54 protein-coding genes, 10 tRNA genes and 1 pseudogene (1 of these 65 running past the window's edge) are annotated in these 57,671 nt (G+C 38.6%); 38 read left to right on the top strand and 27 right to left on the bottom strand.

Translation table 11 applies throughout. The annotated features are described in order from the left end of the window. On the top strand, positions 1–287 hold the 3' end of the coding sequence (gene tilS, locus C6H22_RS00600) for a tRNA lysidine(34) synthetase TilS (RefSeq protein WP_104693413.1). Its footprint begins 739 nt before the window's first position; only the last 287 of its 1,026 coding nucleotides appear in the window; its start codon lies beyond the left edge, outside the window; its stop codon occupies positions 285–287. Positions 288–543: 256 nt separating this feature from the next. Here the strand turns inward: tilS and tsf are convergent, their stop codons facing one another. After that, positions 544–1,608 (bottom strand): translation elongation factor Ts, encoded by a 1,065-nt coding sequence (tsf, locus tag C6H22_RS00595; RefSeq protein ID WP_104693412.1) that lies wholly within the window; start codon positions 1,606–1,608, stop codon positions 544–546. Between the two features lie 2 nt (positions 1,609–1,610). Next, complete coding sequence (gene rpsB, locus C6H22_RS00590; protein WP_104693411.1) at positions 1,611–2,378, bottom strand: 30S ribosomal protein S2; 768 nt, start codon at positions 2,376–2,378, stop codon at positions 1,611–1,613. Positions 2,379–2,647: 269 nt separating this feature from the next. Here rpsB and purE point away from each other — a divergent pair, with 269 nt between their 5' ends. The 4 genes from purE to glyQ are packed head-to-tail and all read left to right on the top strand — an operon-like array spanning position 2,648 to position 5,467. After that, positions 2,648–3,145: a 5-(carboxyamino)imidazole ribonucleotide mutase gene (gene purE, locus C6H22_RS00585; protein ID WP_104693410.1), complete on the top strand. Its 498-nt coding sequence runs from the start codon at positions 2,648–2,650 to the stop codon at positions 3,143–3,145. Then, positions 3,145–3,681: a DUF3972 domain-containing protein gene (locus tag C6H22_RS00580; protein ID WP_104693409.1), complete on the top strand. Its 537-nt coding sequence runs from the start codon at positions 3,145–3,147 to the stop codon at positions 3,679–3,681. Before purE ends, C6H22_RS00580 begins: the two co-directional genes overlap by 1 nt. A gap of 3 nt (positions 3,682–3,684) precedes the next feature. After that, on the top strand, positions 3,685–4,590 hold the full coding sequence (locus tag C6H22_RS00575) for a damage-control phosphatase ARMT1 family protein (RefSeq protein ID WP_104693408.1): 906 nt from the start codon (positions 3,685–3,687) through the stop codon (positions 4,588–4,590). Next, the gene (glyQ, locus tag C6H22_RS00570; protein ID WP_104693407.1) at positions 4,583–5,467 is read left to right on the top strand and encodes a glycine--tRNA ligase subunit alpha; all 885 of its coding nucleotides are present in this window, start codon (positions 4,583–4,585) and stop codon (positions 5,465–5,467) included. The genes C6H22_RS00575 and glyQ overlap by 8 nt, the downstream gene beginning before the upstream one ends. A gap of 15 nt (positions 5,468–5,482) precedes the next feature. Here glyQ and C6H22_RS00565 read toward each other — a convergent pair whose 3' ends face one another. The 4 genes from C6H22_RS00565 to C6H22_RS08805 all read right to left on the bottom strand — a co-directional run bounded on the left by C6H22_RS00565 (position 5,483) and on the right by C6H22_RS08805 (position 8,341). Then, positions 5,483–6,220, bottom strand: coding sequence for an FkbM family methyltransferase (locus C6H22_RS00565; protein WP_104693406.1), 738 nt, complete (start codon positions 6,218–6,220; stop codon positions 5,483–5,485). 247 nt (positions 6,221–6,467) lie between these two features. Beyond that, complete coding sequence (locus tag C6H22_RS08585) at positions 6,468–6,611, bottom strand: hypothetical protein (RefSeq protein WP_158654575.1); 144 nt, start codon at positions 6,609–6,611, stop codon at positions 6,468–6,470. Between the two features lie 42 nt (positions 6,612–6,653). Then, a complete protein-coding gene (locus C6H22_RS00560) occupies positions 6,654–7,229 on the bottom strand; it encodes a flavin reductase family protein (protein WP_104693405.1) in 576 nt (191 codons plus the stop codon). A gap of 5 nt (positions 7,230–7,234) precedes the next feature. Beyond that, positions 7,235–8,341 (bottom strand): glycosyltransferase family 9 protein, encoded by a 1,107-nt coding sequence (locus tag C6H22_RS08805; protein WP_233706968.1) that lies wholly within the window; start codon positions 8,339–8,341, stop codon positions 7,235–7,237. Between the two features lie 137 nt (positions 8,342–8,478). On the opposite strand from C6H22_RS08805, the gene tkt reads away from it, so the two are divergent. Together tkt and C6H22_RS00545 are read left to right on the top strand one after the other, a co-directional pair. Next, positions 8,479–10,428 carry a transketolase gene (tkt, locus tag C6H22_RS00550; RefSeq protein ID WP_104693404.1) on the top strand — a complete coding sequence of 650 codons (1,950 nt, stop codon included), beginning with the start codon at positions 8,479–8,481 and terminating at the stop codon, positions 10,426–10,428. Then, a complete protein-coding gene (locus tag C6H22_RS00545; RefSeq protein ID WP_104693403.1) occupies positions 10,419–12,761 on the top strand; it encodes a PD-(D/E)XK nuclease family protein in 2,343 nt (780 codons plus the stop codon). The genes tkt and C6H22_RS00545 overlap by 10 nt, the downstream gene beginning before the upstream one ends. A 2-nt stretch (positions 12,762–12,763) precedes the next feature. Here the strand turns inward: C6H22_RS00545 and C6H22_RS00540 are convergent, their stop codons facing one another. From C6H22_RS00540 to nrfH, 5 genes are all read right to left on the bottom strand, one after another. Further along, positions 12,764–13,702, bottom strand: coding sequence for a lysozyme inhibitor LprI family protein (locus C6H22_RS00540; protein WP_104693402.1), 939 nt, complete (start codon positions 13,700–13,702; stop codon positions 12,764–12,766). Between the two features lie 2 nt (positions 13,703–13,704). Then, positions 13,705–14,856, bottom strand: a complete 1,152-nt coding sequence (gene pseC / locus C6H22_RS00535) for a UDP-4-amino-4,6-dideoxy-N-acetyl-beta-L-altrosamine transaminase (protein ID WP_104693401.1) — start codon at positions 14,854–14,856, stop codon at positions 13,705–13,707. Next, on the bottom strand, positions 14,856–15,539 hold the full coding sequence (locus C6H22_RS00530) for a hypothetical protein (RefSeq protein WP_104693400.1): 684 nt from the start codon (positions 15,537–15,539) through the stop codon (positions 14,856–14,858). Before C6H22_RS00530 ends, pseC begins: the two co-directional genes overlap by 1 nt. Positions 15,540–15,680: 141 nt before the next feature. Further along, positions 15,681–17,540 carry an ammonia-forming cytochrome c nitrite reductase subunit c552 gene (locus tag C6H22_RS00525; protein ID WP_104693399.1) on the bottom strand — a complete coding sequence of 620 codons (1,860 nt, stop codon included), beginning with the start codon at positions 17,538–17,540 and terminating at the stop codon, positions 15,681–15,683. Between the two features lie 19 nt (positions 17,541–17,559). After that, complete coding sequence (nrfH, locus tag C6H22_RS00520; protein WP_233706970.1) at positions 17,560–18,039, bottom strand: cytochrome c nitrite reductase small subunit; 480 nt, start codon at positions 18,037–18,039, stop codon at positions 17,560–17,562. Between the two features lie 169 nt (positions 18,040–18,208). On the opposite strand from nrfH, the gene C6H22_RS00515 reads away from it, so the two are divergent. Beyond that, the gene (locus C6H22_RS00515) at positions 18,209–19,015 is read left to right on the top strand and encodes a polyphenol oxidase family protein (RefSeq protein WP_104693397.1); all 807 of its coding nucleotides are present in this window, start codon (positions 18,209–18,211) and stop codon (positions 19,013–19,015) included. A gap of 20 nt (positions 19,016–19,035) precedes the next feature. On the opposite strand, the gene C6H22_RS00510 is transcribed toward C6H22_RS00515, so the two are convergent. The 4 genes from C6H22_RS00510 to C6H22_RS00495 form a co-directional block, all read right to left on the bottom strand. Next, a complete protein-coding gene (locus C6H22_RS00510) occupies positions 19,036–19,722 on the bottom strand; it encodes an outer membrane beta-barrel protein (protein ID WP_104693396.1) in 687 nt (228 codons plus the stop codon). 149 nt (positions 19,723–19,871) lie between these two features. Beyond that, positions 19,872–20,909: an undecaprenyldiphospho-muramoylpentapeptide beta-N-acetylglucosaminyltransferase gene (murG, locus tag C6H22_RS00505; RefSeq protein ID WP_104693395.1), complete on the bottom strand. Its 1,038-nt coding sequence runs from the start codon at positions 20,907–20,909 to the stop codon at positions 19,872–19,874. 2 nt (positions 20,910–20,911) lie between these two features. Then, on the bottom strand, positions 20,912–21,565 hold the full coding sequence (locus tag C6H22_RS00500) for a rhodanese-like domain-containing protein (protein WP_104693394.1): 654 nt from the start codon (positions 21,563–21,565) through the stop codon (positions 20,912–20,914). A 1-nt stretch (position 21,566) separates the two neighbouring features. Next, entirely contained in the window at positions 21,567–24,221 is a 2,655-nt protein-coding gene (locus tag C6H22_RS00495; RefSeq protein WP_104693393.1) for a valine--tRNA ligase, read from the bottom strand. Positions 24,222–24,367: 146 nt separating this feature from the next. Here C6H22_RS00495 and C6H22_RS00490 point away from each other — a divergent pair, with 146 nt between their 5' ends. From C6H22_RS00490 to C6H22_RS00470, 5 genes are all read left to right on the top strand, one after another. Further along, positions 24,368–26,395 (top strand): ATP-dependent helicase, encoded by a 2,028-nt coding sequence (locus C6H22_RS00490; protein WP_104693392.1) that lies wholly within the window; start codon positions 24,368–24,370, stop codon positions 26,393–26,395. A gap of 98 nt (positions 26,396–26,493) precedes the next feature. Next, positions 26,494–26,569, top strand: a tRNA-Lys gene (locus tag C6H22_RS00485). Positions 26,570–26,598: 29 nt separating this feature from the next. After that, positions 26,599–26,673, top strand: a tRNA-Glu gene (locus C6H22_RS00480). A 14-nt stretch (positions 26,674–26,687) separates the two neighbouring features. Continuing rightward, positions 26,688–26,763 (top strand) — tRNA-Val (locus C6H22_RS00475). A gap of 17 nt (positions 26,764–26,780) precedes the next feature. Continuing rightward, positions 26,781–26,857, top strand: a tRNA-Asp gene (locus C6H22_RS00470). A gap of 22 nt (positions 26,858–26,879) precedes the next feature. Here C6H22_RS00470 and C6H22_RS00465 read toward each other — a convergent pair. Together C6H22_RS00465 and C6H22_RS00460 are read right to left on the bottom strand one after the other, a co-directional pair. Beyond that, positions 26,880–27,791, bottom strand: a complete 912-nt coding sequence (locus tag C6H22_RS00465; RefSeq protein ID WP_104693391.1) for an AEC family transporter — start codon at positions 27,789–27,791, stop codon at positions 26,880–26,882. Between the two features lie 33 nt (positions 27,792–27,824). Then, complete coding sequence (locus C6H22_RS00460; RefSeq protein WP_104693390.1) at positions 27,825–28,331, bottom strand: peptidylprolyl isomerase; 507 nt, start codon at positions 28,329–28,331, stop codon at positions 27,825–27,827. A 104-nt stretch (positions 28,332–28,435) separates the two neighbouring features. On the opposite strand from C6H22_RS00460, the gene C6H22_RS00455 reads away from it, so the two are divergent. Together C6H22_RS00455 and C6H22_RS00450 are read left to right on the top strand one after the other, a co-directional pair. Next, positions 28,436–29,404 (top strand): hypothetical protein, encoded by a 969-nt coding sequence (locus C6H22_RS00455; RefSeq protein ID WP_104693389.1) that lies wholly within the window; start codon positions 28,436–28,438, stop codon positions 29,402–29,404. 84 nt (positions 29,405–29,488) lie between these two features. Beyond that, positions 29,489–29,563: transfer RNA gene (locus C6H22_RS00450), tRNA-Asn, on the top strand. 62 nt (positions 29,564–29,625) lie between these two features. Here C6H22_RS00450 and C6H22_RS00445 read toward each other — a convergent pair. From C6H22_RS00445 to C6H22_RS00430, 4 genes are read right to left on the bottom strand one after another with little or no spacing between them, the layout of a single operon-like run. Continuing rightward, complete coding sequence (locus C6H22_RS00445; protein ID WP_104693388.1) at positions 29,626–31,836, bottom strand: endonuclease MutS2; 2,211 nt, start codon at positions 31,834–31,836, stop codon at positions 29,626–29,628. Between the two features lie 4 nt (positions 31,837–31,840). Next, the gene (locus tag C6H22_RS00440; protein WP_104693387.1) at positions 31,841–32,197 is read right to left on the bottom strand and encodes a hypothetical protein; all 357 of its coding nucleotides are present in this window, start codon (positions 32,195–32,197) and stop codon (positions 31,841–31,843) included. Between the two features lie 27 nt (positions 32,198–32,224). Continuing rightward, positions 32,225–33,544, bottom strand: coding sequence for a UDP-N-acetylmuramate--L-alanine ligase (gene murC, locus C6H22_RS00435; RefSeq protein ID WP_233706967.1), 1,320 nt, complete (start codon positions 33,542–33,544; stop codon positions 32,225–32,227). A gap of 7 nt (positions 33,545–33,551) precedes the next feature. Further along, positions 33,552–34,706, bottom strand: coding sequence for a succinyldiaminopimelate transaminase (locus C6H22_RS00430; RefSeq protein ID WP_104693386.1), 1,155 nt, complete (start codon positions 34,704–34,706; stop codon positions 33,552–33,554). Positions 34,707–34,863: 157 nt separating this feature from the next. Here C6H22_RS00430 and C6H22_RS00425 point away from each other — a divergent pair. The 7 genes from C6H22_RS00425 to C6H22_RS00380 all read left to right on the top strand — a co-directional run bounded on the left by C6H22_RS00425 (position 34,864) and on the right by C6H22_RS00380 (position 37,828). Next, positions 34,864–34,938 (top strand) — tRNA-Gly (locus C6H22_RS00425). A 62-nt stretch (positions 34,939–35,000) separates the two neighbouring features. After that, positions 35,001–35,088 (top strand) — tRNA-Leu (locus C6H22_RS00420). Positions 35,089–35,107: 19 nt separating this feature from the next. Further along, positions 35,108–35,182: transfer RNA gene (locus tag C6H22_RS00415), tRNA-Cys, on the top strand. Between the two features lie 34 nt (positions 35,183–35,216). Next, positions 35,217–35,304 (top strand) — tRNA-Ser (locus tag C6H22_RS00410). 1,054 nt (positions 35,305–36,358) lie between these two features. Continuing rightward, positions 36,359–36,817 (top strand): TonB-system energizer ExbB, encoded by a 459-nt coding sequence (gene exbB, locus C6H22_RS00390; RefSeq protein ID WP_104693382.1) that lies wholly within the window; start codon positions 36,359–36,361, stop codon positions 36,815–36,817. Continuing rightward, positions 36,814–37,197: a TonB system transport protein ExbD gene (exbD, locus tag C6H22_RS00385; RefSeq protein WP_104693381.1), complete on the top strand. Its 384-nt coding sequence runs from the start codon at positions 36,814–36,816 to the stop codon at positions 37,195–37,197. The genes exbB and exbD overlap by 4 nt, the downstream gene beginning before the upstream one ends. Next, complete coding sequence (locus tag C6H22_RS00380) at positions 37,160–37,828, top strand: TonB family protein (protein WP_104693380.1); 669 nt, start codon at positions 37,160–37,162, stop codon at positions 37,826–37,828. Before exbD ends, C6H22_RS00380 begins: the two co-directional genes overlap by 38 nt. Before the next feature lie 122 nt (positions 37,829–37,950). On the opposite strand, the gene C6H22_RS00375 is transcribed toward C6H22_RS00380, so the two are convergent. Beyond that, complete coding sequence (locus C6H22_RS00375; protein ID WP_104693379.1) at positions 37,951–40,032, bottom strand: RNA degradosome polyphosphate kinase; 2,082 nt, start codon at positions 40,030–40,032, stop codon at positions 37,951–37,953. Positions 40,033–40,203: 171 nt separating this feature from the next. On the opposite strand from C6H22_RS00375, the gene C6H22_RS00370 reads away from it, so the two are divergent. Continuing rightward, a complete protein-coding gene (locus tag C6H22_RS00370) occupies positions 40,204–40,713 on the top strand; it encodes a hypothetical protein (RefSeq protein WP_104693378.1) in 510 nt (169 codons plus the stop codon). 42 nt (positions 40,714–40,755) lie between these two features. Next, the gene (locus C6H22_RS00365) at positions 40,756–42,606 is read left to right on the top strand and encodes a menaquinone biosynthesis decarboxylase (RefSeq protein WP_104693427.1); all 1,851 of its coding nucleotides are present in this window, start codon (positions 40,756–40,758) and stop codon (positions 42,604–42,606) included. Here C6H22_RS00365 and C6H22_RS00360 read toward each other — a convergent pair. Beyond that, positions 42,603–44,030: a response regulator gene (locus tag C6H22_RS00360; protein ID WP_104693377.1), complete on the bottom strand. Its 1,428-nt coding sequence runs from the start codon at positions 44,028–44,030 to the stop codon at positions 42,603–42,605. The genes C6H22_RS00365 and C6H22_RS00360 overlap by 4 nt on opposite strands. A gap of 4 nt (positions 44,031–44,034) precedes the next feature. Next, positions 44,035–44,640 (bottom strand): UPF0323 family lipoprotein, encoded by a 606-nt coding sequence (locus C6H22_RS00355; RefSeq protein ID WP_199769777.1) that lies wholly within the window; start codon positions 44,638–44,640, stop codon positions 44,035–44,037. Between the two features lie 168 nt (positions 44,641–44,808). On the opposite strand from C6H22_RS00355, the gene C6H22_RS00350 reads away from it, so the two are divergent. The 13 genes and pseudogenes from C6H22_RS00350 to C6H22_RS00290 form a co-directional block, all read left to right on the top strand. Continuing rightward, positions 44,809–45,681, top strand: coding sequence for a DnaJ C-terminal domain-containing protein (locus tag C6H22_RS00350; RefSeq protein WP_104693375.1), 873 nt, complete (start codon positions 44,809–44,811; stop codon positions 45,679–45,681). A 9-nt stretch (positions 45,682–45,690) separates the two neighbouring features. Next, positions 45,691–46,044 (top strand): heat shock protein transcriptional repressor HspR, encoded by a 354-nt coding sequence (locus C6H22_RS00345; protein WP_104693374.1) that lies wholly within the window; start codon positions 45,691–45,693, stop codon positions 46,042–46,044. 5 nt (positions 46,045–46,049) lie between these two features. Beyond that, positions 46,050–47,255: a replication-associated recombination protein A gene (locus C6H22_RS00340; protein WP_104693373.1), complete on the top strand. Its 1,206-nt coding sequence runs from the start codon at positions 46,050–46,052 to the stop codon at positions 47,253–47,255. Continuing rightward, entirely contained in the window at positions 47,252–48,175 is a 924-nt protein-coding gene (locus C6H22_RS00335) for a hypothetical protein (RefSeq protein ID WP_104693372.1), read from the top strand. The genes C6H22_RS00340 and C6H22_RS00335 overlap by 4 nt, the downstream gene beginning before the upstream one ends. A 57-nt stretch (positions 48,176–48,232) precedes the next feature. Further along, on the top strand, positions 48,233–49,225 hold the full coding sequence (gene lpxD / locus C6H22_RS00330; protein WP_104693371.1) for a UDP-3-O-(3-hydroxymyristoyl)glucosamine N-acyltransferase: 993 nt from the start codon (positions 48,233–48,235) through the stop codon (positions 49,223–49,225). Between the two features lie 40 nt (positions 49,226–49,265). Further along, entirely contained in the window at positions 49,266–50,201 is a 936-nt protein-coding gene (locus C6H22_RS00325; RefSeq protein ID WP_104693370.1) for a hypothetical protein, read from the top strand. A 56-nt stretch (positions 50,202–50,257) separates the two neighbouring features. Further along, positions 50,258–50,662, top strand: coding sequence for a diacylglycerol kinase (locus C6H22_RS00320; protein ID WP_233706969.1), 405 nt, complete (start codon positions 50,258–50,260; stop codon positions 50,660–50,662). 62 nt (positions 50,663–50,724) lie between these two features. Beyond that, positions 50,725–51,267, top strand: a complete 543-nt coding sequence (locus tag C6H22_RS00315; RefSeq protein WP_104693369.1) for a YceI family protein — start codon at positions 50,725–50,727, stop codon at positions 51,265–51,267. Between the two features lie 283 nt (positions 51,268–51,550). Beyond that, a complete protein-coding gene (gene pta, locus C6H22_RS00310) occupies positions 51,551–52,543 on the top strand; it encodes a phosphate acetyltransferase (protein WP_104693368.1) in 993 nt (330 codons plus the stop codon). A 32-nt stretch (positions 52,544–52,575) separates the two neighbouring features. Continuing rightward, positions 52,576–53,772: an acetate kinase gene (locus tag C6H22_RS00305; RefSeq protein WP_104693367.1), complete on the top strand. Its 1,197-nt coding sequence runs from the start codon at positions 52,576–52,578 to the stop codon at positions 53,770–53,772. Between the two features lie 9 nt (positions 53,773–53,781). Beyond that, on the top strand, positions 53,782–54,381 hold the full coding sequence (locus tag C6H22_RS00300) for an isochorismatase family protein (protein ID WP_104693366.1): 600 nt from the start codon (positions 53,782–53,784) through the stop codon (positions 54,379–54,381). A 124-nt stretch (positions 54,382–54,505) separates the two neighbouring features. Next, complete coding sequence (locus tag C6H22_RS00295; RefSeq protein WP_104693365.1) at positions 54,506–54,985, top strand: ankyrin repeat domain-containing protein; 480 nt, start codon at positions 54,506–54,508, stop codon at positions 54,983–54,985. A gap of 38 nt (positions 54,986–55,023) precedes the next feature. Then, a pseudogene (locus C6H22_RS00290) lies at positions 55,024–55,119 on the top strand (catalase); the annotation flags it as partial. 164 nt (positions 55,120–55,283) lie between these two features. On the opposite strand, the gene C6H22_RS00285 reads toward C6H22_RS00290, so the two are convergent. The 3 genes from C6H22_RS00285 to C6H22_RS08580 form a co-directional block, all read right to left on the bottom strand. After that, complete coding sequence (locus C6H22_RS00285; protein WP_104693364.1) at positions 55,284–56,081, bottom strand: UDP-N-acetylmuramate dehydrogenase; 798 nt, start codon at positions 56,079–56,081, stop codon at positions 55,284–55,286. Continuing rightward, positions 56,081–56,347, bottom strand: a complete 267-nt coding sequence (gene fliQ / locus C6H22_RS00280; RefSeq protein WP_104693363.1) for a flagellar biosynthesis protein FliQ — start codon at positions 56,345–56,347, stop codon at positions 56,081–56,083. The genes C6H22_RS00285 and fliQ overlap by 1 nt, the downstream gene beginning before the upstream one ends. Before the next feature lie 36 nt (positions 56,348–56,383). After that, a tRNA-Sec gene (locus tag C6H22_RS08580) sits at positions 56,384–56,480 on the bottom strand. 99 nt (positions 56,481–56,579) lie between these two features. On the opposite strand from C6H22_RS08580, the gene luxS reads away from it, so the two are divergent. Further along, positions 56,580–57,068 (top strand): S-ribosylhomocysteine lyase, encoded by a 489-nt coding sequence (luxS, locus tag C6H22_RS00275; RefSeq protein ID WP_104693362.1) that lies wholly within the window; start codon positions 56,580–56,582, stop codon positions 57,066–57,068. The last annotated feature ends 603 nt before the right edge of the window (positions 57,069–57,671 follow it).

Genomic DNA, 57,671 nt, shown 5'->3' with positions numbered 1-57,671 from the left:
TGGCACTCAAAAAACTTGGATATGTGATGAGTGCTAAGCAAAGGCAAGAGATTATCAAATCTCATTTTTCGTGTCATATTACACAAAATTATGTGATAGATAGCAATATGGATTTTGTATTTATCGCTAAAAGAGACTCGGTGGCAACTATACCTAAGCGCTATAAAGAGCAATATCGTCTTGCAAGAATCCCCGCTAGAATCCGCCCAATGCTTTTTCAAAATGGCATTATAGATTCGCAATTACATGTTTTTGTGCAGAATCTAGACATTTTTAAGGACAAGTAGCAACTTTTCAAAGGTTTGTGGTATTTATATCGCAGTATTGATATTGGGGCTTTAGAGTATATGCTGTAGAATTTTATGGTAAAAATTTTGCCATATTTTTATTTGTGTGTTAAAACAAATTGGATTATTTTTCCTTTTAATCTAATTAGTGGGCTTTTTAAACTAAAATTTACAGATAAATGCAATATGAGAGAGAATTACTAGTTTTGTGGGGAATAATATTAGTATTTTTGGGGTTACCTAACCCCAAAATGTATTACTGCATTTGTGCCGCAACTTCAGCAGCAAAATCTTCTACTTTTTTCTCGATACCTTCACCTAGCTCAAAGCGCACATATTTGATAATCTCTAGCTCATCACCAAGTTCTTTGGATTTTGTTTCAAGGACTTGCGCAATAGTTTTTTTATCATCCATAACAAAAAACTGCCCCAAAAGCGTAAGGCGTTGATCAATGAGTGTATTATCAGCGATAAACCGCTCTATTTGTCCTGGAATGATCTTATCCCAAATTTGCTCTGGCTTACCTTGTGCTTTGAGATCATCTCGAAGTTTTTGCTTGGTAGATTCTAGCACTTCTGGTGTAAGTTCGCTACGACTTACATATTCTGGAATCTTATGCAATGGCTTACCAAGTCGCTTAAGCTCTTCATTTTCTTTTGTAAGTTCTGCGATAAGTGCTATCTTTTCTTTTTGGATAAATTCAGAATCTAATTCATGATAGCTCAAAACTTGTGGTTTCATCGCTGCTGCATGCATACAAAAATTTCGTGCAAGCTCTGCAGCTGGTGTTTTTGAATTTGCATTATTATATTTTATCGCGATAAGCACACCCACACGACCATTAGAGTGCACATACCCATTCACAACGGCATTACCTTCGACTTTGATACCCTCAAGGCGTCGTATTACAATGTTTTCACCGATTTTTGCGATATTTTGTTGGAGATATTCCTCGAATTTTGTGCCTTCTATTTGAATGCTATTTAGTGTGCTAACATCGCTAATATTGTGTTCAAAGACAAGTTCGGAACTCTTTGCTACAAGATTTTTAAAGTTATCATTTTTTGCCACAAAGTCTGTTTCAGAGTTAATTTCTAGTATTGAAGCCTTAGAAAAATCATCCGCTACTTCTACGCTAACAACTCCTTCACTCGCCACCCTATCAGCTTTTTTTGCTGCCTTGCTTAAACCTTTTTCTCGGAGATATTCTATTGCTTTTTGGATATCGCCACCTACCTCGACTAACGCCTTTTTGCAGTCCATCATTCCTGCATCAGTCATTTCGCGGAGTTGCTTTACTAATTGTGCTGAAATCTCCATGGTTATTCTCCTTGCTCTTGTTTAAGTTCTTCAAGCACTTCTTGTTTTTCTTCCTCTGTAGCTGGAATTGGCACTTCTTGTTGGCTATCTTTATTCTCATTGTGTCCTTCCAAAATCGCTTCAGTTACTTCCTTGCAAAAGAGCTGGATTGAGCGAATCGCATCATCATTACCAGGGATTGGATAATCTACATTATCAGGATCGCAATTTGTATCAAGCGGTGCTATTACAGGGATTCCAAGTCGGCGTGCCTCTGCAACAGCAATTTTTTCTTTCACGACATCAATAACAAAAATCATATCTGGAGCTTTTTTCATATGGCGCACACCACCAAGATATTTGGTAAGCTTGTCCTTTTTGCGTTGGAGCATAAGTTTTTCTTTTTTTGTTAAAAGATCAATTTGTCCGCTTTCTTCCATTTGCTCGATAACCTCAAGTTTGCGCACAGATTTTTTTATGGTGCTAAAGTTTGTTAGCATACCACCTAGCCAACGATAATTTACATACGGGACATTAATGCTTTGAGCATATTGCTCGATCGTTTGACTTGCTTGTTTTTTTGTCCCTACAAACATAATCGTTTTGCCTTCAGCGGATGCATCTTTGATGATGTTGTATGTGTATTTAAAATAACGCAAGGTTTTTTGTAAGTCAATAATGTGAATATTTTTGCGCACACCAAAAATAAATCGCTTCATTTTTGGATTCCAACGTCTTGTCTGGTGTCCAAAATGCACACCGCATTCGAGTAAATCTTTCATTGTTACCATGGTTTTTAGTTCTCCTTAATTGTGTAATGTGGTTTTGCCTCCATACCCATTAGCGAATATATTTCGCAACCTTACAAAGGATTGGTATGTGTGGATTGTTTTTGTGAAAAAAACGGCGAGATTGTAGCGTATCTTTCTTGAGCTATGCCTTAAGCTTGAGGGAAGATAGATTTAAGGAATAATAATTGTTTGGCTATGGTGGCTTTACTTAAAGTTTTTTATGTTAGACTTGTGTATTTTTAGATTCTTGAGAGTCAAGGGGTTAGATAATGGATTTTATTAGCATTATTATGGGAAGTAAGAGTGATTTTAGTGTGATGAGTGAATGTGCTGAGGTATTAAAAAAGTTTGATGTGCCATATGAAATGATTGTTTCTTCTGCACACCGATCTCCTGATCGCACAAAAGAATACATCAAAGATGCACAAAATCGTGGTGTACAAGTATTTATCGCTGCTGCAGGTATGGCAGCACATCTCGCGGGTGCGGTAGCAGCACAGACTTGTAAACCTGTTATTGGTGTGCCACTTGCTGGTGGCGCACTCGATGGTTTAGATTCTTTGTTGTCCACGGTGCAAATGCCTAGCTCAATGCCTGTGGCGACGGTTACTATCGGTAAAGCTGGTGCTATCAATGCCGCATATCTTGCGCTACAGATTCTAAGCCTAAAAAATGAAGAGCTAGCAGGAAAGCTCGTGCAAGATAGAATGATGAAAGCTAAAAAAGTAGAATTAGATTCTTCAGAGATAGAAGTAAGGATTGATTAATGCAAGACACACCCACACAAAAAGATTCACAGACTTTGCCTGTAGCTTCGAATGCTTCTGTGACTTGGATAAGTGTAGATGAGTTTATCAAGCTTTCTGGCTTAGAGGAGGCTCGTGTTTTAGAACTCATAGAATCTGGAGCAATTGTGAGTAAAAAAGAGGGTGAGAATGTCATGATTGATGCAAGTAGTGGCACTTCTGCGCTTATCAAGCGTGTAGAAAATAATCTTGTCAATGCTGATATGCATGGCAAAGAATTAAGCCCTGTTTTTGTGGAGAAAACGATTGCTACGATTTTGAGTTTGCATGATAAAGTGATTGCTAGTAAAGATGAGACTATCAGCGCATTTAAGAATGAAAATGCGTTTTTGAAAGACGCGCTTGTTTCGATGCAAGAAGTGTATGATGATGATAAAAAAACAATGGAAGTGTTACGTTCAGAGCTTCAAAGTGCGCGTGAAGAAGTGGAATTTATGAAGCGCAAATATCGCTTGATGTGGGGTAAGGTCTCAAATATGGCAGAGGGTAGCAAATAATTTATGAATCTCACCCATACTTGCCTTGAGTGCCTTTATAAACAGATTCACAATTTTTTGTACACTTCAGTAGATTCACACACATTACAAATACACACACGCGATGAGATTCTTAGTCAAACCAAACACCTCTTACATTCCCTAGAGCAATCTTTACATAGCACTACATTTACGCCACCAAAGGCTGCCATAGCGATTTATAAAAATCTCTCTAAAGCACTCCAAAACCAAGATCCCTATAAGCACATCAAGCAACAAAGTATAGAATCTGCTGCTACAATCCTTGCTGCTTTAAAGGATCATAAAGCCTATACAGAGACTTTGAGTGATTGTATCAAGGTTGCGGTTTTGGGAAATGTGATTGATTATGGATCGCAAAGTTCTTTTAGTTTTGAATCTAGCTTTGACTTTGGGAGTTTGGAGTTTGCGCGTTTTGATATAGAGGCATTTGAAATGCGTTTAGACAATGCTAAGAATTTGTTGTATATAGCTGATAATGCAGGGGAAAATCTCTTTGATATTGTGTTACTCCAATTTCTTAAAAAGCATTATCCCAATCTACATATTACATATCTTGTGCGTGGTGCACCTATTATCAATGATGTGACTTTAGCGGATTTGGCACATCCATTGTGCACAGAGATATACAATTTGTGCGATGTCAAAAATTCTTATATGAAAAGCCCTGGATTTATCTATGATGATGCACCAAAGGAGATCAAAGATAGTTTTGATAGTGCAGATATTATCGTGGCAAAGGGCATGGGGAATTATGAGTGTTTAGAATCTATACATCAAGAGAATCTGTTTTTGTTATTCAAGGTCAAATGTAGCGTGGTGGCAACGCATAGTGGCTTTGAACTTGGAAAAATGGTATTTTTACACAACAAAGGAGAAGTATATGCGTAGTTTTTCAGATATTTTACTTGCACTGCAAGAGTTTTGGAAAAAGCAGGGTTGTCTTATCGTGCAACCTTATGATATTCCTGCAGGAGCTGGGACATTTCATCCTTTTACACTTTTGCGAAGTTTGGATTCTAAGCCTTGGAGTGTAGCCTATGTTGCGCCTTCTAGGCGTCCTACAGATGGTCGATATGGGGAAAATCCAAACCGCTTGGGGAGTTATTATCAGTTTCAAGTGCTTATCAAGCCAAACCCAAGTAATATCCAAGAATTATATTTGCAAAGCTTAGAGGCTTTGGGGTTGGATTTGCAAAAGCATGATGTGCGTTTTGTGGAGGATAATTGGGAATCCCCAACACTTGGCGCTTGGGGGCTTGGATGGGAAGTATGGCTTGATGGTATGGAGGTTACGCAATTTACCTATTTTCAGCAAGTAGGGGGGTTGCCTTGCGAGCCTGTAGCAGTGGAGATTACCTATGGTGTGGAGCGGTTGGCGATGTATATCCAAGGCGTGGAAAATGTGTTTGATATTTTGTGGGGTGTGGATTTACAAGGACAAAATGTCTATTATCGTAATGTGCACAAAGAGGGTGAATATGAGTTTAGCAAGTATCATTTTGAAGTGGCTGATGTTACGAAACTTTTTAGTTTTTTTGAACAAGTTAAAGAGGAAGCAACACATTGTTTAGAGGCACAACTCCCACTCCCAGCCTATGATTATACAATGCTTGCAAGTCATTTTTTTAATATTCTTGATGCGCGCAAGGCGATTTCTGTAGCGCAACGACAAAATTATATTTTACAGATTCGCGATCTTGCTAAAGGCTGTGCAGTGTTGTATAAAGAGCAAGAATGCATGCGAGATGAACGCATACAAAGCTAAAGTCATAAAGTGATATTATTCTATGACTTCACAAAAGAGCGCACATTCACTCGCCACATTGTGGTCTACATCTTTTATAATTTTAAAACTATATCCTAAATTCCAAGATTCTATTATAGGTTTAATCTCAAAAAAATCGCTTGCTTGGTGATAAATACTAATAAGCATTGCAGGTTTTTGCTTCATAATTGTTTGTTTTGCACCTTTTAGGAATTCTTGTTCAAAGCCTTCAATATCGACTTTGATAAACCCAACTTCTAGATTATGCTCATGCACAAAAGAATCGAGTGTGATGACTTCTACATTTTGCGAAGCGGTGTTGTTATTAAATATAATACTAGAGCATTCTCCATCGATGCTAATTTGTGCTTGTGAAAGCTCTGATCCTAGGGCTTTTTTGACTGGGATAATACGCGTTGCATTATTGAGTTTAATAGTTTGGAGCAAAAACTCATAATTTTCATTTGTTGGTTCAAAAGCATAAATATTTTTATCTGTATATTTTTGAAAGACCAAGGCACTATCACCTACCATCGATCCGGCATCTATAATATTTCTATGTTTGATTTTAAGAAGTGTTTTAGATTCAAATTTTCTTAAGCTAAATTCATGCCAAAAGACACTAATTCCAAAGTAGTCTGTTGGGAGAAAATAATTTTTATATGCATAGAGTGTAGGAGAGAGTTGGTGGATATTTGGGTAAAACTCCATTCTAATACAATTCAGTTCTTGATATTCTGCTTCGGTGAGCATATCCCAAGTTTTTTTGTGGAATATATGTGCTGTACGTAAGCGAGAGATGATCGTTGTGAGTGTCTCGATACTTTTCTCATCTAAGCCTTTACTGAGGTTGAGGATCTTTGTATTAATATCTTCATCGGTGGCTATATCTTTTGCAAGTTGTGCTTGTATACCACTATATCCAATATTTATGGTAGTATAGGAAGTATCTTTAAGGTTTTGAATTGTTTTGTATATGGTTCGGCCAAAAATCTGATATTTAACAAAAACTTCTACTATGCCCCCCCCCCTTGTAGCCTATAATAATCTTTTCTCGAGCTAGGATGGAGCATTCAAAAATATCAAGAGAGATTTTATACCACTGTTCCCTATGCAAAGAACCACTTCGTGAGATTGATAACATGTAAATTCTCCTTTAAGTTTAAGAAATTAGTTGCATTATATCTTATAAATCCTTTAAAATCTTAAAATCATTTCCGGTGCGTGCGAGTGTTTCAAATACCAAACGCAAATCTTGCGTAGATTCACTAATGCACCTTTCATCTACAAAGCATTGCTTGAGTTCAAGCAAAAGCGTATCTGTTGTGCTTTGAAAATCCCATATATCATAAAAATCACATAAAAACGCACATTGGGTATTGCTAGGCACTGGTGGATAGTTGCTATGGATACTTTTGAGACTTATACCAAGCTCACTTGCCTCGCTTATGCCTCGCATAAATTCTTTGGAGCATTGTTGTAAATGCAAGTAATCTTGTGGGTTTGGGATTGTGATGGTTACGCGTTTGTGAGTTTTGGCATTATAGAGTGTGTCTTTTATTGTATCATCGCTCTTTTTCATCACACACACGCTTAGGATCGTGGGTTCTAAACTCACAGGCGCAAAAAAACTAAAAGGTGCGAGATTGATACTGCCATTATCATTTATCGTGCTAATCCACGCAATAGGACGCGGTATAAGGCATTGACTTAAGATTTTGAAATTTTGGAGCGGTGTGTTGGGTGAGAAGTCAAAAATCATGGGATCTATTCCTTAGGGAGTTGTAGCATTGTGAGTGCGATTGCAAAAACTTCATCTGGCGTAATGGATTTCATACAGAGGTGATGTTTGAGTGGGCAAGTACGTTTTTTACACGGTGCACATTCTAAATGCTTGCTAAGGATAGTGATAGTATCAGCTGTGAGTGTTGTGTATGTAGTGATGTCTTTTGGTGTTGGGTATGGTGTAGAATCTAGTGCGTGTGGTATCATCGCTTGTGAGGGCAAGAAAAATTCTTGTGCTATTGGTAGATTCCATGGACAAGTATCCGCGGTATCCGTAGATCCAAAAATAGCTATCGTGGGAGTTTGAAGGGCAGCAGCGATATGCATAGGACCACTATCATTAGTAATAAAGAGATCGAGTGCTTTAATGCTATCAATAAGCTCTATTAAGGTCGTTTTGTTGCTAAGATCATGAATGTGTGTGTCATCTTGTATGGTGAGATTTTGTGTATCACCAAAGATATAGACTTCCCACCCTCTTGTAGCAAAACGCGTAATAATATCGATAAAATACTCTTTTTCCCAGCATTTTGCCCAACCAAAAGCCGCACCAGGATTAATACCGATACGTTTTTTGCCATCACAAATAATCTTGCTTTCTTTGCCACATACAAGGTGTAATGGCGTATATGCCTCAAAGATTGCACGATCTACAAAATCTCTTATTAGATATTGGTATTTTTGCACTTGATGTAGAGGTTTTAGCGTTGGGGCTTTGAGGGCGTGTGTGAGAAGAAAGGATCGTAGATTTTTGGCATACCCCACACGCACTTTAGCTTTGCAAAGATACAAGAGTAGCGCGCCAAAAAATCCATTACTAAAACAAAAGCTTAGATCAATAGATCCAATTTCTGTGCGTATTGTTTTGGCTAAACTATAAAGACTTAGGATTCTATTTTTTGCTTTTTTGCTTTCATCAAGATAGATGGCTTTGACGCATGGATCGCGTCTAAATATTTCACACACATAGCTTCCTACAAGCACAAATTGCGCATGTGGGTACATATGCTTTAATTTTTGAAACGCACTTGTGCACATCACGCTATCGCCTAGCCAATTTGGCAATCGCAAAAGGATTGTTTGTATCATGTTTGTCGCTTATATTGTTGTTTTAGGTTTTTGGCATTATAGCAAACTCTGTTAAGGTTTGTAAAAACTCTCTTTTGTTAAAATCTGCCTCTTTAAATCTAAGTCTCTACGATATTTTTCATACACAAAGGATTTTTATGGCACTCACTCCTTTAAGTCTTGCAGATGAGGATAAGTTACAGCTTGCAAAAATGGCAAATACGTTGCGGTTTTTGTGTGCGGATATGGTGCAAAAGGCAAATAGTGGCCACCCCGGTGCGCCTATGGGATTGGCAGATATTGCGACAATACTAAGTTTATATCTCAAACTTGATCCCGCCAACCCTTCGTGGCTTAACCGCGATAGGGTGATTTTTAGTGGAGGACATGCGAGTGCTCTCGTGTATAGTTTGTTGCATGTATGGGGATTTGAAATTAGCAAAGAAGATTTAATGCAGTTTCGTCAGCTAGATTCAAAAACACCTGGGCATCCAGAATACAGGCACACACCCGGTGTAGAGATTACTACTGGTCCGCTAGGACAAGGCATTGCTAATGCAGTGGGTATGGCATTTGCCTCCAAATATGCACAAAATCTTTTAGGCAAAAAACTTATTTCTCATAATGTCTTTTGTTTTTGTGGTGATGGGGATTTGCAGGAAGGTATAAGCTATGAGGCTTGCTCACTTGCAGGATTGCATAATTTAGAAAATCTTGTTGTGATTTATGATAGCAATGGCATAAGCATTGAAGGTGCAGTACAAAAAGCATTTAATGAAGATATCAAAAGGCGTTTTATCGCGCAGGGTTGGGAAGTTTTGGAGTGTGATGGACATAATTTTAGCTCTATTAATACAGCACTTGTTGGAGCTATCAATGCCAAAAAACCAAGCATTATTATCGCAACGACTACCATAGGCAAAGGTGCGCTTAGCCTTGAAGGAAACCATAAAACACACGGCACACCTTTAGGTGGAGATATAATTGCACAAGCAAAAAGCACGTTAGGGTTTGAATCTAGTGCCGAATTTATTATCCCCGATGATGTAGCATTGCGATTTTTAAATGTCAAGGAAGTTGGTGCACTCGCGCATTATGAATGGCAAAAGCTTCTTACACCAGACACACAAGCGCTTCTAGATTCTATGTTGGATACAAGTAGTATTACATATCCTACATACCAAAAAGGACAATCTATTGCTACACGCGTAAGTAATGGCGAGATTTTAAATGCTATTGCTACAAGTTTTAAGGGCTTTTTGGGTGGTAGTGCGGATCTAGCACCAAGCAATAACACAGAGCTTAAGGGTGAGCAGGATTTTCCAAATGGGCGTAATATACATTTTGGTATCCGAGAACACGCTATGGGTGCGATTTGTAATGGTATTGCCAATTATGGTTTGTTTTTGCCTTTTTGTGCGACTTTTTTTGTATTTAGTGATTATCTCACGCCTAGCATACGCGTTGCGAGTTTGATGAAAACGCGTGTTATGTATGTTTTTACGCATGATAGCATAGGCGTTGGCGAAGATGGTGCGACACATCAACCTATCGAGCACCTTTCCCATTTTCGCGCTATGCCAAATCTTTTGGTATTCCGCCCATGTGATGCAAACGAAAACATAGCGTGTTGGCAAGTAGCGCTAAAACATCATACACCAAGTGCCTTTGTGCTTAGTCGTCAGAATCTTGAAGTTGTGTGTGAGAGCCCAAATACAGAGGCGGTGGCAAAGGGTGGTTATATTTTGCAAGAAAGCACACTAGATTCACACAATCCTAAGCTTACGCTTCTTGCAAGTGGTAGTGAGGTAAAACTTGCGCTAGATTCACAACAGACTTTAGAGCGACAAGGCATTGCTACACGCGTAGTAAGTGTGCCTTGTTTTGAGCTTCTTTTGGCACAAGATAAGGCATATAAGCAAAAACTTTTTGGTGCAAGTAAGGTTATGGCAATTGAGGCGGCAAGAGGGCTAGAGTGGTATGTGTTTGCCGATGATGTAGTAGGTATGGAGAGCTTTGGTGCTAGTGGCAAGGGCGAGGCATTATTTGTGCGTTTTGGTTTTAGCGTGGATAATGTAGTGCAAAGGGCTAAGGCTTTATGTCTTTAGAGGTATTACAATCTCAAGAACTTCTTGTTTTTTCCTCAAGACGCGCACTTACTCAATATCATAGTGCCAAAGAGGGGATTTGTGCGCCAAGCATATTATTGGGAGAGTTTTTCTCCAAAGCTATCATATATCCAAACAAAAGCATTGTGCCTAAGCATTTGCGTAAGTTTATCGTAAGCCGTGTGTTAAGAGAATATGACAAACAACACCACATTCTTTTGCACAATGGCTTTGTTTTTGAGCAAAGTTTTATAGCATATTTGCAATCTAGTGAGTTTTTTTTACGCTTTTTTGATGAATTATTTGTGCATAAGATCGCTATTAGCGAGATTCCATTACTTGATACTTATGGCGAATATGAGGATCATTTGAGAATCTTGCAAGAAGTGTATGAGCGATATTGTGCATTTTTGGAGCAACGAGGGTGGGTGTATAAAAGTTGGGATTTTACACTTGCGCATTTATGGCTACAAGATTTTTCGCGCATTACCATTATGCTTTGTGGTGTGTTAAGCCCATTTGAATTAGCAATTTTGCGTGAAATTTCTCGTGTGTGTTTGGTGCATATACGTTTTGATGTGCGGGAAAAGACGCAAGGATTTTGGGATATTTTTGATTCGCCTTTGGATTTGGATTGTGGTTTTTGGTATGTATTGTCCTATCCTAGTGGCGAAGTAGTGGCAAAGGCACCTTTAGATTCAGCACATACTTTGCGCGCATATTCATTTCTCTCACGTATAGAGCAAGTGGGTGCGATTCGCCAACAAATTAGTGAGTGGTTGGCGCGTGGTATAGAGCCAGAAGAGATGTCTATTGTCCTACCACAGGAGGATTTTACGCAGTATTTGCAAGTGCTTGATACAGAGAGAAATTGTAATTATGCTATGGGTAAGCCATTGCAACACACCGCATTATATGCGACTTTATCCCAAGCCTTACAGGAGAGTACACAAAGTTTATCTGTATGTGTAGCACAAAGTTTTGCTACTCTTAATGCGCAAGATACAATTCATTATGCACCTATAAAACAAAAACTTGATGAGATTGTGCATGAATATGAAACAATGCACACATTTTTTGATGATGTGGATTTTGGTGAAATAGCACAAAGTTTTTTGCATGAGATTAAAGGGCTTAGCATCGATGATGTGTATGGTGGTAGAATCCGCGTTATAGGTGCACTTGAAAGTCGGGGTGTTATGCTTCCTTATGTTATTTTGGTTGATTGTAATGATGGGGTGATCCCACATTTTAGAGATAATGATTTATTTTTAAATACTGCTTTGCGCCTAAAACTTGGTATTCCCACTACATATGACAAAGAAAAGCTTCAGGTGCTGTATTATAAAAATCTTTTATTAGGGGCAAAGGAGGCGGTGGCACTTTGTGTGCAAGATGACAAAAATGCCCCTGCACATTTGCTTGAAGAGCTTGGGTGTGTAGTGCATGAAAGTGAGCAAAGTATTTTTCAACACACGCTAGTGCAATCACCAGCTTATAAGACAGAGCATTATGTTGGACGCTTACGCAAAGTATTTTCGCCAACAAGTTTCACTACATTTGTACGTTGTAAATTGCAGTATTGTTTTAGGTATATTTTAGATGTCAGAGAGCAGAGTATAGACACGAGCAATGTGGCTTGTGTGGGGATTCTTGTGCATAGTGCCTTACAAAAGGCATATGAGCCATATATTCATAAGGTGGTGAATCTAGCGGATATAGACTTGGTGCAAAAAGCTTGTGAGCAGTATGTGCGCACACAAAAATTTGAACAAGCCCTAGATCGTGCAAATGTAGAGATTTTGTTGCTTGATTTGGCGCGATTTTTTGAGTTTGAGCGTGAATATATCAAACAATATGGGACATTTGAGATTTTGGGATTAGAAGAGGAGCTAGAGGACTTTGTGCTTGAGGGTTATCGCTTTTGTGGTGCTAGAGTGGATAGAATCCAGCGCCAAAACAATGGCGAAGTGCTTGTGATTGATTATAAATACACAAATAACATTAGTGATATTACTAAAGAGGATTTTGCTCTTGAGTTTTATGCAAATGCATTAAGTGTTAAATATGGAGATATCAAAGCTATGTATTATGACCTAAAAAATGCAAAAAGCATATCATCACCAAGCAAAAAAGAGGAGCTTATCACAATCTTGCATACGATAGATACACATTTTTGTGCACATGAAGTGAGTAGCGATGAGGTGCTTATACAAAGCACTAAGTATACTTTAGATTCTTTGCATTATACGCAAGGGTATGGGGTGTTTAGTCCTGCAGATACTTCTAAGCCCTGTTTATATTGTGCATATAAAACTATTTGTGATAGATAGTGTTATTCTCGTATGCCCAAAAATCCTGTCATTACATCTTGTAGGCATTTGGTATCATTTTGGCATCCTTGGCGTTTGGTGATATATTCTTGCACCAGATCTTTGGCAGATTCTAAAAGTATGAGAAGCTCCCTATCAGCCTTGGCAAGATCTGTATTTTGGCAAATAGCAATTTCATCTTGGGTTTGGGCTTTGGCGCATTCAAAGCTAGGTTGGATGTTGTAATACACATCAGTAAGAATACCTTGCGTGTAGAGCGATTCACACGCACTTTTGTTTTGGAAAGGATAAATTCTTAGGCTAAATTCATCACGCTTTTCTATCATAATCCCACATTCAGGATCTGTATCTAATTGCGTGATATATGCTTGCGTGCTATTAAGGGGCTTTAGGATAAATGTTGCACTTGCGGTATTTCGTCTTCCATCTTTGTGAATCGTATGACTAAAGATCACATGATATCCTTGTGTGCTAATCGTGTAGGATTCTCCTTGGAATGTAGAGGTGTGCTGCATTTGTGAATTAGATTCTGCTAGATTGTTGGCGTGTGGGTTTAGGGATTGTTTTATGTAGCTAAAAGTGGTGATATCCTCCCAAGATGAGCTAAATTTTTGCCCATTGACATAGGCGCAAGAAGTAGGTTGAAATTGTGTAAAGATTGGTTCTTGATTTGGGGCATATATAGCAAAAACTGCCTTTTTTGGCGAGAGGACATAGGATTTATTATCATACACAAAGGTAAAAAAATCCTCATTACTCTGTATTTGGGCATTGCTTTCATCAAGTTTTAGGATTGTAGAATCTTGCTTGTTGGTGATTTGCAATGTAGGGCTTTGGCATGTATCTTCACAGACAAATTTTATATATGATGTTTGGTTTTCAAAGCACTCCACACCAAAGACAATAGCAAAAGCCCATATATATACCCAAAAATAGCGCATGTTTAATGTCCTTTCTTTATAGTATCTAATACTTCAAGGATAATGCCCGCAACTTGCTTGGCATCATCTAGATTCATACTTTGCGCACAAGGGATTGAAAGCTCGGCATTATAGAATCTCTGCGCATTTTGGAGATGTATTTTTCCAAATTTTTGCCTATAGAGGCTAAAGCTATATATCGGAATATAATGCACTTGCACACCAATACCGCGCTTATGAAGATCTGCAAAAATGCGTTTCTTACAATCCCAAAATTGCTCGTCTAAAAAGATCGGATAGAGATGATAGGTATGTATATCTGTAGATTGGGACAAGAGAGTAAAAAAGGGGTTATTATGAAAATATTGCTGATAGAATTGTGCAATTTGTTTGCGTTTAGCGATAAAAGATTGTAGTTTTGGGAGTTGGGATAATCCCAAAGCCGCACTTAATTCGTGCATTCTAAAGTTAAAGCCACATTCTAGGCAATCATATTCCCACGCATCGCCTTTGAGGATTCCATGGCTTACAAGGTGTTGGGCATGTGCAAAAAGCACTTCATTATTGGTAACTAATGCGCCACCTTCGGCAGTTGTGATAGGCTTTATCGCATGAAAACTAAAGATTGTCATATCTGCTTGTGACCCAACTTTGCTTCCTTGGAAACTTGCACCAAAGGCGTGTGAGCTATCCGAAACCCAAAATAGTTCAAATTCTTGTGCAAGCTGGCGCATATGTGTGCAGTTTATACTTTGCCCACCATAATCCATGCTAACCAAAAGTTTGATGTGTTGTTTGTGAGGATGCGTTGTGAGAATCTCACGCACGCTTTTGGGATCGAGGTGTCCGCTTGGTGTGATGTCAGCAAAAATCGGCGTAATGTCATTTGCCAACATCATATTTGTCGTGGCTACAAAGCTAATTGGCGTGGTGATTGCAAAGATTGGCGTATGTGGGAATTTGGCATGTAAGACAGATTTTATTGCATGATAGGCTACATAAAGTGCCGAAGTAGCAGAATTACACACGATAGCGTATGCGGTATTACAATATTTTGCTATAGCAGATTCAAATTCTTTGGCGCGCCATCCTTGGGTAAGGTTTTTGTCATCAAGCGCGCAAAAGACGGCTTTTTTGTCATCTTCTTGAATGGATTGTGTGCTATAAGGATACATTAGGCTAACAATTTTTGGACACGATCAGAATCTAGCTTATTTGTATCGTGTGAGCTTTTAAGGAAGTTACCTAGCCCTTTGAAAAATGATGCAATTTTGCCAGGCTGCTTTTCTTGTATAATCGGAGAATCTAGCACATTGTCTTTATGTTTTTTGCTTGCTTGTTTTTGGATTTTTTGTGCATTTTCTTGGGCATCTTCAGAGAGAGAGACTATCGCATCTTTTATATCTTTTTTTAAGTCTTTTATGTCTTGAATAAGTGCGTCCAAATCGCGTTTATTTTCGTTGATGAGTGAAGTATCAAGTTTGATTTTTGGAAGCACTACCTCGCCCTTAGAATCTTTAAATGCTACACCAAAAACCTTTTCACCTCCAAAAGTTGTCTCCTTCATAACTTTTTTGACTTCTTCTTGTAGTTCTTTGGCTTTTTGTTCTCGTTGTGTTTCATCCTCGATTTTTTGGATGGCTTGGAGTTTTGGTTCGATAGAATGTAACACAGACTGCAAGGTTTGCAGTTTGCCGATGTTTGTATTTGAATCCTTGATAGCATTAGTGTTAATCGCTTGTGTTTTTGGGAGTGAATCTGTGCTTTGCTTGGCTAGAGTGGTTTTTGGTTCTTTGGTTTGTGTTTTTTGTGTAGGTTGGGTAAAAGTGCCATTGCTTTTTGTGTTATCTATTTTCATCTTACCACCCCTTAAATTTTTCTATCATCTAAGCAAATCCCGAGCCACTATGCCCCAAACTTGACAATGCATTGTGCAGTAGTCGGGATAAATGGTAATCTTATGCTTGAAGAAACCTCAAGAGGAGTCTTGAGGTTTTTGTTATTGCTTATAGCTTGTGATACCTGCAGAGTGTGAATCTAAAACCTTGTAGTTATAAGGTTTCGTGTTTTTGTCAAGCTCAAGCAATTCTTTTGGAGGCTCTCCATTGACATTGTGGTGTTCATAGTAGCGATCCCCAGCTTTATGTCCTGCCATATCGACTTTATATGTGATCTCTCCGGGGTTAAGTTTTTGAATCTCTTCAAATCCTACATTAGAAATACTAAAGCCTTTGATGCCATTGGCTGCAGCTATCTCTACGAGTTTAGCTTGTCCCATTCTTGCCATTTCTACAGCTTGGAGGAGCATTCTACTTGCTTCGCGTGGATTGTGGAAACCTGTAGAGTTTTCTGCACCGACAAAATCACCCCTCATTTGTCCTCTTCGGTGTAGTTCGAGAGGTTCTGCAAGTGCTTTTGAAATTTTGGCTTCATCAGGCTTACCAGCAGTTTGGTATGTAGGGAGTTTGCCTAATTCATCGCGCAACTTTTTAATATCTTGGATAAGGCTAACTGTTGCGTATTCTGCACTTCTTAGATCATAAGCGACAGACTTTTGAATGTCAGCAATTTGCGCTTTAAGCACATCTTCACTTTGAGAGTGGCAAGTTTTGCACGATGCGTTTATGTCATTAAGTGGTGAAGTTATGTTGTGTTGTGTAACTTTTCTACCACCCGCACCTTTTGTATAAGGCATATGACAATCCGCACAGCTTACACCATTAGCCGCATGCACACCACCGCTAAAGAGTTCAGATTCTGGGTGTTGGATCTTGATCATTGGTGCTTTTGTGAGTTTATGTTCCCAATCAGAGACAAAAATATTTGCATCTCTTGCTTTGTCATAATGCTCATCAAGCATTTCGATTCTAAATGGCTCACCTTTTTTCCATGCACTCCAAGGGAATACAAGCTCAATACCATCGACTTCTATTTCCGTAGGGCTATTGCCATCACGCCATATATCATATTCATCATATGTTTTTTGTGTGCCATCCCACCATTTTTGACTTGGATCTTGTGCGATACTTTCGCCTGTAACCTTAACTTTGGATCCTGTCGGTTTAAAGTAGTATTCCACATGGCATTGGGTGCATACAAGTGTTCGCATTTCTTTTCTATCTGCCTTTACACCTTGGATGGGATCTTTTTGGTAACCTCTAAAATTTACGAGTGCATTGATAAGTGCTTGACGCGTGATTCTAAGTTCCATAGTTTCTGGGTTGTGGCAGTCTGCACAGGTTACACCCATTCTTGTTCCACCATGTGGTCCTCTGTGTGCTTCAGAATCTGGCGCTTCACCATTGATTGTAGGGACATCTTTTATCATAGTCCAATATTTCGTAGAGTTAAATCGCACCCAATCGCCCTTAGCAGAGTTTTTGAGAAGCCAAGGCGACCACCCACTATGGCAATTCATACAAGCCGCAGGTTGTCCTCCAAATTTTGCAAAACCATGAGCATTGAGAAAATCTTTGTTATTTCTTGCAGTATCCATTTGATCGACTTGAATCCAAAAATGCCCTCGCTCTTCATTGGCATCTAGGCTAAATGGATAACCCGCCCAAAGAATTGTGAGTTGTGGATATCGGATAAGTTTTGAATACGCGAGATTCCCACCAAAATCTGTGTATTTTGGAGTCTCCGTTTCGACTTTGAGATACATATCTCTATATTCTGGAAAGTTTTTGCCCCATTCATCAAATGTAGGATTGTTATCAGTGAGTTCTACAGCCCCCAAAGACTTAGTGCTTGTTACAGCACTTTTGGAACTAATATCACTATTGAGCCACCAAATACCAGCAATGATAATGACTGCCAAGATAATAAGAATTGGCATCATACTACTTTTTTTTCGCATATCTTCCTCCTTCAATATATTAAAATCCGCGTCGATGTCCGACATTTTCGTGACACGATACGCATTGCAAAGCCTGTGTATTATTACCCGCGTGTGTAGTCGGATTGATCGCATTTCCTGCATAATCGCTATGACAATTAATGCAATTTTGTTGCACAATCTTTTTACTTTTTTCATTTGCGCTTAGATTCACAGGGAGATCATCAAGCTCAAATGTGAATGCGTAACCATGTCCTAAACCACTTTGTGCCTTTGCGATCCATTTAGAGACAAAACCATGAGGTAAATGACAATCACTACATGTAGCGTTTTGTTTGCCATTAATTTTGAGAGAATGTGGATCGGACATATAGTTTGCATACACATCATTCATCACATGGCAGTTGTTACAAGCCTCTGGATTGTTGCTAAGATAGGAAAATCCTTTGGCGTTGTAAAATGTATAGCCACCACTCACGATGATAACAACAACCAAAAAAACGAGAATCTTTGCCGACAAAGACCAAGATTGACTTTTGCGTGACCCCAAGAACTCCTCCTTAACATTTTTATACATTATCTATTTTTAGTATAGACGATCATTATTCTAATATAAATTTTCTTAAATTTTTTTGATTTACTTTTTGTTAATATTTCTATCAAGATTTTTGATTTTCAAAGGAATTGCTATGTTTGCTTATACGAACTTTATCCCAAATGCTTCAAAAAATGGCGGTGTGCTTTTTGCACTAAGCAATCGTTATGGTGGATATAGCAAACCGCCATATGAAAGCCTAAATCTCGCATTTCACACAGGCGATGAATCTGTAGTGGTGGAGCGTAATATCACACATATGTTAGAGCATTTTAAAAAGTTAGATTCTAGACTAGATTCACAATCTATACAAACTCTCACATATATGACACAAATTCACGCCCTGCATTGTGCTTTGGATACAGATTGTGCGCAAGAGTGTGAGGCTATGGGCATTAAGCTTAGGAATGTGGGTGAGGCTGATGCGCTACTTTTGACACGCCTATATGCACCTGCGATGGTGCTTGTTGCGGATTGTAATCCGATTTTACTATTTGATCGTATGCACAATATCGCCACGCTTATTCACGCTGGGCGAGCAGGTGTGTTTGGGCGGATTTGCTCAAAAACTTTAACGTATATGAGTGATCATTATGACACGAGGGCAAGTGATGTGTTTGCATTTGTGGGGGCAGGGATACGCAAATGTTGTTATGAAATACAAGAAGATGTATGCAAAGAGCTAGTGCGTGTGTGCAGTGAGCCTATGCGTTATATACAAATGCGAGAGAATCGGTATTTTCTTGATTTGGCGTTGATGTTGGCAGATGAATTACAGAATCTAGGGATTGTCAATGCTAGATTTTTGCCACAATGTAGCAGTTGCCAAAGTGAGTTTTTTTCGTATCGGCGTGATGGTGTGAGTGGGCGATTTGCCCTCATCGCTATGCTTGTGGGCTAGCGATGAAGTATTTGGTAGCACTAGAAATTGTAAGTATAGCGCACACCGGTGTTGTAGATTTGTGTTGTGCTCATATCAGTTTTTACAGCAACACCATTCATTTCTGCTGTAGCACTCGCACCAATCACACCAAAGCGTGTAAAGAACTCTATGCCGTGTTTTTTGCCAAATAGTGTTCTAAGACCGAGATTTATCCCCATATCAAAGCCTGAGATGTTAGAGAGATTGCTGTTTGCGGTGGTGGCTTTTACGATACCGCCAGAATGGATACCTACACCAAGAGAGAGACCAGCAAACCATCCAGCAGAGACTTGCTCACTATTATAAAATGTATTGAGGAAATCCACATTAGCATTAATAAACATCGAGTTGAATTGGTTGCCATTTGGTGTTTGACCACTTGATCCATTTGTACCATTTCCAGTAGAGGCATCTTGCAAATAGCTCGTGCCATTATTGAGTGCTACATACGCTCTCAAGCCTACATTTTCTGTGAAAAACCACTTATAACCACCCATAAGACCATATCTAAGGCTACCAAGAGCATAGGTTGTTCGTGTGCCACCATTCATAGACGATTCGCTTGTCATTTTAGAGAGGTTGGCAAGTCCGAGATCCACACCTATAAATGCACCACTTTCTTCTGCAACTACAGCGCTTGTGCTAAATGCTAGAGCTAATGCTCCACTTACGATAAGCTTTTTCATGCAAACTCCTTTAGGGTTTTGTTGTTGGTATCGTTTGTCTAGTTTTTGGAGAAACTAGAGCAAAACGTATCCATTTTATCTCTAAATTCTTATGCAATCCTTAATTTTATGGGCTTAGTGTATATTTTGTTGGTTGTGTGAAAAAAATACTAAAGCAATGCAAGGATTTGTGTGATGATAGTGTGCGCACCATTTGGTGAGATTTTGTCTTGCAAGGCTTGTGAAACTTGCGCAATGCGTGGGGTGAGTGAGTCCAAAAATGCTAGGATTTGTTGTGGGTGAAGAGTGGATTCTCTACATACTTGTGCGAGGTTGGCAGTGGCAAACTCTAATGCGTTGTGGTATTGGTGATCTTTGGCTGCAAATGGATAGGGGATAAAAAAGCAAGGCAAACCATTAGCACAACTCTCCCAAACGCTTCCAGCTCCAGCACGGCTGATACACACATCACTTTTTTTTATGAAGTCAATGAGCTTAGGACTAAAGGCAAAAAGCTCAATATCTTGTAAGAGATCTTTTTGTGCGTAGGCTTGGCTTATGCGATTTTTGTCTCTCTCACCACATTGATGAATGATGCGATATCCGCGCGCTAAAAGTGTAGGTGCGAGATCTAGTGCGATGTTATTTATTGCCTTTGCACCTTGTGAGCCACCTAAAAAAAGTATGGTTTTTATTTCTGTGCGTGTGCGTGCGTGGGTAAAAAATTCTTGACGCACAGGATAATCACAGCGATAAAAACGCTTATGTGCAAGTGCAAAAGAGCCAAAAATTTGAGTAGCAAATGGGCTTAAGAGTTTGTTTAGTAAACCACTTATGGCATTTTGTTCGTGGATAAAGAGCTTAAGCTTACTTCCCAAGGTCGCTAATGAAGCCCCTGCTGCACTAAAACCTCCTACGCTGATGACTGCTTTTGTGTTATGGCGTGCAAAAAGTTTTTTGCATGTTTTGGTTGCATTATAGATTTTGTGTAGGGCGGCGAGTTTAGCTAAGCCTTTTTTATTGACTACGCCTGTGCTATCCAAAAAATACACCGCCTCAAAAAGATCACTTTGTGCAAACCACATCTTGTCTTGTCCTGCGTGTGATCCTATGTAGATACAAGGGATTTGCCTTTTTTGGAGTTCTTGGGCAAGGGCTTTGGCTATGGCGAGATGACCACCTGTGCCACCACCTGTAAGGGCAAACATCGTTACTCACAACAATGTGGTTTTTGGGTGCTTATAGGGTTGCCTAAGGCTTTCCATGCGCCAAAACCACCCACGAGGCGATAGAGGTTGGTGTAACCAAAATTCTGTGCCCATAATATGGCAGTATGCGCGCTTCCTACGGGCGCAAAAATATCATCACCTTCATCATAAAAGAGGATTTTAGCATTTTTATCTGCTCCCAAAAATGCTAAAAATTCTTGTTGTGAGCGGTCGAGGCTATCTTGATTCCATTCTTCTTGTGTGCCTTTGCCTATTTCCTTGAGGCTTGGGCTTTTAGCAAAGGCAAAGTGTTTAGCACCGGGGATTAACCCTAGATTGTAGATTCCGCGTGGTAGCGTGGCTATGATGACAAAAGAATCAAGATCTTGTGCTAGTGTGTGTGAATCTATGAGCTGATAGCCTGTGGCATTGGCACGCTGGATAAGTGCGCGTGCGTCTTCTTGTGCGCTAGATTGCGTGTGCAGATTTGAGGTATTTTTGAGCTCTAAGTAGGTTTGTGTAAGGGTAATGTAGATATTTGGGGTGGCAAGATGTGGTTTTTTGAGCCAAAAGATTATGATGAGCGCTACACAAAATGCAATAAGAAATATGAATGTAAAGAGTTGTAGTCTTTTTTTTGCTTTGCGTGTTGACATATTATTTCCTTTGGAGTGTGTGGAGTTCGTTTTGGACTTTTTGGAGTTTGTCTTTGGCGTTTTGTAGGGTGGCGCGGTTTTGTTCTAGCACTTGTTGTGGTGCGTTTTTGACAAAGTTTGGATTTTCTAGCATAGTGTTAAGCTTTGTAATTTCTTTTTGGAGCTTTGTTTCTTGGGATTGTAAGCGTGTGATGATAGCGCTAATATCAATCCCACGTAGTGCGATGAAAGTTTGTGCTACTTCTCCGACATCGCTTATACATTCGATTGGATTAGTAGCGTGAGAATCTAGGATAGCAAGATTCTCAACTTTGGCAAGTTTATTGACAAAAAGCATCAGCAGTGCTACATCTATAGAGACATTTATGCGCACAAAGGCTTGTTGTATTTGGGCGTTGCCTAATTCTAGGGTTGCTTTGATACGGCGCAAGGAAGTGATACAATCTTTAATCAATGTGAATTCTTGCTCTATGCAATCATCTTGTGTCGTGTTTGTAGGGAATGTAGCTATCATAATTGATTGGCTTGTCTCTAAACTTGTGCCACTAAGTGCATGCCACAAATATTCGGTGATAAATGGCATAAATGGATGCAAGAGTTTTAAGCCCTCTTTGAAAACTACGCCTAATTCAAAAATAGCTTCTTTTTGGGCTTTGGCAAGTTCGATACCCCAATCACAAAATTCATTCCACAAAAAGTGGTGTAGTATGCTTGTGGCATCATTAAAGCGATAGTTATCGAGTGCGTAGCGGAGTTGTTTGGTCGCAAAGGCTAAGCGTGAGTTCATATAACGCCCAAGCGGTGTAGAGAATGTAAGATTCTCATCTGTGAAATAAGGATTTTGTGGGCGAAGTTGTGTGGCATACATAAGGAGGAATTGCGCAGCATTATAGATTTTGTTGGCGAAGTTTTTACTAAGTTCAAGTTGGGTGTGTGAGAGTTTAATATCTCTACCTTGCGCACATAAACTAGCGAGTGTAAAGCGCACAGAATCTGCACCATATGTGGCGATAATCTCAAGAGGATCGATGACATTGCCTTTTGATTTACTCATTTTTTCGCCATTTTCATCACGCACAAGAGCGTGTAGATATATGTCTTTAAAAGGTAGCTTACCCAACAAAGATTCTCCTGCTAGGAGCATACGCGCCACCCAAAAAAACAAAATATCAAAGCCTGTAATAAGCAAGGAATTAGGATAAAATCTCTGTAAATCCTCATCGTGATAGAGCGTGTGTGTCATATCGCTTTGTTGGCGTGTGGTGTTTGTATTGCCCCAACCAAGTGTGCTAAATGCCCACAATGCAGAGCTAAACCAAGTATCAAGCACATCATTATCTTGTGTGGTAATAGTGGCGTGGCATTTAGGGCAAGTAGGGTTATCAGTCTCACTAGCCACTTTTTCACCACACGAGCAATACCACACAGGGATTCTGTGTCCCCACCAAAGTTGCCGACTAATACACCATGGGCGTAAATCACGCATCCACGCATTGTAGTTATTAAGCCATTGTGCGGGGAAAAATTTCGCTTCACCATTATTGATGCGTCCTATAGCTTTTGTAGCAACTTCTTTTTTGACAAACCATTGCTTAGAGATATAGGGTTCTATGACATTACCGCAACGATAGCATACTCCTACCTGATTTTGATAGGGTTCTATGGCGTGGATAAAGCCCTCACTTTGTAGTTTTGCAACGATTTTTTCTCGTGCTTGAAGGCGTTCTAGCCCTGCAAACTCTCCGGCTAGATCATTAAGAATTCCTTGTTCGTCAAAGATAACAAGTGAGGGAAGATTGTGTCGTTTGCCTACTTCATAGTCATTCATATCGTGTGCAGGTGTTACTTTAACGCATCCTGTTCCAAAACTCATATCTACATGTGAATCTGCAATGATAGGAATCTCGCGATTAAGTAAGGGAAGTATGATGCTTTTACCCACAAGGTGCTTATAGCGTTCATCATCTGGGTTTATCATTACCGCAGTATCGCCAAAAAATGTTTCTGGGCGTGTGGTGGCAACGATAAGGGATTGTGTAGAATCTTTAATCGGATATTTGATATGGTATAAAAAGCCATCATTTTGTTTGTATTCTACTTCTATATCGCTTAGTGCGCCATCGTGTGTGCACCAATTAATCATATAAGAATCTTGAATGATAAGCCCTTGTTCATACCATTGCACAAACGCTTTTTTGACAGCATTTTTTAAGCCATCATCCATTGTGAAACGCAGCCTACTCCATGCTGGAGAGATACCAAGTTTTCGCATTTGGTTTAGAATCTTGCCACCAGATTCTTCTTTCCATTGCCATACTTTATCGACAAACGCTTCACGACCGATACTTTCTTTGTTGATACCTTGGGCTAGAAGTTGTTTTTCAACAATGTTTTGTGTCGCAATCCCTGCATGATCCATACCTGGTTGATATAATGTCGCATAGCCGTCCATACGCTTATAGCGCGTAATAATATCTTGGAGGCTAAATGTGAGTGCGTGTCCGATGTGTAGCACACCTGTAACATTTGGTGGGGGCATCATAATACAAAAGTTTTTTTGTTTGCTTCTATCGACTTCAAAATATCCGCGTTCTTGGCATATTTCATAAATCTTAGATTCTATGGCTTGTGGATCGTAAGCTTTTTTTTCTTGCATAAGAGCACCCTTATTTCTTTGGTTGTATAATTTTGAGGAATTATAACAAACTTCTAAGGAGATTGTATGGCTTATGAGAGCAAATCATTGGGTAACATCAATAGCGTTAGCAAGAAACGCCTACAATCTCTTGACAAATAAACTTTATGCCTCTCTCTCGCCTCAATCAAGAACAATATCTTGCCGCAACTGCTAAGCGAGGCTATAATCTTATCATTGCTTCGGCTGGGACAGGCAAAACCTCTACGATTGTAGGGCGTATTGCATTCTTACTCCAAAATGGTGTGCATCCTAAGGAGATTTTACTCTTAACCTTTACAAACAAGGCGAGTCAAGAAATGATTGAGCGTGTGGGGAGATTTTTTGGTTCTAAAGTCGCTGGTGAGATAGAATCTGGCACATTCCACGCCGTGGCATATCGATATCTCAAAGAACATTTGCATATTGCACTTAAACAACCAAAAGAGCTAAAGCTTCTATTAAAAAGCCTTTTTGAAAAACGTGTGTTTAGCGATCGTAGCTCGGCATCGGTTTATACTTCACAATATCTCTATGATAGCTATTCACTATATCTTAATAGCGGATCGCCATTGCGCTTTGGTGAGTGGATATGCCAAAAAATTCCTGCACAAGCACCATATGTCAAGATTTATGAAGATGTATTGGCGGAGTTTGATGAGCTGAAGCGATACCACAATTATGCGGATTATAATGATTTGTTATTGCTTTTTAGAGATGAGATTACGCACAATGTATTGGAGTTTGCAGAAGTGTTATGTGATGAATATCAAGACACAAATCCCTTACAAGATTCTATATTGCAGGCTTTAAATCCAAAAAGTCTTTTTTGTGTGGGGGATTATGATCAAAGCATTTATGCTTTTAATGGAGCGGATATTGGGATTATAGGAAATTTTACGACCAAGTATCCAAATGCGCAGGTCTTTACTTTGAGCAAAAATTATCGTTCTTCAGAAAAAATTTTGTCTCTAGCTGATAGGCTTATTAAGCATAATCCTAGAATCTATCCTAAAAGTTTGGAGGTTATCAAGGATGGTGCTTTTGCATCGCCAAAACTTTTGGGTTTTGAAGAGTTGTTTGCGCAATATCAAGGGATTGCCAAGCATATAGCGTTAAGTAACTATAAGCATGAAGATGTTGCTATTATTTTTCGCAATAATGCAAGTGCCGATGGTTTGGAGGCTTGTTTGCGTGAGCTTGGAATCTCGTGCAAACGTAAGGGTAGCGCAAGCTTTTTTGATAGCAAGGAGGTTTCTGTCGTGCTTGATATTTGTGCGATAGCGACATATCCGCGTGATATGATGGCATATATTCATATTTTGGGCTACGGCAAAGGCATAGGCAATGCAATGGCAAGGGATATTTATGAATCTCTTTTGCGACTTGGTAATGGCGTAGCGCTTAGAGGGCTTTTTAGTCCGGATCTTTTGGTGCGTCCTTATGAACAGAGAGCAAAAAATACAGAACTTGGACTTTTTGATGATTTTTTTGCACTACAAGCACAAAATCGTTTTGATGAGCACATTTCTAAGCAATTTGCTTCACACCCTATTTTGGAACACCCAAAACTTACCCTCAAAGGTGCGCAGTTTTTGGATACATTTTTTGCCATGCTTGGTGAGATACAAGATATTACAAACCCAAAGGATTGTATTGCACGCATTGCACATAGTCAGTTTTTTAAAGATATCGTGTATCATCTCGCGCAAACTCGCGCTAAAAATAAAGATGGAAGCATAGATGCAGAGCGTTTGCAAAAGGCATTAGATAATATTGAGCGTAAAGTTTCTTTGTTGCGTGATTTGGCATGTAATTATAAAGAAATGGGAAAATTTCTTAATGCTATGGTGCTTGGCTCAAGCGAGGCAAATGAGGGTAGTGGCGTGAATCTCCTTAGTGTGCATGCGAGCAAGGGTTTAGAGTTTAGAGATGTATATATTGTAGATTTGATGGATGGGCGATTTCCAAATGTGAAATTGATGAATAAAGGTGGGAGTTTGGAAGAGGAACGGCGACTTTTGTATGTAGCAATTACACGCGCCAAGGAAAACCTTGTGCTTTCTTACGCCAAAAGAGATGCGCTTAAGGGCATTGATTATGAACCATCAAGATTTTTGTATGAGGCTAAACTTTTGAAAAAAAATACACCATAAATCTATGAAGTTACCAAAGTCTCTCTTGACAAACGCTAGTAAAATGACTATAATTTCGCTTTTTTGTAACAAAAGGTGTAGGGCTAAAATAGCTTGATGACCCGTTAGCTCAGCTGGTAGAGCAATTCCCTTTTAAGGAATGGGCCGTTGGTTCGAATCCAACACGGGTCACCACTTCAATGATTTTCTTTGTGAATAAAAGTGGCCCCTTCATCTAACGGTTAGGATACCACCCTTTCACGGTGGCTACAGGGGTTCGAATCCCCTAGGGGTCACCACTTTTATTTCCTTTGGTCGCTTAGCTCAGTTGGTAGAGCGCCACCCTTACAAGGTGGATGTCATAAGTTCGAGTCTTATAGCGACCACCATCTTATTCTGATAAGGTGGAGCGGTAGTTCAGTTGGTTAGAATACCTGCCTGTCACGCAGGGGGTCGCGGGTTCGAGCCCCGTCCGTTCCGCCATTGCGTAATTTCGATCTTCTTTTTAGTATAACATCCAAACCCAAAATGGTATTGATACTGCACTAAAAAGCAATCCAAAGGCAATCGCACTCACCGCAAGATTAGAGTCTAGCTTTGCTTTCATGACCATAGCTCCAGCAAGAGTCATAGTTGGCATAGCAGTTTCAAAGATAGCAATTAATATAGATGGCGATGAAGATATGTGGAGGATATGGGTTATACCTATAAAAATAAGCGGCGCTAAAAGCATTTTGCCTATTATGACAAGCGCTACACTTTTGTAGGAATTTTTAATCGCACTAAAGCCCAGAGAAAGCCCAATGGCAAAGAGTGCTACAGGCGTCGCTGAATACCCAAAAAGCGTAATAGGACTAAAGATAAAAGATGGTAACTTGATAAGGCTACATACTAGTCCTAAGATAAGCGCAATAAATGGCGGAAACATCACAATAGCTTTGATATTTTGGATTAAACTTGGTTTATTGGGGTATGCAAGATTAATAACAAATGAACCAAAAAGCAAAATTGGTAGCATGGTAGCTAGAGCATCATAACAAATCACTTCACCTATATACTGCGGATCTGGATAGAGCGCAGAAATGATAGGTATCCCTACAAAAAGTGTGTTACCAAAGCATGTAAGTAGCGCCATACTCACTAAGGTATTTTTTGAGAATCTAAACATTTTGCCAAGGACTATGATGATACAAGTTGTTAGGATATTAGAGCAGAGTCCTATGGCGATCACTCCTAGCAGTTCTGTATCAAATTTGAGTTTGTAAGTATTTTCAAAAATAAGACAGGGGAGAGCAAAGAGCAGGGCAAAATCAAGAAACATCTTGGATTGTTTTTGTTTGAGGACACCTAATCTTTTGGCGACATAACCACCAAAAAGTAGCACAAAAATTGTGAATAATGGCTCAAAGACAAACATTCCTTTCTCCTCGCTTCGTGTCCAAAGCGTGTGTTAGTTTTCTTGAGGTTCTTGCTCAAAAATTTCAATAGATTCTATAATATCACCTTGTTTGAGTGAATCTAAAACCTTGAGGCTTTCGCGTTTGTTAGGTTGTATGCGTCCAAAAACGGTGTGTTCACCATCAAGATGAGGTTGCTCCAAGAAACAAATAAAAAACTGGCTACCACCAGTATCACGCCCCGCGTGTGCCATAGAAAGCGAGCCTTTTTTGTGTAGGTTTGGATTATCTTTTAATTCACAACGGATTCTATATCCTGGACCTCCTGTGCCATTGCCTATAGGACAACCACCTTGTGCAACAAATCCGGGTATTACGCGGTGAAAAGTGAGGGTATTATAAAAACCATCTTTTGCAAGAGTAGCAAAGTTAGTTACTGTTTGGGGTGCGTCATCGGGAAATAATTTAATAAGCATAGAGCCCTTATTTGTTTTAATAAGTGCATAGTTAAGCTTTTGCAATTCCTGTGGATTGATGTCAAAAACCTTTAATTCTTCCATGGAAAACTCCTTAATCGTGAGGTAAAAATACGGCATATTTTACCGATATAGCAACATACTTTCGCTTAAAAAAGGACAAAAAATTGCAAAGGATTGCAAGGGTTATGAGCATTGTCTGTATGTGTGTATTGCTGCATGCAGATGTGTATGATGAAGATATGCTTATACAAGAGGGTGTTATGGATTCATCTGGTATTCATAAATCTTCGCCTTTGCGTGGGTTAGATTCTAGATTGGGTGAGGGGCTAGATTACGCATCTTTATCAAAAGAAAATCTTGATAATATTTCTAATCAAAATACAGCCCTTATGCTTTCTCCTACACTTTTACCTCAGCAATACATTCTCCCAGAACCTTTACCAGATTGGATTTATGCCACAGCGATTATAGAGGTGCATTTTAATGATGGATCTATGCGTCGAGGTTTTGCAAATATGCTTAAAAATGGTTTGTATATTACTTCAAGTGAGGTTGTGTATAGTGATTCACTCATACCGCGTCGCGTGTATGTAAAAATGCAAGATTCTAGTGCGCCTGAAATTATTTGTGTTGCAAAATTGCATCTTATGGTTGTGGATACTCAAAGTGGCTTAGCACTTTTGGAAAATATCGCAAGCACAGATGATTATTGCAATGTTGTGCAAAAGAGTTACTACCATGACAGAATCCAAAAGCGTGTTACAATAGATGTCTTTAACAAAACATCAAGTATAAATCCTAATCAAAATGTATTATTCCCTTATGTGGATAAATATTATTCTTTTGTGCCAAAAACAATGCAAGTTGGTGAAGTAGAGACATATTATGATCAGGCGTCTGCTACATATGTCAAATATGGCTATCAGCTAAAACGCGATTGGTATCCTAATTTTGCCTATGGTAAGGGGATTTTTGATACAAAAGGGAATTTCTTGGGGCTTATCAGTCTTACATATCATAGTTATTTGCCTGTGCTTGTCAAAAAAGAAGTAGTGCAAGATTTTTTGTGTTCGCTTGATGAAAAAAAGGTGCTTGAAGATGGAGATATTGCAAAAAGTTGCGCGGCATTACATAAAAGACAAAGATTTTTTTAAAAAACTATGGTATTTTGCAATTTCTATAGGGATTGGTGCTTGACTTTTTGGGAAAACTTCTTTATAATTACGCTTTTTTGAAATTCCGGATTAGCTCAGCGGTAGAGTAGGCGGCTGTTAACCGCTTGGTCGCAGGTTCGAATCCTGCATCCGGAGCCATCTTCTTTCTAAGACTTCAGATATACTTTTTCAATCACGACTTGTGAATATTAGGTTTTATTTTAGAGTTTGATAATTTTTGCACCAAAACCACCGAGATTTAGTGGTGCATCACCAAAGGATTGGATTTTTGGGTGAGATTTTAGAAATTCTGCCACGGCTGCACTTAGTTTGCCTGTGCCAATTCCGTGATACACAAGCACTTCATCAAATCCTGCTATGAGGGCATTTGAGAGAAAATTATCAAGTGTTTCTATAGCCTCTTGCACACGCATTCCATGGAGATCAAGACTCACATTTGCGGGTTTTGTGGGCGTGGGTAATGTTTTGGAATGTGTTATTTGGGGTTTTTGTGTGGGCTTTAGTTGGTGGAGTGGAAGTTTGAGGCGCACACCATTTTCAAGCTCAAGACTACACATTTTTCCCGTAATCTCGATAATCACCCCGCGATTTTGTCCGTATTTGGCATAATCACCTTTTTTGAGGTTTGTTTCTTTGGGTTTTTTTGGAGTGTAGTGGTGTGTATATGTTTGCAAGATCGCATTTGCTGTATTGATACCACGATGAATAGTTTTGTTGTCGTTTTCTTTCATGTGTTTTTTAAGCTCATTAAGAGCATTGCGATAAGTGCGTTCTAGCTCGGTTTTTATGTGTGTGTATTCGCGTTCATAATTTGTAATAGTCTCATTCAGGGCTTGTGCTTTGCGCTCATATATTTGTTCTTTTTGTTCTAAGAGACACATTTTTTGTTTGAGTTCTCGCTCAAGCGTGCTAGAGCGTTCAATAAGTTCGTTCAAATATTTTTTGTCCTCGCCATAGACTTCTTGTGCGCGATTGATTAAGGTTGCTGGAATCCCATAGTTTTTGGCAGTTTCAAATGCATAGCTTTTGCCAATGCTACCTTGCAAAAATTCATAAAGTGGGCGTGATTTTGTTTCATCATACAAGGCTGCAATTAATGCGACATCCTCCCTATTTGCCATCAACGCCGCGAGGCTCTTATGGTGTGTAGTAAGAATAATCTTGCATTGTTTGTGGCTTAGGTGTTCTAAAAGGACTTTGTATAGGCTTGCTGCCTCTTGAGAATCTGTGCCTAGTTCAATTTCATCGATACCTAGCAAAAAATTATCCTCATCTAAAATTTGTGCAAACTCCATCATACGCCCTGCAAATGTTGAAATATCATTTTTGCTATTTTGTGGATCTGAAACAATGGCAAAGATATGTTTAAAAAGTGGGATTTTAGAATGCGTGGCATTGATTTTTAGTGGCAAGAGATATTTGCTTAGCAAACTTGCACACAAAATAGATTTTAATAAAATTGTCTTACCTCCGGCATTGACACCAGTAACAAGGATGATTTTTTTATGAATCTCGATATTTAGAGGCTTTGGATTTTTAAGGATTGGGTGACAAAAATCTTTTAGGACAATATCTTCTTTGCTAGATTCATATACAAATTCCAAATTATATGCCTTGGCAAAACTATGACGCGCATAGATATGATCAAACTTATCAAATTCTTTATTTAAAAATCGCAAAAACATAAGTTGCTTTTGCAAACTCGCACTTAAGTCTTTGCAAAGCTCATATAGGAGGGATTGGAGCGTGTCATTGAGGCTACTTTGCTTTGTTTTTAGTTCGGCGATACTTTGTGGTAGGACATAAAAAAAGCCATTGGCACTACGCGCGATAATGATACCTTTGAGTGCATTATTAAACCCGGCTTTTAGCAGTAGACATTCTGTCTGATTAATGTAGTGAATCTGCTGATCTACAAGATATGTTTTTATGCTTACAAGTAGGGCATTAAAGGCTTGTGTGATATGCTGTTGTGTGCGGGCGATAGCGTCTTTTATGCCATCAATATCTGGATAAATCCCACGCTTTAATTCACCATCATCTTCAAAGATCTCACAAAGTTGTGTAATATGTGGTGGGGTTTGGATTGAATCTAGCCAAGTGCAAAGATGTGGTGTATCTTCTTTTATGAGGCGTTTTAGGTAGGCAAAATATCGCACAAGTTTTACAAATTCAAAAATATCCTCAAAACTTAAGACACCAAATTTTTGGAGATGAATAAGAGCATTTTGTAAGTCTTTTAGCTTTGGGAGTGGGCTTATGTGTGTAGATTCTAATTCTTGTAAAAAATGGGCAAAGACTCGTCTATCGCCACTAAATGCAAAGTCTTTAGGGCGTGCCAAAAAACTCTCAAAAGTATGAATAAAATCCTCTAAATCAAGGGCATTGATAAGTTTAGAGAGTGCACGCATTGTGTTATTTACTGCAAGATTCTAAGAGGATTTTTATGCCCTTGTGTGGGGAGTTTTCCTTGCCTTGAATAGATTTGATACCGCTTGTGATTTCAAAATCTTGCTTTTGGACTACAAGAGTATCATCATTCATTTTGCACCGCAACGATTCTCCACGATTAAAGGCATTTTGAAGTTCATAGAGGTTTTGTGCATCTTGGTCTTGTAAATATGTGTAAATACCGCCTAACCCCACGATAATAACAAGACTTATGGTAATGCCAATGCGCTTTTTTGTGTCAATTTCTTGTGAATCTTTGATGATCATCATGATGAGGGCGATAAGCAGTGTAACAAAAATAACAAATAAGATATAAGCCATAAAAATCCTTTTTAGGTGTTGTGTGTATTATTTTTCACCGCGTAGCTGATAGGTGATATCCCCAGCCCCTAATCCTATAATAAGTGCATTTTGGAGATCACGCAATTTGTATGTATCATTATACAATGCGATGCCTTGATTTTCTTTTTTGATATGTGTGGCAAAGGTAGGTTTATAATGTGTAAATTCATTAGGCAAGTCGATAGCTATTTCTTTTTCACCAGCGCACCACACAGGCAAAATTACTAATTCATCACAAAGTTTAAAGCATGTTTTAAAACTTTGGAGATTCTCTACAAGGCGCGAGTATTTGTGTGGCTGCCAAATGGCAATAACGCGATGTAAGCCACTAAGGTTGGCATAAATTTGAGCACTTTTTAGTGTGGCTAGTATCTCTGTAGGGTGATGCGCGTAATCATCAATGATAGTTGTTGCGCCTTTTTGAAGTATATCAAAACGCTTTTTTATACCTTTGAAATTACGGAGATTTGTGGCGATTTGTGCTATATCTTTGCCTTCATCAAGTGCGCATAAAATCGCCAAAGAGGCATTAAGTGCGATATGCTCACCAAAACCATAGACTTGAAAGGTCCCTACATTTTTGAGTGTGAATCTCGTGTATGGTTCGCTATTATCAATCATATATGTGATATCACAAATATCGTGTTTGGGATTTAGCTTTGTGGCTTGGAGATTGACATTTTGGAGGTAGGTATCTTGGATATTGATAACGCGTTTTTTGGCAAGTTGCAAAAACGCATCGTATGCGCTATAAAATTCCTCTAAGTTGTGATTGTATGTTTCCATATGTTCAGGTTCGGCGTTTGGCACGATTGCATAATATGGGTTGGAATTTAAAAAGCTCTTATCAGATTCATCAGCTTCAAAGATAAGATTCTCACTCGCACATGCACGCACATTAGAGCCAAATTCTTTAGAATCTGCGCCAATTATTGCGCCATATTCTGGAAATATACTACTAAGCATCGCACTTGTCGTGCTTTTACCATGTGCTCCACAGATACTAAATACTCTTTTGTCTTTGAGGATAAATTCTAGAGCTTGTGATCGCGAAAGGACAGGGATTTTTTTTTCAAGAGCACTTAAAACTTCGACATTATCAGGTTTGATGATAGCAGAGTGTATCACGAGATCTTGATCGGTAATAGAATCTGCGTTGTGTGGGATTGTGATAGACACTCCTTGGGCTTTTAGTTCTTTTATGGCGTTGCTTTGTGCAATGTCAGATCCACTAATTTGTGCGCCTTGAGCCATAAGATAACGAGCTAGTCCAGAGATTCCAATCCCACCAATACCAATAAAATGTATTTTCATTGCTTTTTGCATTGTTATCCTATTTGTGTATTTTGTGAAAATTTTGAAGAGATGTGCGTATGCGTCTTAGTGCGTCTGTGATAGTGGGTGTATCATACACAAGAGCAAGGCGCACATAACCTTTACCAACACCATTGCGTCCCAAAAAGCTACCAGGGAGCACGCTAATGCCTTCAGTGGCATAGATATATTTGCAAAATTCCTCATCATCGCCAACATTAAGCCATACATAAAATGTGTATGGGCTAATATGAATATCAGGGAATATTTTTTGGGCTACGCGGAGATTCTCTGCATAGATTGCGCGACTTTGTTCTGGTGAGTGAAAGTCCTCCCACGCATATGTAGCGGCTTTTTGGAGTGGTAGCGGGATAGCACATCCAATGTATGTGCGATATAAACCATAGGCTTTTAAAATATCGCTATCTCCGGCAATAAATCCACTTCTAAGTCCTGGAGCACTAGAGCGCTTGGATATAGAATTAAGTGCTAAAATATTTTTAAAATTCGTATTGCCTGCTTTAAGACTTGCTTCTAGGATACTTGTTGGTTTTGTATCGACATAAAGTTCGCTATAACACTCATCGCTTAAAATCACAAAGTCGTATTCAAGTGCTTTTTGCACCCATTCTATAAGTTCATCAAGCTCTAGGACGCTACCAGTTGGATTGTTGGGAGAGTTAAGAATCACAATTTGAGGCTTGTTTGGATTTGCTAAAAGAGATTGCAAAGAGGGCTTAAAGGTATTTTGTGGTGTGAGATCCATAAGGATTGTTTGAGCCCTGCACGCAATTGCCGCACCTTCATAGATTTGATAAAATGGATTAGGGTAGGCTATAATAGGGTTTTGTGTGTCAAAGAGATAAAATTGGGGAAAATTAAAAAGCACTTCACGTGTCCCAAATGTAGGGATAATTTGCTGTGGATTCAGTTCTATGCCATAGCGATGAGCAATAAAGGCAAGTTGTGCATTGATGAGGTACTCTTCACCACTTGATCTTGGATATTTATTGAGTAATGGGGTATTTTCTTTGAGACTAAGTTGAATATTTTGTGGTGTTTGGAATTGTGGTTCGCCTATGGTAAGCGTAATAGGTGGTATCTGTGGTGGCGTTATATCGTTAAGGAGGGCACGGAGCTTTTCAAATGGATAGCTTTGGAATTGAGTTAGCACACAAGATCCTTATATAAGAGATGTCGTAAAATCGGTTATTTTGTCTAAATACAAAGCACTTAAAGCTGTTATTGTAGTGAAAAAAACTTATATTTTAATTATTTGTAGAATTTAGCTTGATTTTTTAGAAAAACACTGCTAAAATTCCAATTTTTGTGCGGGAATAGCTCAGTGGTAGAGCACAACCTTGCCAAGGTTGGGGTCGCGGGTTCGATCCCCGTTTCCCGCTCCATATCGTTTATGTTTCATCAGTTTTTATAATTTAGTGTTTTTGTTTTGGAACTTTTGGGTTACGCCCGGGTGGTGAAATTGGTAGACACAAGGGACTTAAAATCCCTCGGACATTGCGTCTGTACCGGTTCAAGTCCGGTCTCGGGCACCACCTTTTAGATTCTATATGTGGCGACATAGCCAAGTGGTAAGGCATGGGCCTGCAAAGCCTTGATTCCCCAGTTCGAATCTGGGTGTCGCCTCCAAATTAGCCTACTGCATATTCATATAATAAAAATTCGGGAGATGGCTGAGTGGTTGAAAGCGGCGGTCTTGAAAACCGTTGAGGGTCACACCTCCGGGGGTTCGAATCCCTCTCTCCCGGCCAGAGTTTCCTGTTTTTTACAATCGATTCAAGGGACCACAATGAATCTCTTCTTTTATATCATCGTGCTAATCTATAGTGTTAAAACGCATTTATAAAAACAATAATCACACACAATGTAAACTCCATAGCGGATTGCTATTTTAGATCCAAGATTTGCTCCAATAAATTGTCCTAAAGCCATGAGAAGTCCAATACCCCAAAGCGTATGCCCACCAATTACAAAAAATCAACAAAGTGAGATTTGTAGAGAAATTATAAAGTTTTGCCTCACTCAAGCTTTGCATAACCCCAAAAACGCTAACCACAATCAATATAAGCATAAAAATGATTCTATTCCGGGTCTAAAAAATCCATACATAAAAAACAACAGCAATTACAAGACTTAAATATGCAGGATTAAATTTTTTCGTTTTTTCTACGTCTCTAAATACTTGGTGAAAATAAAAAATATAATCCAAAGACAAGAATCAAAAAAAGCAAGATTTTTGAGAGAAAATCTATCTAAAGAAATTGCACAGCAATTGTGCCTAATTACTGCAAAAAAAAAGAAAGCAATGGCTACAAGGGTATTTTTGGATTTTATACTAATATATACTTTTGTAACACTGCAAAGTTGCCAAAAAGCTCCTAAAAGAGCTTTGAAGTTTGTTTGTTGCTAGGGCTTGTAGAGGCGATATTCCAGCAAGTAAAAGTGTTGGGGTTGTATCATTCCACCACCTCCTGTAAAAATATACACATATTCAAGGTTACGATGGTATTCTTGCATGGAAATTCCTATAACAAAAAGTGTAATTATAGTGCAAAAATCAAAAAAAACATAAAGCTTTGTGTCTCTTGGCAACGAGTGATATGTGGAAATAAGATAGATTTTTAGGGATGTTTGCATTAAAAATATCGCCCATAGCTAAAGCACTTCGGGATTTAGCAACAGAGCTCTCATAGCCCTTGCACAAGGGTTAGTAATTACTAAACTTATTTTAAGAATTATTCTTATAAAATTCCGCCTAGTTCGTAGGGATTATGGAAGTCATTATCATAAGGAGTGTGTAAGGCTATGGAGCTACTCAAGGAATACATCGATCATATTATCTTTGCTATTTTGGGACTTATGAGCTTTTTAGTTGTGTGGTTGAGTATTGAGCGCACTCTGTTTTATGCCAAACTCAAAATCGAGCATTACACAACAAAAGAAGAGCTAGAAGAAGCATTAAGCAAAAATCTTACAGCACTCTATATTATCTATTCTAATGCCCCTTATATTGGGCTTTTGGGCACGGTTGTAGGGATTATGATTACCTTTTATGATATGGGTGTGAGTGGTGGGCTTGATGCCAAAAGCATTATGATAGGGCTTTCTACTGCGCTTAAAGCGACTGCGTTAGGACTTTTGGTTGCTATTCCTACACTTATTGTTTATAATGTTTTTTTGCGTAAGGTTGATGTGTATCTCAATAGATTCCAAGTCTTTTGCACAAAAACCAAGCATACGCATAATGGGGATAATGCACAATGAGGCTTCCTAAAAAAGATGGATTAAATGTGATTCCACTTATTGATGTGATGCTTGTATTACTCGCAATTGTGCTAAGTGTCTCGACTTTTATCGCACAAGGGCAAATCAAAGTGGAATTGCCAAACTCTAATCAACAATCAATGCCAAGTGATGCACCCACAAGTTTGCTTAGTATCGATAAAGAAGGCAATATTTTTTTTGAAAATATGCCCGTGGATTTATCGACGCTTAGAGATAAGATTTTTGCGTTAGATTCCAAGGTCTTACTAAAGCTTGAAATTGATAAAGATTCTAAGTTTGATATATTTGTGCAAGTTGCAGATATACTAAAGGAGAAAGGACATGAAAATGTTAGCATTGCCACATCACAACAGCGATAAGATTCTTACCCCAAGCAAGATAGGATTTTTTGCGTCTTTATTGTTGCATACATTGTTTATGTATCTAATCCTTGAAAAATTCCAGCCTATACAAGTTGCCCAAAATGGTATTGATACTATCACGTTCGCACTTGCTACGATACAAACTCCTAGTCAACAAGATATCCAGCCAAAGCCTACTCCAAAACCAAGCAAGATTCAAAAAAAACAACAACCAAAGCCCTTGACACAAAAAGCCCATAATCCAGTGCCCCAAGAAATTGTGGAGCAGATTTCAGAATCTATGAATGCTAAGCAAGCCAATGAGCAAAATTCCGGTGATGTTGTGCAGCGCACTGCTAAAAATGACGGAGAATATAATGAGTTGTATGACAAGATTCAAAGTGCAATCACCCAAAAACAACAGCACCCATTTATGCTACGTAAACGCGGTATTGAGGGTGAAGTAACGGTGGAATTTGATGTCTATACAGATGGTAGAGTGGATAATATCAATGTGATACAACCCTCGCAATATGAAGCATTTAATGAAGACTCAATTAAGGCTATCAAAGATGCCTCAAAGAATTTCCCAAAATTACAACACAACCAGGGGTTTGTCGTAGTGCTTAAATACAACCTCGCTACATAAGGTTATTGATAAAAATCCTAAGTTTTAAAGGTTAAAGTGTAGCATTGTGTATTTGTAGATTCTGTTTTAGCCCCTTTTGCTTATTTCTTTGGGATTTTTGACTTTTAACTTTTTATCCTTTATTAACTCTCGCCCATCATACGCTTAATAAGCTTTAGGGCTTTGGCACTTTTTTCATTTTTGTATAGCATATTTGTCATTTCTTCAAAAACTTCCTGTGCGTTGATAGAATCTTGCGTTGGGGTGAGCTTTGTGTATTCGCCATTGCTTTGGAGCTCGTGAGCTTGGAGATTATCTTTGAGCTGAATAGTGATAATCTCAAGCAATTTATGCGCAATTTTTTCATTAACGGCAGGCGTGAGAATCTCTATCCTGCGTTCAAGGTTGCGTGGCATAATGTCTGCGGAGGCAAAATAAATAGGTGTTGGCGCATTTTTGAAAAAATAGATTCTAGCGTGCTCTAGGTATTTACCCACAATAGAAATGACGCGGATATTTTCACTCACGCCTTTTACTTTAGGTCTTAGGCAACATATTCCACGCACGATAAGATCAATTTTTACCCCTGCTTGTGAAGCTCTATAAAGCTCGCGGATAATATCCATATCAACAAAGGCATTGGCTTTCATTATGATTCGCCCTTGTTCGCCATTTTGGCGTTCATTATCAATAAGGCGAAGCAATTCGGTTTTTATTTGTGTGGGAGCTATTTTTAGTTTGCTAAGCTCGGTTTTGTAGGCGTTGCCTGTGGAGAGTGCATGGAAAAGCTTTAGGGCATCATTGGCGATGTCTGTATTGCTTGTGAGTAAAGAAAGGTCAGTATAGATTTTGGCAGTGCCTGGATTATAGTTACCTGTGCTAAGATGGATATATTCTTTGAGTGCATTATTGACACGCTTTATGACAAGCGCAATTTTTGCATGGACTTTTAATCCTGGAATCCCATAAATCACATGTGCTCCTGCAGATTCTAGACTTTTAGCCCAATGGAGATTATTTTCTTCATCAAAACGCGCTTTGAGTTCGACAAGCGCAGTTACTTGCTTATTGTTTTCAGCTGCCTCGATGAGAGCCTGCACAATGGGTGAATTTTTGCCCACGCGATAGAGTGTCATACGAATACTCACAACATCAGGATCTTTTGCTGCGCTTTGAATAAAATTCACCACAGAATCAAAACTTTCGTATGGGTGGAATAAGAGCGTGTCATTATTGTTTAGTGTGGTAAAAATATCGGTACTACTCTCTAGTGGTGGTAAAATCTTTGGATTTATTGGCGGTAGTGTGAGATGGGCAAAATCTTTGCTTCCCACGATTTGCCACAAACCACTAAGATTAAGTAAATATGTTGTTTTATATACATAGATATCTTGTGAATCTACCTTGATGTTGGCATTGACAAATGTTATCAAATCTGCATCATTATCGCCAATCTCCAAACGCACAATTTCACCTTTTCGGCGCGTTTTAATCCCTTCACTCATAATTTGGAAAAAGTCATCAGCTTCCTCCTCCTCGATTTCCATATCTGCATTTCGTGTTATCCTAAAAGGCGTGTAACTAAGAATCTTATAATCATTAAAAAATTCTTGTGCAAATTCACCAACTATATCCTCTACAGGCACGAATACACCACTTTGGATTTCAAAAAATCGTGGTAAAATACGAGGAATTCGGATAATGCCATAACGCAAGACATCATCTTGGGATTTAAATTTGAGTGCTATAGCAAATGAGAGGTTGTTAAGATGTGGGAATGGATGCGTAGAATCCACAAGCACAGGGACAATAACTGGATAAAGTTGAGTGAGAAAATATTCTTTTAGAAGTTTTTTCTCTTGCGTGCTTAAATCCTTGACTTGCTTAATGTGAAGGTTTTCTTTGCTTAACGCATCTCTTATCGTGTGAAAAATTTTCTCTAGCGTGTTTTGCTCTGCATGGAGGTATTTTCGTATACTTGTTAGTTGTTGTAGGGGAGTGAGTTTATCAGCTGCTGTTTCGGTAATACCACTTGTATACAGGCGCTTTAATCCAGCTACGCGTATCATATAAAACTCATCAAGATTCGTGCCATAAATTGCCACAAATTTTAGTTGCTCCAAAAATGGCATACGTGGATTTGTTGCTTCATTGAGCACACGCGTATTAAAGCGAAGCCACGATAATTCGCGGTTAAAATACATTTTACTATCTTGAATTGTCATCTTACCCTCCTATGTGCTTTTGTCTTTATTGTAGCCAAATTTCTATACAATCTCACTCAATTACTAGGTATTCTTAAGGGATATGTTGCTTTTTATTACTTTTGTGCTATGATCGCGAAGTTTCGCCATAAGTTTCATTGGTGAAAATTTTAGATTTAGAGGAGTTTATGTATGAAAAAGTTATTTTTAGCATTAGGTTTAGGTGCTAGTTTGGCTTCTGCAGTAGAGTTTGCAGGTTTTGAGATAAGTCCAGAGCTTGGTGTCAGCGCTGGAAAAGTTGTGTCCAGTAAAGAGGATAATTACACACCAATGAATTATGGTGCATATGCGCGTGTATGGCTTGGTGCATTTGGTTGGGTAGTGGCTCCTCAGGTAAAATGGGATTCTTATGAGAAAGCCAATGGGACTAGTGCTTACACCAATACACAAATAGGGGCTTCACTTGGTCATAATTTTGGCTTAGTTGTATTGCGTCTCACGCCTTATATTGGGGTAAATAAATCAACATTTAGCAAAACCTTTAGTGATACAACATCATATAATGTGGGTGTCAAACTAAAACCAGTACTTATCCCTCTTGCAGTAAGTCTCCAGTACACATACCAAAATCCAGATATTGTTGGTACAAACACAAGTTTTGCGATGCATAATGTGCAAGTTTTGTTAGGCTTGCATTTTTAAGGTCGCTTTGTTACAATGCCTCCAAAAATTTTGGGGGCATGTATGGAAAATTTTCACGATACACACGAACTCATCAAATATCTACAAACACATGATGCATTGCGTATCATTGATACGCCCTTAGATATTTATTTAGAAATTCCACATCTTGCGTATTTAGAAGTTAAAAAATCAGATTCTAAAGCTCTCCTTTTTACACATCCAGTCGATAAAAAAGCAAATAAGACTTTTGATATTCCTGTGTTGATGAATGTTTTTGGATCCCATAGATTACTTACTCTTCTTATCCAAAAAGATCCAAATGCCATAGCCAAAAATATCGCTGCGTTATTAAAATTTACTCCACCAAAGGGTGCTATGCAAATCTTGCAAAAAGCTAAAGAACTTTTTGCATTGCGTCATGTGTTTCCCAAAAAAATATCACGTACACCACCATTTCAAGAAAGAATCCAGCAAGAGATTAATCTCTATGAGTTGCCAATCCTCACGACTTGGGAACACGATGGCGGACCATTTATTACTATGGGGCAGGTTTATACTCAAAGTCTTGATGGTAAGAAAAAAAACCTCGGTATGTATCGTTTGCAAATTTATGACAAAAATCATCTTGGATTGCATTGGCAGATTCATAAAGATTCACATCATTTCTTTCACGAATACAAAAAAGCTGGACAAAAAATGCCTGTAAGTATTGCATTAGGTGGCGATCCGCTATATATTTGGTGTGGTCAAGCACCGCTACCTATGGGTATGTATGAGCTTATGCTTTATGGTTTTATACGAGGCAAAAAACCAAGGGTGAGTAAGTGTCTAACAAATGATTTGTATGTGCCTTGTGATGTAGATATTGTGATTGAGGGTTGGGTGGATACTAATACTATGTGTGATGAGGGACCATTTGGTGATCATACGGGATTTTATACGCCTATAGAATCTTATCCTGTGCTTGAAGTAAGTGCTATTACGATGAAAAAAAATCCTATTTTCCCGGCCACGGTTGTTGGCAAACCACCACTTGAAGACAAATACATGGGGTATCTTACAGAGCGCATTTTCTTACCATTGTTGCAGATGACCACACATGGCTTAGAGGATTATCATATGCCTGAAAATGGCGTGTTTCATAACCTCATATTTGCTAAACTTGCACCGCAGTATCCAGCTCACGCTATGCAGCTTATGCACGCTTTTTGGGGTGTGGGACAAATGAGTTTTGTCAAACATGCCATTTTTGTTGATGAAAATGCTCCAGATCTTCAAGATTATGAGGCATTTGGGCATTATGTGCTAAATCGTTTTAGCACAGATTGTATGCTTATTAGCGAGGGGGTTTGTGACGCCCTTGATCACTCAAGTCCAAATTTTGCTAGAGGTGGCAAGCTCGGTGTGCAGGCTATGGGAGAAGAAATAGATTCTAAGATTGTGTTTATACAAGATATGCCTTTGCACAATAAGATTCAAGAACTTTTCCCATTTGTAGAGGGGGTTAAACAGTATTTTCCGCGCACATATAATCCACTTTGTGTATGGAGTGTGCAAAAACAATCTAGTAGCCTAAAAACACTTATTAGCGCTACTTCTTTGGGAGCACTCGCACAGAATGTGCGTATAGTCTTTTTGGTAGATTGCCACAAAAATAATCTCTCAAATCCTTACATGCTTGTGTGGAGGATTACAAACAATATCGATGCAAAACGCGATATTTGGGTGCAAGAAGGCGTGGTGCTTATCGATGCTACTGATAAAAATGCACTAGATGGGTATCATAGGGAATGGCCAAAAGAAACTGATTGTAGCAAGGAAGTTATACAAGGGTTACAAGACAAAGGCTTATTAGAGGGCGTGGATCTTGCGTTTTTACGACATTATCAAATCTGTGGTGAATGCTACTAGATCGCCATTCGCACAGATTCTGCAAGTAAGCCTCCATCGTGTGCAGGCACAAAAAACTGCACACCTAAATCCCGTGCCTTGAGTATAAAATCAGAATCTTTAGATTCTGGCATGAGGATAATAAATTCTATTTTCGCATCTTTTTTGGTTATTTTGAATTTACGAATAAAATCTAGCGCACTAACATTTTCATTGCGCCAATCCATCACAACAATGTCGTATTTATTTGCACATAATTCATTAAATGCAGGGATCATCTTTTGTTCGGTAGCTATGGAGAGACAAGAATCCACTTTTTCGATAATCTGCTTATCTCGGTGCAAGTCCGCACTAGATTCTCTAATAATGAGAATATTTCTTTTGCTAACTTCTTCCAAATAACGCAAAAGATTAAAAAGTTCTTTACTACGTGGCGAGAGTTTGCTTTTGTCAAGTCCGCGTAAAAAATAATGTAAGAAAGTTTTTGAGCTATAACCACCTTCAATCCCTGCATCACGGAAAAATCGCTTAATCACTTCGCTGCGTTTTGCTCTCTGCCACAACACAGAATCTAAATCATAGGCTTTAGTATCAAGAAGCATGATAAAATGCTCTTTTATATCTTGTTTCATTGGAGTAAAAACTTCGGAAAATTCTTGGAGATGTTGTTGTCTAAAATTTTTTAGGCGATCTGTAGTTTTTACCAAGAGATCTTTTTGTACCGCAATAAAATTCACCAAATCTACATAGTGTTTTCGCATAGCTTTGACGTCTTTTTCTAGCTCTTGAAAATCCTTAGAATGCTTGTTACTAGAGTTTTTGAGTGCAAATTCGGATTCTTCTAGTTCTTTGCTCAAAGGGCGGACTTGGGCTTGTGCGTTATTAAGAGAAGCTTTAGTTGTTTCTATAAGGTTTTGTGCTTTGAGATAGGCACTTTGGCGATTTAAAAAAATCTTTTCAAACGAATATTCAAGCGAATATTCTGTTTTTTTGACATAGTTTTCAAATTCTTTATAAAGCGCTAAGATTTCTTGACGCAGTTTTTTGAGGGCAGGATTGGCGAGTGTGCCATCCATTTCACATAAGTCATTATATGCTGTGAGAATAAAGCGTTGCGATCGCAAAAAATCAAGGCGCGGATGATTTTCCATAAAATCTTTATAGTTTTGCAAAATAGTATTTTCTCGCTCAAAAAATTCGGTGATACATTCTTGTGCGGATTTGGTTACGGGGATTTCATTGGGATCTATGGGTTTTGGTTTGGGGCGTATTTTGATAACACGTGCTTTTTCTACATCAAACTCTATTTCAGCATTTTTGCAAAGTTCATCCGCTTTGCCTTCCCATAAATCGAGATTAAAAAGATATTGTCGTTTATTGACTGCTTGTTCGATTTTGCCCTGTTTGTTTTCTGTATCTATTTCTAAAAGTATGCCTTGTAACATCTATTTATCCACCCATTACGCTAGAGCCACCCACGCGCCCACTATTGCTAGAATTATTGCCAAAAAATCCACTACGACCGCTAGTGCTTTTTAATCCACTGCTTGAAGTGCTTTTGTTAGAAAAGCTATTTTTGCTTCTCTCATAGGCTTGTGGGGATTTATAATTGCGTTGTGCATTGGTTTGGAAGTTTGGATTATTAAAAAGTTTGTTGCCGATATAGCTTCCTAAGATTGCTCCAGCTGCTGATGCGAGGATTGCTCCACCAAGTCCAAGTCCCCCAGAATTTGGATTAGTGAGTTCGCTTGTTCCAGCGTCAATTTTGCGCTCCTCTTGGGCGATGAGTCGGGATATTTCCTCATCACTTAGCATACGCTCTTGACCATCTAATGTTTTTAAAAGCACCCGTGTGGTATTGCTTGGATATTCTTCAAGGATTTTATAACTACCATCTTGTTGTTCTTCTATGATAACAAATGCACCATTTTTTTGTGCATTTTGGAGTATTGAAGAATCTTTGGCATTAGAATCTTCGCACCCATACATTGCAAACGTTACTGCCACACCTATGCTACCAACCATCGCATAATCTTTGATCTTGCTAAATTTCATCACCACTCCCATATGTAATGGATTCTAAGCGTTTGCATTATATTTTTTTTCACTCTTAAAAGTCAATAAGTGTATTAAACTTGATTACATAATACTAAAGTTTTATGATATACTTTCACTAAATTTTATAGCGTATCTTTTATGTAGATTCATCATTAAGGAGTTTTTATGGCAAAAAGTTTATACCAAACATTAGAAATATCAGAACATGCAAGTGCTGATGAGATCAAAAAAGCATATAGGAAACTTGCAAGAAAATATCACCCCGATATCAATAAAGAACCTGGTGCAGAGGATAAATTTAAAGAAATTAATGCAGCATATGAAGTGTTGAGTGATGAGAATAAAAAAGCCCAATACGATAGATTCGGAGATTCTATGTTTGGGGGACAAAGCTTTCATGACTTTAGAAGTGCACAGGGTAATATGGACATTAATGATATTTTGTCGCATATCTTTGGGCAAGGGGGCTTTGGTGCTGGGACAAGTCAAAATTTCTATAGTTCCTTTGGTGGCGGATTTGGAGGTTTTGGTGGCGGAGTGGATAATGATATTTTAGATTCTATCACAATTCCTTTTGAGAGTGCTTTGCTTGGTGGTAGTTATCATTATAGCGGTAAAGGTGGGGAATTTACTATTAAGATTCCATTTGGTATTCGAGATAATGAGACTATTAGGCTAAAGGGTAAGGGTGCAAAAACGCGCTATGGCACAGGAGACTTACTTCTTAAAGTGCGTGTCGCACCAAATCCAGAATACAGCATAGATGGCGATGATTTGTTAAAAAACATAGAAGTCCCACTCAAGCTTGCGTTATTTGGCGGTAAGATGAAAGTAAGCACCTTACAAAAAGACATCATTATCACTATCCCACAAAATACCAAAAACGGACAAAAGCTCCGTATCAAAGAGCTTGGATTAAAAAACAGAAAAACACAGCATATAGGGAATTTGTATTTGCGTATCAAGGTGATATTGCCTAAAGTAGAGGATTTAAGTCCAGAACTTAAAGAAATGCTCCAAACTCAACTTACAGACTAGGAGATATCAATGTATAGCTATGATGAACCTGTGTATCTTATCAGTGTTGTGGCAAAGATTTTAGAGATTCATCCACAAACCTTGCGCCAATATGAAAAAGAAGGATTGATTGCGCCGGGACGCACCGATGGAAAAATGCGTTTATACTCCCAACGCGATATTGACAAAATAAAAACGATTTTGCGACTTACGCGAGATCTTGGTGTGAATCTTGCAGGTGTGGATATTATTTTGCGTTTAAAAGAGCGACTTGATGAACTTGATAGCATCATTGAAGAATTACGCGAAAGTAGTAAAACCTCTTCTCAAAAAGAACTCAAGATTAAAGAGAGTTCTTATGAAGTGATTTTGTTTAAAAAGTAGTGTGCATGAAAAATATTGCCAATGTCTTGCGCCCTAAGAATCTTGATGAATTTATAGGACAAGCACATATTATTGGCAAAGATACGCCTTTGTATAAAAACATTCTTTCCCAAACTCCACCTCATTGTATTTTTTATGGACCCCCTGGTTGTGGCAAGACGACATTAGCACGACTTATTTGCCAAATGCTTGAATATGAGATAGGCTATTTTAATGCCACCGCCTTTAAGTTAGAGAATCTAAAGGCTTTTGTGCTTCAGTATCAAAATTCTTTGTATAAATGTGCAGTATTTATTGATGAGATTCACCGCCTCAATAAAGCACAGCAAGAATTTTTGCTACCTATTATGGAAGATGGTCAAGTGTTGGTGCTTGGGGCTAGCACGACTAATCCTTTTTATACTCTAACAAATGCTATACGATCGCGGTGTTTTTTGTTTGAATTTACACCTCTTTCGCGTTTGGATCTCACAAAACTTCTTGATAAGGCACTTAGTCTTTATCCATGTGCACTAGATTCACAAAGTTATGAGTATCTTATAGAATCCAGTGGGGGCGATGGGCGTGCAATGTTGAACTTACTTGATGCGGTGCTCGATATAGATCCTATCACTATAGACACCCTAAAAGCTATGCGTCCCTTTAGTCTCAATGACGGAAGTAGTGAGGATAGCACACATTATAATCTTATATCTGCGATGATTAAATCCATACGTGGCAGTGATGTGCATGCGAGCATCTATTATCTTGCGCGTCTTATAGCAGGTGGTGAAAACCCTGAATTTATCGCACGTCGTCTTGTGATTTTAGCAAGTGAAGACATAGGTAATGCTAATCCAAATGCACTAAACCTAGCAACTTCCACCATGCAAGCAGTAAGCAAGATTGGCTATCCAGAATCTCGCATTATTCTTTCACAATGCGTGATTTACCTCGCTTCTTCACCCAAATCAAACACAGCATATAAGGCAATAAATGCTGCCCTAGATTCTATTGCAAAAGGCAATATTTTGCCAATTGTGCCTAATATTCTTCCTGATGGCAAGGAGTATCTGTATCCGCATGATTTTGGGGGTTATGTTACACAAACATATCTTGCCACACCACAACATTTTGTTGAGCGCACAGACAAGGGATTTGAAAAAACACTCAATGAATGGCTTGATAAGATTCATGCTATACACACCTCCAAAAATTCGCATAACAAATGATACGACTTGTTACACTTTTCCTCATCACTTTAGTAGTGTATCAGGCTTTGCTTTTTGGTGAGGAGGAAGCAATTTACAAAGAGCAAAAAATTGGTTGGCAGGTTGATTTACGGCGTATTTCGCTTAATTTTTCCTCAACTTCTTTGCGTAATCAAGAGCTTTATAGCGTATCTGCAGACACGCGTTTGCAGGGTGATTCACAGATGATTGCACAGGGATATTTGAATCTTGGTATGGATTATTACACGCCAAATTTTGTCATCTTTAATACACTTTTGACAGAATATGGACAAACAATCATTTTCCCAGCAAATGCCCCAAGCGTTAGTAACAAAAACCTTGATCGCATTTTATTGAGCTCGGATTATACACAAAGGATTTGGGAATTTGAAGAGTTTTTGGGCATACCAAGTTTGTATTTTGAGCTTGGTCCTCATAGCAAGATTTCCTATCAGACAGAATTTGTGGCTTCTAATGAGTTTGGTAGGCGACAGATTGTACGTGCCAATGTGGGAGTGAAAGTTTTTAGTGGCATGGTGCTTAAGGATTTTGCGCTTACGATGTTTGGAGAAAAAGATTTTAATGCTAGCACAAATGCACAAAGCTTTGGTTTGGAATTGGGGTTTGCGCTTGAGAAACAATTTAAAAATAGTGGCAAACTCCATTATGAAATGCATGCGCGGGATTATCTTTATACCGCCACTTCTAATGACTATGATCCTAAATATTACCTAGAGCTTGAAGTGCGTTATGATCTTAATCTTTACAAAAAAATTACCATAGCACCATTTTTTAAGCTATATATGTTACAAGGCAAATATTTTGATCGTAGTGGAAGCAATATTATGACAGGACTTGTATTTTCCTTTGGGCAGATGTTGCGGGAAGCGCCATTTCAGATTGTTTCAAAACAAAATTAGTGTAATGAGAATTTTAAGGTATAATGCCTACTTTTACAAAACCCCAAGGATTGCCTTATGCGTGTCTATCAAGCCATACAATTTTTAGAATCTAAACAGATTCACACTATACATCATTACAAGGGAGAGGATTTTATTATAAGTGGTATTGCTCCTTTAGAATCTGCTTCCTCAACGCACATAAGCTATATTGATCAGGATAAATATATTCCTAAACTTGCTACCTCTAAGGCAGGTGCGGTGCTAGTGCGCACTAGTTTTATGCAGGCTTTGGAGGGCAATGTCCCACATTCTATGCAGATTTTAGAGGTAGAAAATCCACATTTAGCTTTTGCATATCTCTCTGTATGTTTTGCAAAGCCTGAATTTGCAAACCCTATGCAAAATTATGCCAATACATATGAATCTAGTATAAAAATCGCACCAAATGCCTTTATCGGAGCAAATGTGCACATTGGTGCGCGTAGTGAGATTTTGGCTGGTGTGGTGATTAGTGATAATGTGGAGATTGGTGAAGATTGTGTTGTGTTTCCTAATGTCGTAATTTATCGTGATACCAAGATTGGAAATCGTGTGAGAATCCACGCTGGAAGTGTCATAGGAAGTGATGGCTTTGGTTATGCACATACCAAAAATGGCGAACACATCAAGATTGAGCATAATGGGTGTGTGGTGCTAGAAGATGATGTAGAGATTGGCGCAAACAATGCTATCGATCGTGCGGTTTTTGGGGAGACTATTATCAAGAAAGGGAGCAAAATTGATAACCTCGTGCAAATTGGTCATAATTGTGAGGTGGGAGAGCATACTTTGCTTGTCTCACAAGTAGGCTTGGCTGGTTCTACTACCACAGGGCGTAATGTTGTGATGGGAGGTCAGGCTGGCACTGGGGGGCATATTCATATTGGTGATTTTGTGCAAGTCGCAGGACGCGGTGCGGTGGGTAAAAATCTCCCACCAAATACAAAATGGGGTGGTCATCCACTTATGGAGCTTGATGAGTGGATGAAATTTTATGTCAAGCTACGTCGTTTAGTCAAATCCAAATAAAAATGAAATAGCTAGTGTTTTAGCACATAAGGAGAAAGGAATGAAAAAAAAGACAATTTTTATCATTGTCGGTGTGAGTGTGATTATTATCGTGGGACTTTTTGTCGCTACCAAAATCTTGACATCACAAATGAGTCGCGTGATGGAACATGAACTTAACACATTTTTGCAATCCCAAAATACACAAGATATACAACTTGAATATCGTCCTTTTGTGTGTGAAGGAAGCACAACAATCGTATGCAAAACGACACAACTTGCCATAAACAAGCACTTTGGAGCGCAAGATACAGAATCTTTGGACACACAATCCACTCTTAGTGTTGTGGGTTTTAGTGATTTGGTAGTTAGTTTTGGTGGTAGCAAAACGCACGCAAATATTGAGGTAGAATCCGACATAGCTGTTCTTGGGAGGCAATTCCACGCAAAATGCGTTAGTACAATCAATTTTATAGATTCTATGCTTGATACAAACATAACATGCAATGCGCAAGCAGGCGATATGCAGTCTGTGGCAGATACGCATCTTGCCTTTATTCACCCTAATTTTCAATCAAGCACCCTTCATGAAATTATCAAAATGTTTAAAGACACACAACAGCGCAATATAGTATTACAAGATCTTGAGGTAATGCCTATTTCCGATCATATTTCTCTCAAATCCCCAAGCCTCAAACAATCTCTAAGTGCCTTTTATGGAGCTTCTGAAGAAGATATGCAGTTTTATAGTGTAATGTTTGCCCTTATAGAATCTAGCTATCAACAAGCACAAAATTCCCAAACAAAAGAACTAGATAATGCCCTAGCTAATATGGCGAGAATTATTGGCGATGTGTGCATAGATGATAGAATTCAAGAAATTTGGTATGACATGTATGCTAAAACACCACAAATATCTTTTAAATGGAAAGATATTTTTCAAATGAGTCCCATTGACATACAGACACATTTTAGTTTAGATTTTGGGAAACGCTAATGCAAGACATGCACTATACAAATAACGAAACATCAAATACCCACCATAGCACTCATTTGCATAACACATGTAGCAAAAATACTCGCAATGACAAAAAAGGTAAAAAGGGACTAAAGCGTATTTGGAATGCGTTTTTGTATTCACTAAATGGCTTTAGAGCTACTTGGAGTGATGAAGTAGCATTTCGTCAAATTGTGGGATTGTGTGTGATTTTTGTCCCATTAGCTTTGTGGATAGCGCGAGATTGGCAAGAGGGCGTATTGCTTTTGTTGCCTTGTTTTCTTGCGCTTATGGTTGAGCTTATAAATTCTGCGATCGAAAACGCAGTAGATTATACTGGGATAGAGATTCACCCACTTGCCAAAAAAGCCAAAGACATGGGTAGTGCCGTGCAATTTTTAGCACTCACATTTTGGGTTTGTGTGTGGGTGTGGTATGGTGTTATGCGATTTTTGGAATAATGTGTTATAATGCATTCGTGAATCTTAAGCATAGATTCTTATTAAACTTGAAGGAGATTTCAATGAAGGCTTTTGTGATGGCTTTGGCAGTGGCTTTTGGAAGTATAAGTGCGGCAACTTATGTGATAGATTCTACACATTCATCGGTGGGATTTGAAGTAAAGCATTTGATGGTGAGCAAAGTAAAAGGGAATTTTAAAAAATTTAGTGGTGAGATTGAGTTTGATGGTAAAGCCCTTACTAAATTCAATGGTAAGGTAGCGATTGCAGATATCAATACCGATAACAATATGCGGGACAAACACCTCAATGCACCAGATTTTTTTGATTCTAAAAAATTTCCAGATGCAACCTTGAATATGACAAAGTTTGAAAAAGGTAAAGTGTATGCTGATCTGAAAATTCGTGATGTGGTGAAAAATGTTGTATTTGATACAGAAATAGGCGGACCGATTAAACACCCAAAAACAGGCAAAGATATAATTTCTATATCACTCAAAGGTGAAATTAATCGTAAAGATTTCAATGTGGGCGAAAATACTGCTGATAACTCTGTAAGTGATAAGGTAATTATCGCTATCGAGCTAGAAGCGAGCGCACAATAACTATATACCTAATAAGTCTCTTGGACTTATTAGGATAATGTAATTTTTCACTAAACTTTGGTGTAATCCTCTTTAATAAATATCATTTTTCCCCATGTTACCTTTTTCTATCATCCCTTATAAAATCCCATATTGCATAGATTCTCTATGCATATAAAAATATATATTGTGCAAAATGGGTAAAAATTTCCATTTTGATAGATTCTGTTTTTGTAAATAAGAAAGTTATTAATTTAGCTGTTTTAGTATGTAAATTAAGAACTACAATAAAGGGAGATTAGATATGAGTTTTATTGAAGGCATTAAACAAAAAGCAAAAGCTGATAAAAAAACAATTGTCTTACCAGAGACAAGCGATATCCGTACCTTGCAGGCAGCGCATAAGATTTTAGAGGAAGGTTTTGCTGATATTGTTTTGCTTGGTGATGAACATCAGATAAAGGCTATGGATTCTAGCCTTAACCTGCAAAAAGCACAATTCATTAATCCAAATAATACATCATTGCTTGAGGAATTTGTCGAGCTTTTTGTCGATCTTCGTGGACACAAAGGTATGGATGCACAAAAAGCTAGAGAATTACTCACCAAAGATTGGCTATATTTTGGTGTAGCATTGGTAAAAGCAAAAAAAGCTGATGGTATGGTAGCAGGAGCTTTGCACGCTACATCTGATGTTTTGCGTCCATCATTGCAAATTATTGGGACTGCAAAAGATTCTAAGATTGTTTCATCATGTTTTGTGATGATTGTGCCAGATTGTGCATATGGACTAGATGGGACATTTGTGTTTGCAGATTGTGCACTTTGCCAAGATCCAACGCCAGAGGAACTTGCGAATATTGCGGTAGCATCTGCACACACATTTAAGGCGCTTACAAAAAGTGAACCTTTTGTGGGGATGTTAAGTCATTCTACTTATGGTAGCGCTAATCACCCACATATCGATAAAGTAAGGGAAGCGACTAAAATCGCTCAAAACCTTGCACCAGATCTTGCCATTGATGGAGAATTGCAACTTGATGCAGCCATTGTGCCAAGCATTGGTGCTTCTAAAGCAAAGGGTTCAAAAGTGGCAGGAAAGGCGAATGTGCTTGTGTTTCCAGATTTGGATTCGGGCAATATCGGCTATAAGCTTGTGCAAAGACTTGCAAAAGCAGAGGCATATGGTCCTATTTCACAGGGAATGGCAGCACCGGTTAATGATTTGTCACGCGGTTGCAGTAGCGATGATATCGTGGGTGTTGTGGCACTTACAGCATTACAAGCACAAGCATAGATACATATAACAATACACATAAAGGAGAAAATATGAAAGTTTTAGTTATTAATTGTGGAAGTTCTTCACTTAAATTTCAACTTATTGATATGCAGACAGAAAAAGCGATTGTTTCTGGTATGTGCGATAGAATTGGACTTGAGGGTAGTGTGCTAAATTACAAGAAAAATGGTGAAAAAATAGAGAAAAAAGAGGCAATACCAAATCACCAAAAAGCAGCATCTATGGTCCTTGAAGCTCTCACGGATAAAAAACATGGTGTCATTAACTCACTTCAGGAAATAGCAGCTGTTGGACATAGGGTTGTGCATGGTGGAGAGTATTTTAAAGAATCTGTGCTTATTGATGAAAATGTGATTAAGCATGTTGAAGATTGTTCAGCACTAGCACCATTACATAATCCAGCAAATATCACAGGCATTAGAGCATGCCAAAAACTTATGCCAGATACTCCTATGGTAGCAGTTTTTGATACAGCATTTCACCAAACTATGCCTGCCAAAGCCTTTATGTATGGTGTGCCATATGAATGGTATGAAAAACACAAAGTTCGCCGATACGGGTTTCATGGGACTAGTCATAAGTTTGTTTCACAACGCACAGCGGAGTTTTTGGGGCTTGATTATCATAATTCAAAGATTATTACTTGTCACCTTGGTAATGGGTCATCGATTGCTGCGATCAAAAATGGTAAATGTATTGATACAAGTATGGGGCTTACACCGCTTGAGGGACTTATTATGGGCACAAGAAGCGGGGACTTAGATCCTGCTATTTTGGATTATATCGCTGATAGAGAGGGACTTAATACCAAAGCTATTGTGAATATTCTTAACAAAAAATCCGGTGTGTTTGGAATCTCTGGACTTTCAAGTGATTTTAGGGATTTGCTTGATGCAGATCTCAAAGGTGATGAGCGTGCAAAACTTGCTCGTGCAGCCTTTGCGTATCGTGTAGTGAAATATATCGGATCATATTGTGCGGTGCTTATTGGCGTTGATACTATTAGTTTTTGCGCAGGTGTGGGTGAAAATGCCAACTTCATACGTGGTATGATTGTGGATCATTTGGACTTTTTGGGTGTGAAACTTGATACAGAGGCAAACAAAGTATGTGGAAAAGAAGCGATCATCTCTACATCAGATTCTAAAGTCAAGGTATGCGTGATACCAACTAATGAGGAGCTTGTAATTGCGCGTGATACGCAAGCTATTGTCTCACAACTCTAGGATTATGTGATGCAATCTTTTACACAAGCGCTTTTAGATCCTACAGATTCGCTTTTTGTGTGCATTGATATACAGGAGCGACTTTTGCCTGTTATGGCACGAAAGTCTGAAGTGGTAAAAAATACCAATACTCTTTTGCAGGGTGCACAGATTCTAGGGAGCAAAATTCTTGTTACCGAGCAGTATCCAAAGGGATTGGGTGTGACAGATTCTAGTATTGTCTTTACACGCATAGAATCTTTTGATTCACGCGATGTGCAATCCCAAACTCCTCAATGTGTGCTAAGAGAAAAAAGCACGTTTAGTATTTTTGGTGATGAGGGGATCACTTCGTGTGTCGTGCAAACTGCGTGTAAAAATCTTGTTATTTTCGGGATTGAGAGTCATGTGTGTATTTTGCAAAGTGTATTGCATGCACTTATGCTTAATTTTAATGTGTGGGTTGTTCAAGATGCTCTAAGCTCCCGTAATGATACCAATCATAATAATGCGATCTCGCTGATGGCAACTCAAGGTGCAAAAATCATCAATACAGAATCTGTGCTTTTTGGTAGCATGTTAGATTCTAAAGACCCACATTTTAAAGCTATTAGCGCACTTGTGAAATAGTGCATTTTGTATGAGAATGCTTTTGAATCTCAATGAAGTAATTGTAGTTGAGATTCTAAACAAGAGTTTGTAATTTTGTGCTAATTTTTGATATTCAAAATTTAGCACAAATAAGGAGTTAAAGTTGACACATCAAGAAGAAGAATTAGAAAAATTTATTGCTCAAAGTTTTGATTTTGCTCGTAGCAATGATAAACATTCACTAGAGATAATGCTAAATGCCGGCTTAAATGTGAATTTAGCAAATCATCAAGGGAATACCTTGCTTATGTTAGCTGCATACAATAATAGTTTTGAGGTTGCAGAAATGTTGTTGCAAAGAGGGGCAGAAGTCGATAAGAAAAATGATAAAGCCCAAACACCTTTAGCTGGAGTGTGCTTTAAGGGCTACAAAGAAATGGCAGAGTTATTACTTGCATATGGTGCAAACCCTGATGAAGATAATGGTTTGGGCTTGACGCCTATTAATTGTGCCATAATGTTTCGTCGCAAAGAGATTCTTGCGCTTTTGTTAGCACATTCTCGCAAAAAACTTTCATTGTGGCAAAAAATTGGTTTGAAATTGCTAGGAAAATTTCCAAAAATATCAAACGATCCTATTTAATAATTTGTTAAGGAGACATTATGAAATTTTAATAGCGTGGATATAGCCCTGATAAAATGCTTCAAGGGCGACTCTTTAGCTATGGTGATACTCAACGCTATGGCTTGGGGATTAATCACACCCAACTTCCGGTTTATGGCTCAATAAATGGATGGCGTTCCTGTAGAAATTAAAAAGCATCAAATCCAGCACTTCAAAAAGCCGATGGACAATGTGTAAGCGCGTAGAATAGTTAGTCCTCTAAAAATGTAACCTCTAGTTTGGGATTATCTAGACTAGAGGTTACATTTTAATGTTGTTATGTGATAATCTGCACCTCACATTCTAACTCTATGCCACTAGATTCAAAAACGCGTTTTTTAGCTATGTCAATAAGCTTGATAGCTTCTTCAAATGTTCCATTCCCTAGATTCACTAAAAAATTTGCGTGTTCTTGTGCAAAGCCCATATTACCAACTCTAAAACCTCTAAGCCCTACAGATTCTAAAAGTCTCCCAGCATAATCTCCTATGGGATTTTTAAAGCAACTTCCGCAACTTGGTTTTTTGGGGTGATGAGTGCGCAATGATAAGAAATCTTGTGTAAGTTCATGCTTAAAGCCCTTGATTTTGTGAATCTTTGCTGCACAAATCACGCCTTCAATAGCACTTTTGCGATACCCAAAGCCTAATTTATGGCTTGGTATCCATATGCCATTTATATTGACCTCCAAAAGCCTTTTATCTATTTCGTGCATCCCACCGCGTTTATCCTTTAGTCCGGCATTCATCTTGATAATCCCACCAAGCGATCCGGGCAAACCTTGCAAAAATTCCATACCACCAAGATCGTGTTTTTTGAAAAAACTATAAATTTGCCCAGAACTCATCGCAGCACCGATATGCACACATGTAGATTCTATATGGATAAAAGAAAAATGTTTATCTAGCATATACAGATTTGATGCGTGTGGAGAAACAAGGAGATTATTTGCTTTGCCGATGATATGCCCATATATCTGTAGGCATTCGTGCGGAGATTCCAAAACCTGCACCTCTATGGGTGCACCCACACGCAAACTTGAATATTTAGAAAAATCAATAATGCGCGTATGCATTAAAACTTAATATCTGCAATCATATTAAAAAGCATAGTCGTATAATCCGTAATCATGCCAATCATCCACGGCATAGTAAAGATAATGACTGCCACAACTGCCAAGATTTTTGGGACAAAGCTTAGAGTCATCTCATTGATTTGGGTAGTGGCTTGGAAAATACTTACCAAAAGCCCTACGATAAGTCCAGCCAAAAGCATAGGCAATGAAAGAATAAGAGTGATTTTATATGTTTGTATTGCTAAACTCATAAGTTGAGATTCCATAGGCTTCCTTGCTAGAGAATGTTGTATGCAAACCTTTGGCGAGAAGGCGAGAGAATCGAACTCCCCAAGAGCTAGACACCTAGCCCTTCTTTGGGTTTGAAGCCCAAGGCGCACACCAGCACACTTGCCTCCCTCAAAGTTTTACATTATAAACTTTTATAGCTTAAAGCTAAAGAGAATACTATAAAAAATGCTACAATACGATTTTATATATAGATTTTAAGGAGAGAAAATGCCATTATTAGATAGCTTTAAAGTTGATCATACCATTATGCCAGCTCCAGCGGTGCGTTTGGCAAAGACAATGCAAACACCAAAGGGTGATAAGGTGAGTGTTTTTGATTTGCGTTTTTGTGTGCCAAATGAAGAGATTTTGAGCGAAAAAGGGATTCATACGCTTGAGCATCTTTTTGCGGGATTTATGCGCGATCACCTCAACGATACTAAGACAGAGATTATCGATATATCGCCTATGGGTTGTCGCACAGGGTTTTATATGAGCGTCATAGGTGCGCCTAGTGATGAAAGTGTCAAAGATGCGTGGGAAGCAAGTATGAGAGATATTCTCAAGGTTGATACAATCCCTGAAGCCAACAAATATCAATGTGGCACATATGCAATGCATTCTCTAAAAGAAGCGCAAGATATTGCTACAAATGTATTAAATAGAGGTGTTGGGATTATGGATACACAAAAGATTCTTCTTAAAGATATATCATAAGCCTTGATGAGAATCTAGCCCAAATACAGAATCTTCCATATGGGAGATTCTGTATTTTCATAACTTTAAAAATTCACACTTACCCCTACTTGCAACACTCCATATTTTTCACCCTGTATCGTAGCTTTTATAAAAATATCGCCTTAGGTGTATATTCCATAATATTTGCAAAATAATTCATATAGCTCTTGACTTAGAGTAATTCTCATCTTTTAAATCCATTTTTTAAAACCTGTAATAAGGTTTATGCTGTTTGTATAGAAGATCGTATGAATGTTTTACAGGCATTTGTAGCACATATTTGTATATTTGGAGGTGTGATGATGGCACAGAATGTGGATTCTTGAGATAAGCCTTTTGCAAAAAGCCAAAAGGTGCAAACACAAAAAGTGCATTTTAAAAATCGCTACGGGATTACGCTAATTGGGGGATTTGTATATCCCTAAGATTGCATATCCAAAAAATTTCCTGCTATCACAATTAGTGTCCTTTTAGTGCGCTAAAAGGACAGACTTCTGGGTTATATGCACAGACTTTGACAGAATCTGGTTTTATTACATTGGCTTTTATTCATCATTTACCGGAGAGTGGCGGAGAACCTAA

Source organism: Helicobacter equorum (assembly GCF_900198655.1).
GTDB classification, from domain to species: Bacteria; Campylobacterota; Campylobacteria; order Campylobacterales; family Helicobacteraceae; genus Helicobacter_F; species Helicobacter_F equorum.
This window is presented reverse-complemented; position numbering and strand designations above follow the sequence as displayed.

Excerpts from the sequence above, each read along its gene's own strand:
- C6H22_RS00460 (WP_104693390.1), bottom strand. The coding sequence starts at position 28,331 with ATGGAAGAATTAAAGGTTTTTGACATCAATCCACAGGAATTGCAAAAG.
- tsf (WP_104693412.1), bottom strand. The coding sequence starts at position 1,608 with ATGGAGATTTCAGCACAATTAGTAAAGCAACTCCGCGAAATGACTGAT.
- C6H22_RS00380 (WP_104693380.1), top strand. The coding sequence starts at position 37,160 with ATGAAAATGTTAGCATTGCCACATCACAACAGCGATAAGATTCTTACC.
- exbB (WP_104693382.1), top strand. The coding sequence starts at position 36,359 with ATGGAGCTACTCAAGGAATACATCGATCATATTATCTTTGCTATTTTG.
- C6H22_RS00545 (WP_104693403.1), top strand. The coding sequence starts at position 10,419 with ATGTCTTTAGAGGTATTACAATCTCAAGAACTTCTTGTTTTTTCCTCA.
- C6H22_RS00500 (WP_104693394.1), bottom strand. The coding sequence starts at position 21,565 with ATGTCAACACGCAAAGCAAAAAAAAGACTACAACTCTTTACATTCATA.
- C6H22_RS00370 (WP_104693378.1), top strand. The coding sequence starts at position 40,204 with ATGAAAAAGTTATTTTTAGCATTAGGTTTAGGTGCTAGTTTGGCTTCT.
- murC (WP_233706967.1), bottom strand. The coding sequence starts at position 33,544 with ATGCAAAAAGCAATGAAAATACATTTTATTGGTATTGGTGGGATTGGA.
- C6H22_RS00360 (WP_104693377.1), bottom strand. The coding sequence starts at position 44,030 with ATGTTACAAGGCATACTTTTAGAAATAGATACAGAAAACAAACAGGGC.
- C6H22_RS00345 (WP_104693374.1), top strand. The coding sequence starts at position 45,691 with ATGTATAGCTATGATGAACCTGTGTATCTTATCAGTGTTGTGGCAAAG.
- C6H22_RS00350 (WP_104693375.1), top strand. The coding sequence starts at position 44,809 with ATGGCAAAAAGTTTATACCAAACATTAGAAATATCAGAACATGCAAGT.
- C6H22_RS00325 (WP_104693370.1), top strand. The coding sequence starts at position 49,266 with ATGAAAAAAAAGACAATTTTTATCATTGTCGGTGTGAGTGTGATTATT.
- C6H22_RS00495 (WP_104693393.1), bottom strand. The coding sequence starts at position 24,221 with ATGCAAGAAAAAAAAGCTTACGATCCACAAGCCATAGAATCTAAGATT.
- C6H22_RS00365 (WP_104693427.1), top strand. The coding sequence starts at position 40,756 with ATGGAAAATTTTCACGATACACACGAACTCATCAAATATCTACAAACA.
- C6H22_RS00355 (WP_199769777.1), bottom strand. The coding sequence starts at position 44,640 with ATGAAATTTAGCAAGATCAAAGATTATGCGATGGTTGGTAGCATAGGT.
- C6H22_RS00465 (WP_104693391.1), bottom strand. The coding sequence starts at position 27,791 with ATGTTTGTCTTTGAGCCATTATTCACAATTTTTGTGCTACTTTTTGGT.
- C6H22_RS08585 (WP_158654575.1), bottom strand. The coding sequence starts at position 6,611 with ATGTTATCAATCTCACGAAGTGGTTCTTTGCATAGGGAACAGTGGTAT.
- C6H22_RS00565 (WP_104693406.1), bottom strand. The coding sequence starts at position 6,220 with ATGCTCACCGAAGCAGAATATCAAGAACTGAATTGTATTAGAATGGAG.
- C6H22_RS00490 (WP_104693392.1), top strand. The coding sequence starts at position 24,368 with ATGCCTCTCTCTCGCCTCAATCAAGAACAATATCTTGCCGCAACTGCT.
- glyQ (WP_104693407.1), top strand. The coding sequence starts at position 4,583 with ATGCGTAGTTTTTCAGATATTTTACTTGCACTGCAAGAGTTTTGGAAA.
- C6H22_RS00525 (WP_104693399.1), bottom strand. The coding sequence starts at position 17,540 with ATGCGAAAAAAAAGTAGTATGATGCCAATTCTTATTATCTTGGCAGTC.
- C6H22_RS00515 (WP_104693397.1), top strand. The coding sequence starts at position 18,209 with ATGTTTGCTTATACGAACTTTATCCCAAATGCTTCAAAAAATGGCGGT.
- C6H22_RS00335 (WP_104693372.1), top strand. The coding sequence starts at position 47,252 with ATGATACGACTTGTTACACTTTTCCTCATCACTTTAGTAGTGTATCAG.
- tkt (WP_104693404.1), top strand. The coding sequence starts at position 8,479 with ATGGCACTCACTCCTTTAAGTCTTGCAGATGAGGATAAGTTACAGCTT.
- C6H22_RS00285 (WP_104693364.1), bottom strand. The coding sequence starts at position 56,081 with ATGCATACGCGCATTATTGATTTTTCTAAATATTCAAGTTTGCGTGTG.
- C6H22_RS00455 (WP_104693389.1), top strand. The coding sequence starts at position 28,436 with ATGAGCATTGTCTGTATGTGTGTATTGCTGCATGCAGATGTGTATGAT.
- lpxD (WP_104693371.1), top strand. The coding sequence starts at position 48,233 with ATGCGTGTCTATCAAGCCATACAATTTTTAGAATCTAAACAGATTCAC.
- luxS (WP_104693362.1), top strand. The coding sequence starts at position 56,580 with ATGCCATTATTAGATAGCTTTAAAGTTGATCATACCATTATGCCAGCT.
- C6H22_RS00340 (WP_104693373.1), top strand. The coding sequence starts at position 46,050 with ATGAAAAATATTGCCAATGTCTTGCGCCCTAAGAATCTTGATGAATTT.
- exbD (WP_104693381.1), top strand. The coding sequence starts at position 36,814 with ATGAGGCTTCCTAAAAAAGATGGATTAAATGTGATTCCACTTATTGAT.
- C6H22_RS00300 (WP_104693366.1), top strand. The coding sequence starts at position 53,782 with ATGCAATCTTTTACACAAGCGCTTTTAGATCCTACAGATTCGCTTTTT.
- rpsB (WP_104693411.1), bottom strand. The coding sequence starts at position 2,378 with ATGGTAACAATGAAAGATTTACTCGAATGCGGTGTGCATTTTGGACAC.
- C6H22_RS00580 (WP_104693409.1), top strand. The coding sequence starts at position 3,145 with ATGCAAGACACACCCACACAAAAAGATTCACAGACTTTGCCTGTAGCT.
- fliQ (WP_104693363.1), bottom strand. The coding sequence starts at position 56,347 with ATGGAATCTCAACTTATGAGTTTAGCAATACAAACATATAAAATCACT.
- C6H22_RS00375 (WP_104693379.1), bottom strand. The coding sequence starts at position 40,032 with ATGACAATTCAAGATAGTAAAATGTATTTTAACCGCGAATTATCGTGG.
- C6H22_RS00540 (WP_104693402.1), bottom strand. The coding sequence starts at position 13,702 with ATGCGCTATTTTTGGGTATATATATGGGCTTTTGCTATTGTCTTTGGT.
- C6H22_RS08805 (WP_233706968.1), bottom strand. The coding sequence starts at position 8,341 with ATGATACAAACAATCCTTTTGCGATTGCCAAATTGGCTAGGCGATAGC.
- C6H22_RS00445 (WP_104693388.1), bottom strand. The coding sequence starts at position 31,836 with ATGCGTGCACTCTCTAAACTTATCAATGCCCTTGATTTAGAGGATTTT.
- C6H22_RS00530 (WP_104693400.1), bottom strand. The coding sequence starts at position 15,539 with ATGAAAATAGATAACACAAAAAGCAATGGCACTTTTACCCAACCTACA.
- purE (WP_104693410.1), top strand. The coding sequence starts at position 2,648 with ATGGATTTTATTAGCATTATTATGGGAAGTAAGAGTGATTTTAGTGTG.
- pta (WP_104693368.1), top strand. The coding sequence starts at position 51,551 with ATGAGTTTTATTGAAGGCATTAAACAAAAAGCAAAAGCTGATAAAAAA.
- C6H22_RS00305 (WP_104693367.1), top strand. The coding sequence starts at position 52,576 with ATGAAAGTTTTAGTTATTAATTGTGGAAGTTCTTCACTTAAATTTCAA.
- C6H22_RS00315 (WP_104693369.1), top strand. The coding sequence starts at position 50,725 with ATGAAGGCTTTTGTGATGGCTTTGGCAGTGGCTTTTGGAAGTATAAGT.
- pseC (WP_104693401.1), bottom strand. The coding sequence starts at position 14,856 with ATGTATCCTTATAGCACACAATCCATTCAAGAAGATGACAAAAAAGCC.
- C6H22_RS00510 (WP_104693396.1), bottom strand. The coding sequence starts at position 19,722 with ATGAAAAAGCTTATCGTAAGTGGAGCATTAGCTCTAGCATTTAGCACA.
- murG (WP_104693395.1), bottom strand. The coding sequence starts at position 20,909 with ATGTTTGCCCTTACAGGTGGTGGCACAGGTGGTCATCTCGCCATAGCC.
- C6H22_RS00560 (WP_104693405.1), bottom strand. The coding sequence starts at position 7,229 with ATGATTTTTGACTTCTCACCCAACACACCGCTCCAAAATTTCAAAATC.
- C6H22_RS00575 (WP_104693408.1), top strand. The coding sequence starts at position 3,685 with ATGAATCTCACCCATACTTGCCTTGAGTGCCTTTATAAACAGATTCAC.
- C6H22_RS00440 (WP_104693387.1), bottom strand. The coding sequence starts at position 32,197 with ATGGCTTATATCTTATTTGTTATTTTTGTTACACTGCTTATCGCCCTC.